Annotated in this window: 50 protein-coding genes and 1 pseudogene; 11 read left to right on the top strand and 40 right to left on the bottom strand. The window is 68.4% G+C overall.

Annotation, left to right across the window (positions count from 1 at the left end; all coding sequences use genetic code 11):
• From FFS10_RS17035 to FFS10_RS16990, 10 genes are all read right to left on the bottom strand, one after another.
• Window positions 1-1799, bottom strand: a 1799-nt coding sequence (locus FFS10_RS17035; RefSeq protein WP_137895669.1) for a retention module-containing protein, incomplete at its 3' end; no start/stop codon positions are given.
• A 217-nt stretch (window positions 1800-2016) separates the two neighbouring features.
• The gene (locus FFS10_RS23570) at window positions 2017-2397 is read right to left on the bottom strand and encodes a hypothetical protein (protein WP_249931331.1); all 381 of its coding nucleotides are present in this window, start codon (window positions 2395-2397) and stop codon (window positions 2017-2019) included.
• A gap of 20 nt (window positions 2398-2417) precedes the next feature.
• On the bottom strand, window positions 2418-3092 hold the full coding sequence (locus FFS10_RS17025) for a LuxR C-terminal-related transcriptional regulator (protein WP_137895668.1): 675 nt from the start codon (window positions 3090-3092) through the stop codon (window positions 2418-2420).
• The gene (locus FFS10_RS17020; protein ID WP_137895667.1) at window positions 3089-4504 is read right to left on the bottom strand and encodes an HlyD family type I secretion periplasmic adaptor subunit; all 1416 of its coding nucleotides are present in this window, start codon (window positions 4502-4504) and stop codon (window positions 3089-3091) included. The genes FFS10_RS17025 and FFS10_RS17020 overlap by 4 nt, the downstream gene beginning before the upstream one ends.
• Window positions 4504-6669 carry a type I secretion system permease/ATPase gene (locus FFS10_RS17015; RefSeq protein ID WP_137895666.1) on the bottom strand — a complete coding sequence of 722 codons (2166 nt, stop codon included), beginning with the start codon at window positions 6667-6669 and terminating at the stop codon, window positions 4504-4506. The genes FFS10_RS17020 and FFS10_RS17015 overlap by 1 nt, the downstream gene beginning before the upstream one ends.
• Window positions 6670-6746: 77 nt before the next feature.
• Window positions 6747-8543 carry a phosphoenolpyruvate--protein phosphotransferase gene (ptsP, locus tag FFS10_RS17010; RefSeq protein ID WP_137895665.1) on the bottom strand — a complete coding sequence of 599 codons (1797 nt, stop codon included), beginning with the start codon at window positions 8541-8543 and terminating at the stop codon, window positions 6747-6749.
• 13 nt (window positions 8544-8556) lie between these two features.
• Window positions 8557-8826 (bottom strand): HPr family phosphocarrier protein, encoded by a 270-nt coding sequence (locus FFS10_RS17005; RefSeq protein ID WP_137895664.1) that lies wholly within the window; start codon window positions 8824-8826, stop codon window positions 8557-8559.
• A complete protein-coding gene (locus FFS10_RS17000; RefSeq protein ID WP_137895663.1) occupies window positions 8795-9238 on the bottom strand; it encodes a PTS sugar transporter subunit IIA in 444 nt (147 codons plus the stop codon). Before FFS10_RS17000 ends, FFS10_RS17005 begins: the two co-directional genes overlap by 32 nt.
• Entirely contained in the window at window positions 9235-10479 is a 1245-nt protein-coding gene (locus FFS10_RS16995; protein ID WP_137895662.1) for an MFS transporter, read from the bottom strand. The genes FFS10_RS17000 and FFS10_RS16995 overlap by 4 nt, the downstream gene beginning before the upstream one ends.
• A complete protein-coding gene (locus FFS10_RS16990; RefSeq protein ID WP_137895661.1) occupies window positions 10476-10997 on the bottom strand; it encodes a hypothetical protein in 522 nt (173 codons plus the stop codon). The genes FFS10_RS16995 and FFS10_RS16990 overlap by 4 nt, the downstream gene beginning before the upstream one ends.
• Before the next feature lie 40 nt (window positions 10998-11037).
• Here FFS10_RS16990 and FFS10_RS16985 point away from each other — a divergent pair, with 40 nt between their 5' ends.
• The 3 genes from FFS10_RS16985 to FFS10_RS16975 all read left to right on the top strand — a co-directional run bounded on the left by FFS10_RS16985 (window position 11038) and on the right by FFS10_RS16975 (window position 13666).
• A complete protein-coding gene (locus FFS10_RS16985) occupies window positions 11038-12297 on the top strand; it encodes a CaiB/BaiF CoA transferase family protein (protein ID WP_137895660.1) in 1260 nt (419 codons plus the stop codon).
• Window positions 12297-13028, top strand: a complete 732-nt coding sequence (locus FFS10_RS16980; protein WP_137895659.1) for an alpha/beta fold hydrolase — start codon at window positions 12297-12299, stop codon at window positions 13026-13028. Before FFS10_RS16985 ends, FFS10_RS16980 begins: the two co-directional genes overlap by 1 nt.
• A 152-nt stretch (window positions 13029-13180) precedes the next feature.
• Window positions 13181-13666 (top strand): TlpA family protein disulfide reductase, encoded by a 486-nt coding sequence (locus FFS10_RS16975; protein WP_502702882.1) that lies wholly within the window; start codon window positions 13181-13183, stop codon window positions 13664-13666.
• Window positions 13667-13705: 39 nt separating this feature from the next.
• On the opposite strand, the gene FFS10_RS16970 is transcribed toward FFS10_RS16975, so the two are convergent.
• Entirely contained in the window at window positions 13706-14164 is a 459-nt protein-coding gene (locus FFS10_RS16970; RefSeq protein ID WP_137895657.1) for a c-type cytochrome, read from the bottom strand.
• A gap of 122 nt (window positions 14165-14286) precedes the next feature.
• On the opposite strand from FFS10_RS16970, the gene FFS10_RS16965 reads away from it, so the two are divergent.
• The 3 genes from FFS10_RS16965 (at window position 14287) to FFS10_RS16955 (ending at window position 17373) form a co-directional block, all read left to right on the top strand.
• Window positions 14287-14949 (top strand): cytochrome b/b6 domain-containing protein, encoded by a 663-nt coding sequence (locus FFS10_RS16965; RefSeq protein ID WP_137895656.1) that lies wholly within the window; start codon window positions 14287-14289, stop codon window positions 14947-14949.
• A 54-nt stretch (window positions 14950-15003) separates the two neighbouring features.
• Window positions 15004-15495 carry a GNAT family N-acetyltransferase gene (locus FFS10_RS16960; RefSeq protein ID WP_137895655.1) on the top strand — a complete coding sequence of 164 codons (492 nt, stop codon included), beginning with the start codon at window positions 15004-15006 and terminating at the stop codon, window positions 15493-15495.
• Window positions 15496-15633: 138 nt separating this feature from the next.
• On the top strand, window positions 15634-17373 hold the full coding sequence (locus FFS10_RS16955) for an IS1634 family transposase (RefSeq protein WP_137895654.1): 1740 nt from the start codon (window positions 15634-15636) through the stop codon (window positions 17371-17373).
• Window positions 17374-17503: 130 nt separating this feature from the next.
• Here FFS10_RS16955 and FFS10_RS16950 read toward each other — a convergent pair whose 3' ends face one another.
• The 21 genes from FFS10_RS16950 to FFS10_RS16850 all read right to left on the bottom strand — a co-directional run bounded on the left by FFS10_RS16950 (window position 17504) and on the right by FFS10_RS16850 (window position 32068).
• The gene (locus FFS10_RS16950; RefSeq protein ID WP_137895653.1) at window positions 17504-18010 is read right to left on the bottom strand and encodes a peroxiredoxin; all 507 of its coding nucleotides are present in this window, start codon (window positions 18008-18010) and stop codon (window positions 17504-17506) included.
• 124 nt (window positions 18011-18134) lie between these two features.
• Entirely contained in the window at window positions 18135-18404 is a 270-nt protein-coding gene (gene rpsQ, locus FFS10_RS16945; protein ID WP_137895652.1) for a 30S ribosomal protein S17, read from the bottom strand.
• Between the two features lie 9 nt (window positions 18405-18413).
• Window positions 18414-18608: a 50S ribosomal protein L29 gene (gene rpmC, locus FFS10_RS16940; RefSeq protein WP_137895651.1), complete on the bottom strand. Its 195-nt coding sequence runs from the start codon at window positions 18606-18608 to the stop codon at window positions 18414-18416.
• A 16-nt stretch (window positions 18609-18624) separates the two neighbouring features.
• The gene (rplP, locus tag FFS10_RS16935; RefSeq protein WP_137895650.1) at window positions 18625-19041 is read right to left on the bottom strand and encodes a 50S ribosomal protein L16; all 417 of its coding nucleotides are present in this window, start codon (window positions 19039-19041) and stop codon (window positions 18625-18627) included.
• A 2-nt stretch (window positions 19042-19043) separates the two neighbouring features.
• On the bottom strand, window positions 19044-19934 hold the full coding sequence (gene rpsC, locus FFS10_RS16930; protein WP_137895649.1) for a 30S ribosomal protein S3: 891 nt from the start codon (window positions 19932-19934) through the stop codon (window positions 19044-19046).
• A gap of 16 nt (window positions 19935-19950) precedes the next feature.
• A complete protein-coding gene (rplV, locus tag FFS10_RS16925; RefSeq protein WP_013899634.1) occupies window positions 19951-20280 on the bottom strand; it encodes a 50S ribosomal protein L22 in 330 nt (109 codons plus the stop codon).
• Between the two features lie 9 nt (window positions 20281-20289).
• The gene (rpsS, locus tag FFS10_RS16920) at window positions 20290-20568 is read right to left on the bottom strand and encodes a 30S ribosomal protein S19 (protein WP_137895648.1); all 279 of its coding nucleotides are present in this window, start codon (window positions 20566-20568) and stop codon (window positions 20290-20292) included.
• Window positions 20569-20579: 11 nt separating this feature from the next.
• A complete protein-coding gene (rplB, locus tag FFS10_RS16915) occupies window positions 20580-21404 on the bottom strand; it encodes a 50S ribosomal protein L2 (RefSeq protein ID WP_137895647.1) in 825 nt (274 codons plus the stop codon).
• A 3-nt stretch (window positions 21405-21407) separates the two neighbouring features.
• Window positions 21408-21722 (bottom strand): 50S ribosomal protein L23, encoded by a 315-nt coding sequence (gene rplW / locus FFS10_RS16910; RefSeq protein WP_137895646.1) that lies wholly within the window; start codon window positions 21720-21722, stop codon window positions 21408-21410.
• Complete coding sequence (rplD, locus tag FFS10_RS16905; RefSeq protein WP_137895645.1) at window positions 21719-22339, bottom strand: 50S ribosomal protein L4; 621 nt, start codon at window positions 22337-22339, stop codon at window positions 21719-21721. Before rplD ends, rplW begins: the two co-directional genes overlap by 4 nt.
• A complete protein-coding gene (gene rplC / locus FFS10_RS16900) occupies window positions 22339-23010 on the bottom strand; it encodes a 50S ribosomal protein L3 (protein ID WP_137895644.1) in 672 nt (223 codons plus the stop codon). The genes rplD and rplC overlap by 1 nt, the downstream gene beginning before the upstream one ends.
• A gap of 182 nt (window positions 23011-23192) precedes the next feature.
• Entirely contained in the window at window positions 23193-23507 is a 315-nt protein-coding gene (gene rpsJ, locus FFS10_RS16895) for a 30S ribosomal protein S10 (RefSeq protein ID WP_137895643.1), read from the bottom strand.
• 23 nt (window positions 23508-23530) lie between these two features.
• Complete coding sequence (gene tuf, locus FFS10_RS16890; RefSeq protein ID WP_137895642.1) at window positions 23531-24721, bottom strand: elongation factor Tu; 1191 nt, start codon at window positions 24719-24721, stop codon at window positions 23531-23533.
• A 171-nt stretch (window positions 24722-24892) separates the two neighbouring features.
• Window positions 24893-26995 carry an elongation factor G gene (gene fusA, locus FFS10_RS16885; protein WP_137895641.1) on the bottom strand — a complete coding sequence of 701 codons (2103 nt, stop codon included), beginning with the start codon at window positions 26993-26995 and terminating at the stop codon, window positions 24893-24895.
• An 81-nt stretch (window positions 26996-27076) separates the two neighbouring features.
• Window positions 27077-27547 carry a 30S ribosomal protein S7 gene (gene rpsG / locus FFS10_RS16880; protein WP_137895640.1) on the bottom strand — a complete coding sequence of 157 codons (471 nt, stop codon included), beginning with the start codon at window positions 27545-27547 and terminating at the stop codon, window positions 27077-27079.
• 156 nt (window positions 27548-27703) lie between these two features.
• Window positions 27704-28081 (bottom strand): 30S ribosomal protein S12, encoded by a 378-nt coding sequence (gene rpsL / locus FFS10_RS16875; protein ID WP_017759704.1) that lies wholly within the window; start codon window positions 28079-28081, stop codon window positions 27704-27706.
• A gap of 177 nt (window positions 28082-28258) precedes the next feature.
• A complete protein-coding gene (locus FFS10_RS16870) occupies window positions 28259-29416 on the bottom strand; it encodes a D-alanyl-D-alanine carboxypeptidase family protein (RefSeq protein WP_137895639.1) in 1158 nt (385 codons plus the stop codon).
• 62 nt (window positions 29417-29478) lie between these two features.
• Window positions 29479-30117: an alpha/beta hydrolase gene (locus FFS10_RS16865; RefSeq protein ID WP_137895638.1), complete on the bottom strand. Its 639-nt coding sequence runs from the start codon at window positions 30115-30117 to the stop codon at window positions 29479-29481.
• Window positions 30118-30160: 43 nt separating this feature from the next.
• Entirely contained in the window at window positions 30161-30499 is a 339-nt protein-coding gene (locus FFS10_RS16860) for a (2Fe-2S) ferredoxin domain-containing protein (RefSeq protein ID WP_137895637.1), read from the bottom strand.
• 9 nt (window positions 30500-30508) lie between these two features.
• Entirely contained in the window at window positions 30509-31630 is a 1122-nt protein-coding gene (locus FFS10_RS16855) for a VanZ family protein (RefSeq protein ID WP_137895636.1), read from the bottom strand.
• Window positions 31631-31639: 9 nt separating this feature from the next.
• Entirely contained in the window at window positions 31640-32068 is a 429-nt protein-coding gene (locus FFS10_RS16850; protein ID WP_137895635.1) for a CopD family protein, read from the bottom strand.
• Window positions 32069-32350: 282 nt separating this feature from the next.
• Here FFS10_RS16850 and hemB point away from each other — a divergent pair, with 282 nt between their 5' ends.
• Both hemB and FFS10_RS16840 read left to right on the top strand, forming a co-directional pair.
• Window positions 32351-33358 carry a porphobilinogen synthase gene (hemB, locus tag FFS10_RS16845; protein WP_137895634.1) on the top strand — a complete coding sequence of 336 codons (1008 nt, stop codon included), beginning with the start codon at window positions 32351-32353 and terminating at the stop codon, window positions 33356-33358.
• A 27-nt stretch (window positions 33359-33385) separates the two neighbouring features.
• Window positions 33386-34522, top strand: coding sequence for a magnesium transporter CorA family protein (locus FFS10_RS16840; protein ID WP_137895633.1), 1137 nt, complete (start codon window positions 33386-33388; stop codon window positions 34520-34522).
• Between the two features lie 65 nt (window positions 34523-34587).
• On the opposite strand, the gene FFS10_RS16835 is transcribed toward FFS10_RS16840, so the two are convergent.
• Window positions 34588-34911 (bottom strand): DUF4148 domain-containing protein, encoded by a 324-nt coding sequence (locus FFS10_RS16835; RefSeq protein WP_137895632.1) that lies wholly within the window; start codon window positions 34909-34911, stop codon window positions 34588-34590.
• 202 nt (window positions 34912-35113) lie between these two features.
• Here FFS10_RS16835 and FFS10_RS16830 point away from each other — a divergent pair, with 202 nt between their 5' ends.
• Complete coding sequence (locus tag FFS10_RS16830) at window positions 35114-36001, top strand: LysR family transcriptional regulator (protein ID WP_137895631.1); 888 nt, start codon at window positions 35114-35116, stop codon at window positions 35999-36001.
• Between the two features lie 7 nt (window positions 36002-36008).
• Here FFS10_RS16830 and FFS10_RS16825 read toward each other — a convergent pair whose 3' ends face one another.
• Window positions 36009-36698 (bottom strand): dienelactone hydrolase family protein, encoded by a 690-nt coding sequence (locus FFS10_RS16825; RefSeq protein ID WP_137895630.1) that lies wholly within the window; start codon window positions 36696-36698, stop codon window positions 36009-36011.
• A gap of 39 nt (window positions 36699-36737) precedes the next feature.
• Complete coding sequence (locus FFS10_RS16820; RefSeq protein ID WP_137895629.1) at window positions 36738-37337, bottom strand: 2-hydroxychromene-2-carboxylate isomerase; 600 nt, start codon at window positions 37335-37337, stop codon at window positions 36738-36740.
• A 77-nt stretch (window positions 37338-37414) separates the two neighbouring features.
• Here FFS10_RS16820 and FFS10_RS16815 point away from each other — a divergent pair, with 77 nt between their 5' ends.
• Together FFS10_RS16815 and FFS10_RS16810 are read left to right on the top strand one after the other, a co-directional pair.
• Window positions 37415-38161: an SDR family oxidoreductase gene (locus FFS10_RS16815; RefSeq protein WP_137895628.1), complete on the top strand. Its 747-nt coding sequence runs from the start codon at window positions 37415-37417 to the stop codon at window positions 38159-38161.
• A gap of 24 nt (window positions 38162-38185) precedes the next feature.
• Entirely contained in the window at window positions 38186-38821 is a 636-nt protein-coding gene (locus FFS10_RS16810; protein WP_137895627.1) for a MarC family protein, read from the top strand.
• Between the two features lie 42 nt (window positions 38822-38863).
• On the opposite strand, the gene FFS10_RS16805 is transcribed toward FFS10_RS16810, so the two are convergent.
• From FFS10_RS16805 to FFS10_RS23565, 5 genes and pseudogenes are all read right to left on the bottom strand, one after another.
• Window positions 38864-39496, bottom strand: a complete 633-nt coding sequence (locus tag FFS10_RS16805) for an ABC-type transport auxiliary lipoprotein family protein (RefSeq protein ID WP_249931330.1) — start codon at window positions 39494-39496, stop codon at window positions 38864-38866.
• 11 nt (window positions 39497-39507) lie between these two features.
• Complete coding sequence (locus FFS10_RS16800) at window positions 39508-40422, bottom strand: MlaD family protein (RefSeq protein WP_137895625.1); 915 nt, start codon at window positions 40420-40422, stop codon at window positions 39508-39510.
• 12 nt (window positions 40423-40434) lie between these two features.
• Window positions 40435-41223 (bottom strand): ABC transporter ATP-binding protein, encoded by a 789-nt coding sequence (locus tag FFS10_RS16795; protein ID WP_137895624.1) that lies wholly within the window; start codon window positions 41221-41223, stop codon window positions 40435-40437.
• A 1-nt stretch (window position 41224) separates the two neighbouring features.
• The gene (locus FFS10_RS16790; RefSeq protein ID WP_137895623.1) at window positions 41225-42349 is read right to left on the bottom strand and encodes an MlaE family ABC transporter permease; all 1125 of its coding nucleotides are present in this window, start codon (window positions 42347-42349) and stop codon (window positions 41225-41227) included.
• A gap of 90 nt (window positions 42350-42439) precedes the next feature.
• Window positions 42440-42566, bottom strand: a pseudogene (locus FFS10_RS23565) (ABC transporter ATP-binding protein); the annotation flags it as partial.

Raw genomic sequence — 42566 nt, 5'->3', positions numbered from 1 at the left:
ACCGGCACCGCCGCCGCCAGGAAGGCCGCCGCGAAGCTCGCGCTGGCCGTGTCCGTGTCCGTCGGCACACCGTCCGTCTCCGCGTCCTGCGTGGTCAGCGTGATGCCGCCGTCAGCCACCGCGCCCGCCGTCACGCTGGGCACGTCGTCGATGATTTCGATGGTGATCGCCGCGGGCGCAGAAGTCGCTGTGCCGTCGAAAGTCGTCAGGGTGAAGACATCGGTCTCCGTGCCATCCACATCCGTGGTCGTGCTCGTCAGCTCGTAGATGTAGCTGGCAACGCCGCCGCTGTAGGCCGTCACGGTCAGCGTGCCGTTCGCGCCGGCGAAGCTGTGACCCACCAGGCTGCCGATCGCTACCGTATCGCCGTTGATCGTCACGCTCTGGATGTCGTCCAGACCATCCGCATCCGACACCGTGAAGGTCCCGGACGCAAATTCGCTGTTCGCGCCCGCGTCGGACCCGATGATGGCCAGGCCGGACTCGAACACCAGGTCGTTGGCACCCCCAGGCTCACCACTGTTGGTCGTGATGATCGGCACGTCATTCGTGCCGGTGATGGTGATGGTGATGTCGGCGAGGTTGCTGAGGTTGGCGCCGTCAGTCACCCGGTACACATCGGGAAAGACCATGTTGATGGCTTCCCCATCGTCCAGCGCCTGCGCGGCGGCCTGCGTGGCCTCGTTCATCGTGAAGGTGTAGCCACCGGTCGCGCTGTTGAGGACCAGCGTGCCGTAGGCATTGGTCACGGTAACGGAGGGACCCACCACGGACAGCGTCTGGCCGTCCACGTCCGAGTCGTTGGGCAGTACGTTGCCCGAAACGGAGATCTGGTCTTCGGTCAGGCTGTTGGCATCGTCCACCGCCACAGGAGCGTGGTCGTCGTCGACGATGGTCACGGTCGCCGTGTCGTTGGTCAGCGTAGCCCCTATGGGATTGCTCAGGACGATGGTGAAGGTTTCATCACCTTCGACGAGAATGTCGCCGACGATGTTCTCGGTCACGAAAAAGCCGGTGTAGCCCGCAGGGATGGTGACCGTACCGGTAGTCGCGCCGTCGAAATAATCGGCCGGATGGCTCGCGGTGCCGGGCACGATGGTGTAGGTGACCGTCACGTCGGTCGTGGCGACCTGGTTCAGCGAGATCAGGAAGGTGACAGAATGTGCGTTTCCGTCGGACCCCTCCGGCACCCCCACCCCGGAAACGCCGCCCTGAATGATCTCGCCGGAGATCAGCCCCGGACCGCCCTGGCCCTGGCCCACCTGCGCGCCTATCGTGATGCCGACGCTGACCGTGGGTTCCTGGGTCTCCTCGGGAACGGCCTGAATATCCGGCTCGATCTCGGGCGCCGCGAAGCTGTAGTTGTAGGCCAGCGGCTCCAGCGGCTCGGTGATGCGCAGCAGGCGCACGAAGCTGTTGCCGCCGTCGGCGGCGCCGCCGGCACCGCCGCCCAGGCCGGCCGCCGCGGCCTCGAGTTCCTGGCTCAGGTCGCCGCCGCGCTCCAGGGCCTGGATCACGGCGTCGATGGCGGCAGGGGCGGCCACGGCGCTGTCCTGCGCGCTGGGGCGCTGGTCGGAGTCGGTCACCTGCTCGTCGAGCCGCACGCTCTGCGCCGGCGCGACACTGAGCAGGCGGCCGTCCTCCATCATGAGCTCGACCTGAACATCGCCCACGGTGCGCACGGTTTCGCCCTTCTGCAGGACGTCCCCCACTTTCAATGCACGGCTATTGCCCTGGGCGTCAACAGCAAAGACGGTGCCATTCCCCTTGATGGCAACGACGGTAGCAAACTGGGCCATGATGTTCTCCGGCTGATGGTTCGAGTTGTGGTCCGCACGCTCGAGGCGGCTTGCGAACCAAGTAGCTCAAGACTACTGCCGCCACCTGGGCTTGCCTATTGCACTTTGGTACAGGTTTGGGCCGGCGCAGACGGCTGGCGCCCCCCAAAACCGCTTCGGAAGGGCTGACGGGGGCGCAAAACCCCATCCCTGGGCAGAAAAAGCGCCGGCGGCGCCTTCAGATCAGCCCGTCGTCGCGCTCGTCGCCTTCGTCGGCCAGCAGCTTGAGGCGATGGGCCAGCTGGGCGCGGGTCTGGCGCCGCTGCAGCAGCTTGGCCTGCGCGGCCACCGGCAGGTCGGTGAACTGGATCACGCCGCGGTCGATCAGCACGTCGATCAGGTCCTCGGTGACGCGCCCCATGCCGGCGTCGGTCAGGCTCAGGGGGTTGGTCTCGCTGGCGACCCCGCGCAGGAAATGGTCCACGGCCGGATCGCCCGCCGGCGCCGCCTCCCAGCCGCCGGCCCGCGCCTCGTCCTCGCTCAGGGCTTGCCGGGTCAGGGCCACGATGCGGCCCTCGGCATCACGGCGGCATAGCAGGGGCGCGGCAGGGGATGACATCGTGAGGCTCTCCTTCTCGTTCATGCGGCTCGGTCGGTGGCCCCCGCGGTGGCGGCCAGGCGCAGGGCCAGCTGCAGGCGGTCGCGCACCCCCAGCTTGTCGAACACGGCGCCCAGATGCGCCTTGACGGTGCGCTCGGAGATGTGCAGCAGGGCCGCCACCTCCTTGTTGGAGCGGCCCGCCACGACGGCCCTGGCCACCTCGGCCTCGCGCGCCGACAGGCCCTCGAGGGCCGGCGCGGCCTCGGACGCGGCGACCTCCTCGTCCGGCGGATCCGCCCGGCGGGCCAGCGCCACGCGCGTGGCGCCGAGCAGGCGCTGGATCAGGCTGGGGCCGACCCACAGGCCGCCGTGGGCCACCACCAGCGCCACTTCCTGCAGCAGCTCGGGCACCGCATAGGCATGGGCATAGCCGCTCGCCCCCTCCTCCATGGCGCGCAGGCCCTCGCGGTCGTTCGGTTCGCTGGACAGCAGCACCACGCGCTCGGCGGGCCAGGCCTGCAGGATCTGGCGCAGGTGCGCATGCCAGCGCACATCGGCCGTGCTGAGCCAGACCAGGCGGCCGTCCCGCGCCGTGCTGCCCAGGCGGTCCATCAGGCCCGCCTCGGCTAGCGTCTGGCCACCGGGGAAGGCCTCGCGCCAGCGCGCCGGTACGCCGGCGCGCGAGGCCAGGAGGAAGTAGTGCCAGGTGTTCATCGCTCGGTCAGCGCGTTCGCCTTGGCCCGCAGCACGGGCTTGAGCAGGTAGGACAGCACGGTCTTCTTGCCAGTCAGGATGTCCACCTGGGCTACCATGCCCGGGATGATGGGCAGGCCGTCGCCCAGCTTGGGCTTGTGGGTGCGCACGCGCACCAAGTAGAAGGCATTGCCCTTCTCGTCGACCACGGTGTCGGCGCCGATGTTGATGAGCTCGGCATTCAGGCCGCCGTAGACGGCGTAGTCGTAGGCCGTGAACTTGACCACGGCCTGCTGGCCCGGCCGCAGGAAGGCGATGTCCTTGGGATTGACCTGGGCCTCGAGGATCAGGGTGTCGTCCAGCGGCACGATCTCGACCACCTCCTTGCCGGGCTGGACCACGCCACCCACGGTGTTGACCAGCAGGCGCTTGACGGTGCCGCGCACCGGCGACTTGATGTCGGCATGCTTGACCTTGTCCTCCAGCGCGCGCCCGCCCTGCGACAGCGAGGACAGCTTGCTCATGGTCTCGGACAGCTCGGCGCTCATCTCGTTGCGGTTGCTGAGCTGGACCTCGTCGATGCGGCGCTGCGCCTCCAGGATGGCGGCCTGCACGCGCAGGCTCTGGGCGCCGAGCTGGTCGCGGTCGCCGCGCAGGCGGGCCACGTCGCGCTCCAGGCGCAGCACCTCGACCTCGGACACGGCGCCGGTGGCGACCATGGGGCGCGTGGCGTTGAGCTCCCTGAGCGTGAGCTCCAGGCTGCGCTCGGCCTGCTCGCGCCGCGCACGCACCTCGTTGAGCTCCTGTTGGCGCTGGACCAGCTGGTTCTGCGAGATCGAGATCTGCGCCTGTATGCCTTCGCGCCGCGACATGTAGAGGCGCTGCTCCTGGGCCACCACGTCGGGCGCCTCCTTGAGCAGTTCGGGCGAGGGGTTGAACGGCTCGCCGCGCGTCAGCGCCTGCAGGCGCAGCGCCTTGGCCTGCAGGGACAGCTGGGCGGCCCGGCTTTCCAGCATGTTGGACATGAAGCGCGTGGGGTCGACGCGCAGCAGCAGCTGGCCGGCGTCCACCACCTGGCCCTCGCGCACGTCCAGCGACTCCACCACCCCGCCGTCCACGCTCTGGATCACCTGCACCTGGCTGGTCGGCACCACCTTGCCCAGGCCGCGCGTGACTTCGTCCACCTCGGCGAAGGCGGCCCACAGCAGCAGCAGCCCGATCACCACGGCCACGATGCGCAGCAGGCCGCGCGCGCGCAGCGGCTCCTGCTGCAGCACCGCCCAGTCGGCCTCGCTGCGCCAATCGAGCCGCTGCTCCACCTCCACCGGCGTCAGGCGCAGCACCAGGCTGCCGAACGCCCTCTGGGTGGCCTCGGTCAGGCGTTTGACCCAGCGCCCCAGCCGCTCAAACCATGCTTCGTTCAGCGCTGCCATCAGCTGGCCTTTCCGATGCGGCCCTGCTTCAGGGCAGTGACGACCTGCTCCTTCGGACCGTCGGCGACGATGCGCCCGTTGTCCATCACGATCAGGCGGTCGGCCAGGTCGAGCAGGGAGGTGCGGTGGCTGATGATCAGCACGGTCTTGCCCTGCGCGAACGCGGTCAGGCGGCGCTTGACGTCCTCCTCGCTGGAATGGTCCATCGAGGCCGTGGGTTCGTCGAGCAACAGTATGGGGGGATCGTTGATCACGGCGCGGGCGATCGCCACGCCCTGGCGCTGGCCGCCCGAAAGCGACTCGCCGCGCTCGCCGACCAGCATGTCGAAGCCCTGGGGATGGGCGTTCACCATGCCGATCAGGCCGGCCAGCTCGGCGGCCCGCACCACGGCGCGGTCGTCGGCCAGCGGCGCGCCCATGGTGATGTTGTCGCGCAGCGTGCCGTAGAACAGCATGACGTCCTGCTGCACGTAGCCGATCTGGCGCCGCAACTCGGCCGGGTCGAGCTGGCGCTGGTCGATGCCGTCGACCAGCACGGCACCCGAGCTCGGCCGGTACAGGCCGAGGATGAGCTTTTCCAGCGTGGTCTTGCCCGAGCCTATGCGCCCCAGGATGGCCACGCGCTCGCCGGGCTTGATGCTCAGGCTCACGTTGCGCAACGCGGGCTGGTGCTGGCCCGGGTAGGTGAAGCTCACGTCGCGGAATTCGATCGCGCCGCGCAGGTGGCCGCGGCTGATGAAGTTCGCGCCCTCGGGCCGCTCGACCTCGCTTTGCATCATGGTGTCGAGCGAGCTCAGCGCCGTGGCGGCCGTGTGGTACTGCACCAGCAGGCCCGCCACCGCACCCACCGGCGCCATGGCGCGCGAGGCCAGCATGGTGCAGGCGATCAGGCCGCCCATGGACAGCTCGCGCTCGGCGATCATGTAGACGCCCAGGATCACGATCACCATGTTGATGGTCTGCTGCACGAAGGCCGAGCCGTTGCTGGCGCTGGCCGACAGCAGGCGCAGCTGGGTCCCCACGCGCGCCAGCAGCACCGCGCTCTGCTCCCACTTGCGCTGGACCGGCGACTCGGCGCCCAGGGCCTTGATGGTCTCGAAGCCCACCAGGCCCTCGATCAGCGTGGCGTTGCGCTGGGCGCCGGCGCGGTAGGTGGTCTCGGCCAGCTCGTGCATGCGCCCCTGCACGGCCAGGGCGTAGAGCAGCATGACGATGCCGCCGAGCAGCAGCGGGATCAGCATGGGCCAGGCGATCCAGCCGATCACGATCATGAAGATCAGGCCGAACGGCAGGTCGATGAAGGCCGTCACGGTGGCCGAGCCTATGAAGTCGCGCACCGACTCGAAGGCGCGCAGGTTGGAAGCGAAGGAGCCCGCCGAGGCCGGCCGCTGCTCCATGCGCATGCCCAGCACGCGCTCCATGATGAAGGCCGAGAGCTTGACGTCCGAGCGGCTGCTGGCCAGGTCGATGAAGCGGCCGCGCAGCGTGCGCAGCACCAGGTCGCTCACCAGCATCAGCAGCAGGCCCAGCGACAGCACCCAGAGCGTGTCCACGGCCTGGTTGGGCACCACGCGGTCGTAGACGTTCATCACGAACAGCGGCATGCCCAGGGCGAACAGGTTGGCCAGCAGGGCCGCCAGCAGCACGTCGCGGTACAGCGGGTAGCTTTCGGCGATCACGCTCCAGAACCAGTGGCCGTGGCGTCCGCCGCTCACCTGGGGCGTGCGGGCGTCGAAGCGCAGCCTGGGCCGCAGGTAGATGGCCACGCCGGTGTAGTCGGCCGCCAGGTCGGCCAGGTCCACCGTGACCGGTGCGTCGCCGAGCTCGGGATAGACCACCCGGGCGGTGCGGCGGTCCTCGTTGAAACCCAGCAGCACGCAGGCCCGCTCTTCATGCAGCAGCAGGACGGCCGGCAGCAGCGCGGCGTTCAGGCGCTGCAGTTCCTTGCGCACCAGCTGGCTGCTGAGCTGCGCCCGCCGGGCGGCGCGGGCAAACAGGCCCGGGGTCAGGCGCTGGTGCTCGGCCGGCAGGCCGGCCATGACGGCGTCGCGCGTCAGGGCCTCGCCGTGGGCGCGCGCCACGATCAACAGGCAGGACAGTAACTCGTCGGGCTCCGCCACCACCATCGATGCGTGGTCCGGAACCCGGCTTTGCTCTTCGGACATTGGCCCCCCTGCAGTCCTCGATATGGCTACATACAGGGCAGAGTGTAACCAGTTATGTACGAATGACCGCGCTCAGTTCATGGCAACGAGTGGCCTCGAGCGGACGGCGGCCGCGCCTCGGCAGCCGCGTCCAGCAGCGCCGCCGGGTCCTCGGCGTCCAGCACGCGCTCGGACCAGGCGCGCAACTTGACGGTGTCGGCGCGCAGCACCTCCTGCTTGACAGCCAGTATCTGTGCCGGGTGCATGGAGAAGCTGCGCAGGCCCATGCCCAGCAGCAATCGGGTGAAGCCGATGTCGCCGGCCATCTCGCCGCACACGCTCACATGCTTGCCGCGCGCATTGCATTCGGAAATGGTGTCGGCCACCAGGCGCAGCACGGCCGGATGCAGGGGGTCGTAGAGGTGGGCCACCGACTCGTCGGCGCGGTCGATCGCCAGCGTGTACTGGATCAGGTCGTTGGTGCCTATCGAAAGAAAGTCGAAGTACTTGAGAAACAGCTTGAGCGTGAGCGCGGCGGCCGGGATCTCGATCATGGCGCCGAGCTTGAGCGGTCCGTAGGCCATGCCGCGCTGGTCGAGCTCGGCCCGCGCCTGATCCAGCAGGGCCAGGGTCTGGCGGATCTCGCTGCCGTGCGCCAGCATGGGGATCAGCAGGTGCACCTGGCCGTGCCCGGCCGCGCGCAGTATGGCGCGCAGCTGGGTCAGGAACATGGCCGGGTCGGCCAGGCTCCAGCGGATGGCGCGCAGGCCCAGGGCCGGGTTGAGGTGGGCGTCGTCGTGCCGGGTCTCGTCCAGCGGCTTGTCGGCGCCCACGTCCACCGTGCGTATGGTGACCGGCAGGCCCTCCATGCCCTCGACGGCGCGCCGGTAGGCCAGGTACTGCTCGTCCTCGTCGGGCAGCCGGCCCTGCCGGCCCATGAACAGGAATTCACTGCGGAACAGGCCCACGCCGACCGCGCCAGCCTTGAGCGCCCCGCCCGCGTCCTCGGGCATCTCGATGTTGGCCAGCAACTCGATGCGCTGCCCGTCCAGGGTCACGGCCGGGGTGTGGCGCAGGCGCGACAGGCGCTCGCGCTCGAGCTCGCCCTGGCGCTGCTTGAAGCCGTACTCGGCCAGGATGATGGGCGAAGGCGCGACGATCACCACGCCGGCGTCGCCGTCGATGATGAGCCAGTCGTCCTGGCGGATCAGCTGGCTGGCCCCGCGCGCGCCGACCACGGCCGGGATGTCCAGGCTGCGCGCGACGATGGCCGTGTGCGAGGTGCGCCCGCCCACGTCGGTCACGAAGCCGGCGAACACGCTCTGCTTGAACTGCAGCATGTCGGCCGGCGAGAGGTCGTGCGCCACCAGCACCAGCGGCACGTCCATGGTGTCCTCCAGCAGCAGGTCCTGCTGGCGCCGCGGGCGCGGCAGCGCGGCCACCACCGGGGAGGCCGCACCCTTCATGTGGCGCAGCACGCGCTCGACCACCTGCTCCAGGTCGGCCTTGCGCTCGCGCAGGTACTCGTCCTCCATCTCGTCGAACTGGCGCGCGATCATCTCGAGCTGGGTGGTCAGCGCCCATTCGGCGTTGTAGAGCCTCTCCTTGATCCAGTGCTTGACGCCGCCGGTCAGGGTCTCGTCCTGCATCAGCATCAGGTGCACGTCGAGCAGCGCGGTCAGCTCGGGCGGCGCGTCCTTGGGCATGTCGTGCTGCAGCCGCTGCAGCTCGTCGACCACGGCGTTGCGGCCCCGGCGCACGCGCTCGATCTCGGCCTCCACCTGGTCGGGCTCGATGAAATAGTGCGCCACGTCCACGCGGCTGGACGCCACCAGCACGGCGCGCCCGATGGCGATGCCGCGGGCGACGGGAAGACCGTGGACGGAAAAAGTCATAGCTCTGTCTCTCTCACTCGCCTTCGCCAAACTTGTCGGCCATCAGCGCCAGCAGCGCATCCATGGCCTCCTGCTCACGCTCGCCGTCGGTTTCCAGCGTGACCACGCTGCCCAGGCCGGCCGCCAGCATCATCACGCCCATGATGCTCTTGGCGTTCACGCGCCGCTCGCCCCTGGAAATCCAGATCTCGCAGGGGAAGCCGCCAGCCAGCTTGGTCAGCTTGGCCGAGGCACGGGCATGCAGGCCCAGTTTATTGCTGATGGTCGTATCGTTCTTGATCATGGTTTTTTCTGGGCTGGTTCTGCGGCGCCGTGACAGCCGCCTGCATGATGCCCTGGGTGCCGCCCGCGAGGGCGCGGGCCACCAGCGCCTCCAGCGCCTCGTGCCGGTAGCTCACGCTGCGCAACAGCATCGGCAGGTTGACCCCGGTCACCAGCCGGGTATGCAGGCCGTCGACCAGCTTCTGCGCCACGTTGCAGGGCGTGGCGCCGAACACGTCGGTCAGCACCAGCGCCTGAGGCGCGTCGAGCTGGCTCAGCGCAATGCGTGCCGCCGCCAGGGTCTCCTCGGGCGGGGCGTTGGGCTGCACGTCCAGCGCCAGCACCTCGCGGCCGCAGTCCGGAAACACGTGCAGCGCACACAGGCGCAGCGCATGGGCCAGCGGCGCATGGGCGATGATGAGGATGCCGTTCATAGAGTCCGATTATCGGGTTTCACCGCCACGAAGTGGCCATAGGCGGCCAGACAGCCCAGTGCGAACAGCCCCAGCGCCGCCTGGAAGGCCGCGGCCTCGGCCAGCCCCGCGGCGCGGAACAGGTCGATCGCGACACCGATGCCCCACTGCATCACGAACACGCCGGCGAAGATCACCAGGTTGTAGGCCGACAGGGCCCGCCCGGCCAGCGCCGGCGGAAAGGCCATGGCCACGGCGGGCTGGGCCAGCGACATGAAGCTGCTGCTCACGCAGTACATGGCCAGCAGGGCGGCGGCCCCCGTTTCTGCCGCCGGACCGGCCAGGGCCAGCGCAGCCAGCAGCACGAAGCTCAGCGGCATGCCGCGCGCGATCAGGCGCTCGGCCGTCAGCCCGCGGCGCGCCAGCCCCGGCATCACCATACCCCAGCCCCAGAACGTGACCAGCATGGCCAGGTTGAGCCAGAACAGGCCGGTGGCCGCGGCCAGCGGCGTGAAGCCTGCCACCTTGACCATCCAGGGCCCGGCCCAGAGGGTCTGGATCGCGACCATGCCGCCGTAGTTGACGAAACCGATCGGCACCATGCGCCTGAAGCAGGGGTGGCGCCAGACCGCGCCGTAGCCGGCCGGCTCGGCCGATGGCGCCGCCCCAGCACCGGCCGGCAAGACGGCCCAGCGCGGCACCTTCCAGGCGATCAGGGCCATGGCCAGCAGCATCAGCGCCGCCAGGCCCCAGAACAGCGGCCGCCAGCCCAGGCGCGGCAGCAGCCACTGCACCGGCAGCGTCGAGGCCAGCATGCCGAAGGAACCGGTCATCAGCATCCAGGAGTTGGCCCGCAGCTGGGCGCTGGCATCGAGCCAGCGGCGGTAGCCGGTCAGCGGCGCCATCAGGCAGGCGCTCACGCCCACGCCGCACAGCACGCGCGCGGCCAGCAGGGCCGGGAAGCTGCCGGCGGCCGAGAAGGCCAGGCAGCCGAGCACGGCCACGGCCAGGAAGGCCAGGATCACGCGCTTCGGGCCATGCCGGTCCAGCCATTGGCCCAGCGGCAGCTGGGTCAGGGCAAAGCCGAGGAAGTAGCCGCCGGCCAGCAGGCCGAGCTCGCGCGCGTTGAGCGCGAACTCCTGCGTCAGCACCGGCGACAGGGTGGCCGTGACCGCGCGCACCAAGGCCGAGAAGAAATAGGCGAAGGCGAAAGCCAGGAACACCACGATGGCGGTGCGGCGCGGCAGCAGCGCCAAGCTCATGGCAGGCGCAGGCCCGAGAAGAAGGTGTCGGCCAGCTCGGAAGACAGCGTGTCGGCGTAGACCACGGCATGCACCAGCTGCACGCCCGAGCCGCTGGCCTGGGCCAGCCAGACCGCCTGGGCCTGGACGGCGCGGCCGTCCGGCCGCTGCCCGCGCGCCGTCACGCGCAGCGACTCGCGCAGCGGCAGGCTGCCGGGCGGCTGGAACGGCGCCTCGGCGACGGCGCCTGCGTGCATGTTGGCCAGCGTGGCCTGCTTCCAGCCGGCCAGGGCTGCGCCGGCGACCTTGGCATCGTCGAGCCGGGCCAGCATCACGGCGAAGGTGGCGCCGCCGGTCTCGCAGCCGGCCATCTGCAGCGTCACGGGCGCCTGGCCCATGACCACCTCGCGCGTGCCGCGGTCGGGCTTGCAGGGCAGCAGGGCCAGCGGCGTGGCGGGGTCGAAGCGGACCTCGCGCCAATCGAAAGTGGGACTGCAGGCCGCCAGCCACAGCGGCAAGGCCAGTAGAAGCAAACGCATGGACCGATTATCGGCCGGGATTTTTCGCGACAATGCGCCGATGAACGCATTGCAAGGCATACGCATCCTCGACCTGTCCCGCGTGCTGGCCGGCCCCTGGTGCACCCAGACCCTGGCCGACCTCGGCGCCGACGTGATCAAGATCGAGCGCCCCGGCTGCGGCGACGACACGCGCGGCTGGGGCCCGCCCTTCCTGAAGGACGACGCGGGCCAGGACACGGCCGAGGCGGCCTACTACCTGGGCGCCAACCGCAACAAGCGCTCGGTGACCTGCGACATCGCCCAGCCGGCCGGCCAGGCGCTGGTACGCGAACTGGTCCGCCACTGCGACGTGTTCATAGAGAACTTCAAGGTCGGCGACATGGCGCGCTACGGCCTGGACTACGACAGCCTCAGGGCCATACAGCCGCGCCTTGTCTACTGCAGCGTGACCGGCTTCGGCCAGACCGGCCCCTACCGCGAGCGCGCCGGCTACGATTACGCGATCCAGGGCATGGGCGGGCTGATGAGCATCACCGGCGAGCGCGACGACCTCGTGGGCGAGAGCGGCCACAAAGTGGCCGGGGGCCCGCAGAAGGTGGGCGTGGCCGTGGCCGACCTGTTCACCGGCATGTACGCCAGCGTGGCCATCCTGGCGGCGCTGCGCCATGCCGAGCGCACGGGCGAAGGCCAGCACGTCGACATGGCCCTGCTCGACACCCAGGTTGCGATGCTGGCCAACCTGGGCGCCAACTACCTGGTCAGCGGCAAGACGCCGGGCCGGGTCGGCAACGCGCACCAGAACATCGTGCCCTACCAGGTGTTCGAGGTTGCGCCGGCCGCGGACGGCAGCAAGGACCACCTGATCCTGGCCGTGGGCAACGACGGGCAGTTTGCCAAGTTCTGCGAAGTGGCCGGGCAGCCCGAGCTCGCGGTGGACCCGCGCTACTCGAAGAATGCCGACCGGGTGCGCAACCGCGCCGAGCTGGTGCCCCTGCTCGAAGCGATCATGAAGACCCGCGCCAAGGCCGACTGGCTGGCCGCGCTGGAGGCGGCCAAGGTGCCCTGCGGCGCGATCAACAACCTGGCCGAGGTGTTCGCCGACCCCCAGGTGTGCGAGCGCGGCATGGTCACGCACTGGGCGCACCCGCTGCGCCAGGAGTTGGCCCTGGTGTCCAGCCCGATCAAGCTCAGCGCCACGCCGGTGCGCACCGACCTGCCGCCGCCCCTCTTGGGCCAGCACACCGACGAGGTGCTGCGCGAGCTGCTGGGCTGGCCCGAGGACCGGGTGGCGGCGCTGCGCCAGCAGGGGGTTCTGTGATGACCAACTTCCTGCTCGTGCACGGTGCCTGGCATGGCGCCTGGTGCTGGCGCCGCGTCAGCGAGGCCCTGGTGCGCGCCGGCCACCGCGCCCATGCCGTGACCCTGACCGGCGTAGGCGAGCGCTCACATCTCCTGAATCCATCCATAGACCTGGAAACCCATATCGCCGATGTGATCGCCGCGCTCGAGGCCGAGGAACTGGACGACGCCGTGCTGGCCGTGCACTCCTATGCGGGCATGCTCGGCACGGCCGTGGCCGACCGCCTGCCGGGCCGGCTGCGCCACCTGGTCTATGTGGACGCCGTCGTGCCCAAGCCCGGCGAGAGCTGGGGCAGCACCCATGCCAGTGCCACGCGCCAGGCGCGCCTGGCGGCCGCGGCGGCCTCGCCCGACCGCAGCTTCCCGGCCCCGGACCCGGCCGTGTTCGGCCTGTCCGAGGCCGACCATGCCTGGGTAAAGCGCCGCCAGACCCCGCATCCCGGCGCCACCTACGAGGCGCCGCTGTCCTTCGACCCCCAGCGGGTGGCGCGCACGCCGCGGACCTTCGTCAATTGCATACACCCCGCGCTGGCGACCATAGACGCGATCCGCCCGCGCGTGACCGACCCGAAGTTCTGGGATGGCGCCTGGCTGCCGGGCTCGCGCGTCGTGACGCTGGAGACCGGCCACGACCCCATGATCAGCGCGCCCGAGGCCCTGACTGGGGTGCTGCTGGACTGCGCCGCCTGAGGGCCCGGCAGGCGCGGGGCGAACTTTTTGCGCGCGGACGACTCCCTCCTTGCTGGCCCATGATCCGCCGGGGCGGATCACTGGGAAATTCCTTCGCCATTAGACTGGTGCAGATCGACGGTTCTGCGCGTGAACAAATGAAACGAATCTGGATGGGTGCCGCTGCGGCGGCCGTGGTGCTGGCCCTGGCCGCCGGTATGTTCCTGGGCTCGGGCTCGCAGGCCGCGCCCGAGTCCACCTTCGTGCTGCTCGACGGCTCCAAGAAAAGCACGGCCGACCTCAAGGGCAAGGTCACCCTGGTGAACTTCTGGGCCACCAGCTGCGTGACCTGCGTCGCCGAGATGCCCAAGGTGATCGCCACCTACGAGAAGTACAAGTCGCGCGGCTACGACACCCTGGCCGTGGCCATGAGCTACGACCCGCCGACCTACGTGGTGAACTTCGCCCAGACGCGCCAGCTGCCCTTCCCGGTGGCGATCGACAACACCGGCGCGGTGGCCAAGGCCTGGGGCGAAGTGCAGCTGACCCCAACGACCTACATCGTCAACAAGCGCGGCGAGATCGTCAAACGCTACGTGGGCGAGCCCGATTTCGCCGAACTGCACCAGCTGATCGAGGCCCTGCTGGCGCAGACCTGAGCATGGCACCCGCGCCGCAGCGCCCGCGCCATGAAAGCCTCACTGGCTGGTGAAGGCGTCGTGACAAGCCTTGCAAGCGTCGCGTGCCGGGCCGTAGGCGGCCTTCAGCTGGTCCAGGTTGCCGGTCTTGGCGGCCGCGGCGAGCTTGACGACCTCGCCCTGCATCTTGTCCCCCAGTTCCTTGAAGCGGGCCTGCTCGGTCCAGATCGCCGGCTTGGCGTCGGTGGGCGCCCCCTTGTCCGTGCCCGGCCCGAAGGCGATCCAGGGCAGCTTGGACAGCATGACCACGAGCTCGGCGTTGTCTGCCGCCAGCTTGGCGTCGTAGGGCATGCGCCCGCTGGCCATCGCGCCTATGGTGCCGTAGAACGCGCGGCCCTGTACCGTCATCACGCTCTGGCGGTACTTGATCGCCGCCTCGGGCGTGCGAAACTGGGCCTGGGCCGGCGTCACGAGGACGGTGGCCAGGGTGGCCAGCGCGATCAAGGCAGTGTTCTTCATCTTCAAGCGATTCCTTCGCAAGTTGGGAAACACGTGGCAACTGCCGGTGGACCCATTCTGGCGCAAAAGTTCCCCGGCCCGCCCAGGCGCATGAGGCCCGGGACCGACGAGAGACATCCAGCATGAACACCCTTCGCATCTGGGACCTGCCCACCCGGCTGTTCCACTGGGCCCTGGTCGCCTGCTTCTTCGGCCTCTTCATCACCGGCAAGCGTGGCGGCGACGCCATGGAATGGCATTTCCGGTTCGGCTACACCATGGCCAGCCTGCTGCTGTTCCGCCTGGCCTGGGGCCTGGTCGGCGGCCGCTGGTCGCGCTTTGCCGCCTTCCTCTATCCGCCGCGCGCCCTGCTCGCCCAGTTGCGCGGCAATCCTGCCCCCGAGCACTCGGCGGGGCACAGCCCGTTGGGCGCGGCTTCGGTGCTCGCGATGCTGCTGTTTCTGCTGGCCCAGGTGGGCACGGGGCTGTTCAGCGAGGACAAGGGCGAGGCCTTCGGCCCGCTCAGCGCCCTGGTCTCCGGCGCCACGGTGCGCCTGGCCACCGGCTACCACAAGAACATAGGGCAACTCGTGCTGCTGGCCCTGGTGCTGCTGCACCTCGCGGCGATCGCCTACTACCAGCTCCGCCTGCACCGCAACCTGGTCAAGCCCATGATCACCGGCGACAAGCGGCTGGCCGAGCCTGTGCCTGCCTCGCGTGACGATGCCTGGTCGCGCCTGGCGGCCGCCGCCCTGCTGCTGGCCAGTGCGGCCCTGGTGGGCTGGGTCGTCCAGCTCGGCGGTTGAGCCTTCCGGCCCTGAAAGACGATAAACTTTGGAAGCCATCATCGCCACCCGCCCTTGGACAAGCCCCAGATCGAGCTGATCAGCGCCTCCAGCCCCGAGCAGCTGCAGGCCACCCGAGAGATTTTCGAGGAGTACGCGCGCTCGCTCGACGTCGACCTGTGCTTCCAGCAGTTCGACGAGGAACTGGCCGGCCTGCCCGGTGAATACGCCGCGCCACGTGGCGCCCTGCTGCTGGCCCTGGTGGATGGCACCGTCGCGGGCTGCTGCGCCCTGCGGCCACTGGACACCGTGGACTACCCGAACGCGAGCGAGATGAAGCGCCTGTACGTACGCAAGGCCTTTCGCGGCTTCGGCCTGGGCCGCCAGCTGGCCGAGGCCACGCTGGACGCCGCGCGCCGGGCCGGCTATGGCTGCGTGCTGCTGGACACGCTGGACGAGATGGAGGCGGCCCGCGCGCTCTACGAGGAGCTGGGCTTCGCCGAGATTCCGCCCTACTACCACAACCCGGTGGCGGGCGCCCACTACCTCAAGGTCGAGATCGACTAGGCCGAACTTTGATCAACTGATTCGGCCGTAATCCAGCAACGACGCGGGTTACGGCCATTTTCTTGTCCGGGTTTGTACCCATGTAAATTCGCAATTTCGTTCTTGAATTTCCTATGAACATCGCCTATCAATGAGGCCATGTACATTGAGTCGATTCCCAACCGCGACTCGCCTCCGGCCATCCTGCTGCGCGAGTCCTGGCGCGAGGACGGCAAGGTCCGCAAGCGCACCCTGGCCAACCTGTCTTGCCTGTCGCCCGAGGTCGTCGAGGGGCTGAAGGTGCTGCTGCGCGGCGGCGTGGCCGTACCCAGCGCCGAGGAGGTCTTCGCCATCGAGCGGTCGCTGCCGCACGGCCATGTGGCCGCCGTGTTGGGTAGCGCCCGAGGCTGCGGGGCGACGAACTGGTTCGCCTCGGCGCCCAAAGACTTGCAGCCAGTGCTGCTGGCCATGCTGGTGGCGCGCGTGCTCGAGCCGGCATCCAAGCTGGCCACGCACCGCATGCTGCACGACGACACGGCCACCTCCTCGCTGGGCCGGATGCTGGGCGTGGGGCAGTGCTCGGCCGATGAGCTGTACCGGGCGCTGGACTGGCTGCATGAGGCGCAGCCGGCCATCGAGCGGCGCCTGGCGCGCCAGCACCTGGTGGGCTCCACGCTGGTGCTGTACGACCTGACCTCGACCTGGCTGACCGGGCGCTGCTGCGAGCTGGCCGCGCGGGGCCATTCGCGCGACGGCAAGCGCGATGATCCTCAGATTGTCTTCGGCCTGATCTGCACGGCCGAAGGCTGCCCGATCGCGGTGGAGGTGTTCCCCGGCAACACGGCCGACCCGGCCACGGTGGCCGCGCAGGTGGCCAAGCTCAAGGAGCGCTTTGGCATCGAGCGTGTCGCCTGGGTGGGCGACCGCGGCATGCTGACTTCGGCGCGCATCGAGCAGGTGCTCAGGCCCCAGGGCATGGACTGGGTCAGCTCCCTGCGCGCCCCGCAGATCGCGCAACTGGCCGCCGAGCATGGCCCCTTCCAGCCCTCTTTGTTCGACGAGCGCAACCTGATCGAGCTGACCAGCGGGCATTTCCCCGGCGAGCGCCTGGTGGTGTGCCGCAACCCGGCGCTGGCCGAGGAGCGCTCTCGCAAGCGCGGCGAGTTGCTGGCCGCCACCGAGGCCGATCTGGCGAAGATCGCCGCAGCGACCCAGCGAGCGCGCAACCCGCTGCGCGGCCAGCAGGCGATTGCGCTGCGCGTGGGGCGCGTGATCGAGCGCTTCCACATGGCCAAGCACTTCGATCTCACGATCACCCACACGGCGCTGACCTGGCGCCGCAAGGAGGAGGCTATTTGCCAGGAGGCGGCGCTCGACGGCCTGTACGTGATCCGCACCAGCCTGGCTGCCGCGCAGCTCGATGCAGCGGCAGCGGTCGCCGCCTACAAGAGCCTGGCCCAGGTGGAGCGGGCGTTTCGCTCGATGAAGACGGTGGACCTGCAGGTGCGCCCGGTCTTCCACTACAGCGAGCAGCGCGTGCGCGCGCATGTGTTCCTGTGCATGCTGGCCTACTACGTGGAGTGGCACATGCGCGCTCGCTTGAAGCCGATGCTGTTCGATGACGAGTACCTCGACGAGGCGAGCGCGAGTCGCGCCTCGCCGGTGCTCAAGGCGCAGCGCTCCGAGCATGCCCGCGCCAAGGACGCGAGCAAGCGCGCCGATGACGGCTTGCCGCTGCACAGCTTCAGGACGCTGCTCAAGGACCTGGGCACGCTGGCCTACAACATCACGCACACCAGCCCGAACCCGAACGCCAAGATCGTCATCACGACCCGGCCCACGCCGCTTCAGGCCAAGGCCTTCCAGTTGCTCGGCCTGAACCCGGCCTGTACCCAGTAGGCCACCCTCTTCGCGCGCGAAAATCCAGCGCGATCAACTACTTACGTCGGGTCAATCGTCAAAGTTCGGACTAGGGCCGCCAAAGAAAAAGGGCGGCCCATCGCCGCCCTTGGAGACCGGTGAACGCTCTTCAGCCCTTGGCTTGGCCCAGCAGCGTCGCCGCGTCGCTGACCTCGAACTTGCCCGGGCCTTCGACGTTGAGCGCGACCACCTTGCCGTCCTTGACCAGCATGGAGTAGCGGTTGCTGCGCAGGCCCAGGCCCTTGCCCGTCAGGTCCAGCGTCAGGCCCACGGCCTTGGCGAAGGCGGCGTCGCCGTCGGCCAGCATGCGCACCTTGCTGCCGGTCTTCTGGTCGCGCGCCCAGGCGCCCATCACGAAGGCGTCGTTGACGCTCAGGCACCAGATTTCATGAACGCCGGCGGCCTTGAAGGCATCGTGCTGCTCCACATAGCCCGGCACATGCTTGGCCGAACAGGTGGGCGTGAAGGCGCCGGGCAGCGCGAACAGCGCGATGGTCTTGCCGGCCGTGGCCTTGCTTACGTCGACCGGGTTCGGGCCGATGCTGCAGCCTTCGCCCTCGACTTCGGAATACTCCATCAGCGTGACGGCGGGCAGGGTGTCTCCGACTTTGATCATGAATCTCTCCTGGACAGGTGGTGAAAAAAGAAAAAGGCCGGCGCGTTCGATCGCCGCCCCAAAAGAAAAACGACCCACATTGTGGGCCGTTTTTCAGGGCTCTGCAGTCGGGGGCCGGGAGGGCTTAGACCGCGGCCGCCTTTTCCACCAGACGGGTCGCAACCCAGTTCTTGGTCTTGGAAATCGGACGGCTCTCCGTGATCTCGATCATGTCGCCCAGGTGGTACTCGCCCTTTTCGTCGTGGGCGTGGTACTTGCTCGACTTGGCGACGATCTTGCCGTAGAGCTCGTGCTTGACACGGCGCTCGACCAGCACGGTCACGGTCTTGGCGCGCTTGTCGCTGACCACCTTGCCAATCAAGGTGCGCTTGAGGGATGTTTTAGCTTCCGTCATGGTCACTCCTTACTTGGCGGCTTGCTTTTCAGCAAGAACGGTCTTGGCACGCGCGATGCTGCGGCGCGTCGCGCGCAGCTGGCTCGTGTTGTTGAGTTGTTGCGTGGCCTTTTGCATGCGCAGGCCGAAGTGGGCCTTTTGCAGGTCCTTGACTTCGGCTTCCAGGCCGGCAACGTCTTTCTGGCGCAGTTCAGCAGCTTTCATTTCTTCCATCTCCTGATCACTGGCCGATCATGCGGGCCACGAAGGTCGTGCGCAGCGGCAGCTTGGCGGCCGCCAGCTTGAACGCTTCGCGGGCCAGCTCCTCGGGCACGCCGACGATCTCGTACAACACCTTGCCGGGCTGGATTTCGGCCACGTAGTACTCGGGGTTACCCTTGCCGTTACCCATACGCACTTCGGCGGGCTTGGTGGAGATCGGCTTGTCGGGGAACACGCGAATCCAGATGCGGCCGCCACGCTTGACGTGACGGGAAATCGCACGGCGGGCCGACTCGATCTGGCGCGCGGTGAGGCGGCCGCGGTCGGTCGACTTCAGGCCGAAGTCACCGAACGCCACCGTGTTGCCACGGGTCGCGATGCCGGTGTTGCGGCCTTTCTGTTCCTTGCGGTATTTTCTGCGGGCAGGTTGCAGCATGTTTACTCTCCTTTGGCGCCGTCAGCTGCTGCAGCTGGCGCGGCGACTTGGCGAACGCGCTTAACGGCGGGTTTGGCATCCGCACCACCGGCGGCGGCGGGCTTGTCGCTGCCATCGGCGGGCGCGGCGTTCGTGCCCATGGCGCGGCGGGGACCGCCACGGCCGGGACCACGGTCACCCGGGCGGCCATCGCGGCGCGGACCGCGCGGACGGCGTTCCTCGCCTTCGGGGCGCGGCGTGCTGTCCAGCGAAGGCACGTCGGTACGACCCAGCGTGTCGCCCTTGTAGACCCAGACCTTGACGCCGATGACGCCGTAGGTGGTCTTGGCTTCGGAGAAGCCGTAGTCGATGTCGGCGCGCAGGGTGTGCAGCGGCACGCGGCCTTCGCGGTACCACTCGGTACGGGCGATCTCGATGCCGTTCAGACGACCGGCGGACATGATCTTGATGCCCTGGGCGCCCAGGCGCATGGCGTTCTGCATGGCGCGCTTCATCGCGCGGCGGAACATGATGCGCTTCTCGAGCTGCTGGGTGATGCTGTCGGCGATCAGCTGGGCATCGGTCTCGGGCTTGCGCACCTCCTCGATGTTGACGGCCACCGGCACGCCCAGGCGCTTCGCGAGTTCCTTCTTCAGGTTCTCGATGTCCTCGCCCTTCTTGCCGATCACCACGCCCGGACGGGCCGAGTAGATGGTGATGCGGGCGTTCTTGGCGGGACGCTCGATCAGCACGCGCGACACGGCGGCGTTCTTCAGCTTGGCCTTCAGGTACTCGCGCACCTTGATGTCTTCGGCCAGCATGCCGGCGAAGTCACGGTTGTTCGCGTACCAGCGGCTGGCCCAGTTGCGGCTGACCGACAGGCGGAAGCCGGTAGGATGGATTTTCTGTCCCATGTTCTTCCCTGGCCTTTCAGTTGCCGACCGTCACGTACACATGGCACGTGGGCTTGCTGATGCGGTTGCCGCGGCCTTTGGCGCGCGCGGTGAAACGCTTGAGCGTGGCACCCTGCTCGACGTAGATGGTCTTGACCTTCAGTTCGTCGATGTCGGCGCCGTCGTTGTGTTCGGCGTTGGCAATGGCGGACTCGAGAACCTTCTTGACGATCACGGCAGCTTTCTTCTGCGTGAAGTTCAGGATGTTCAGCGCCTGATCCACTTTCTTGCCACGGATCAGGTCGGCGACCAGACGGCCTTTGTCGACCGACAGACGGACGCCCCTAAGGACTGCACGTGTTTCCATGGTCTTTCCTTATTTCTTCTGGACTTTCTTGTCCGCCGGATGACCCTTGAAGGTGCGCGTCAGGGCGAATTCGCCCAGCTTGTGGCCCACCATCTGGTCGGTGATGTAGACCGGCACGTGCTGCTTGCCGTTGTGCACGGCGATGGTCAGACCGATGAACTCGGGCAGGACCATGGAGCGGCGCGACCAGGTCTTGATCGGTTTCTTGTCCTTGACGGCGACGGCCTTGTCGACCTTGGCCACCAGGTGATGGTCAACAAACGGACCCTTTTTGAGAGAGCGAGTCATTTGCCTACCTCTTACTTCTTGCGACGCGACACGATCATGACCTGCGTGCGCTTGTTGTTACGGGTCCGATAGCCCTTGGTCAGGTTGCCCCACGGATCAACCGCGTGACGGCCTTCACCAGTGCGACCCTCGCCGCCACCGTGCGGGTGGTCGACCGGGTTCATGGCCACGCCGCGCACGGTCGGGCGAATGCCCATCCAGCGCTTGACGCCGGCCTTGCCGAGCTGGCGCAGGCTGTGTTCTTCGTTGGCCACTTCACCGATGGTGGCACGGCACTCGATGTGGATCTTGCGCACTTCGCCGGAACGCATGCGGACCTGGGCGTAGGTGCCTTCGCGCGCCAGCAGCGTGGCCGAGGTACCGGCCGAGCGGGCGATCTGGGCACCGGCACCGGGCTTGAGCTCGATGCAGTGGATGGTCGAGCCCACCGGGATGTTGCGGATCGGCAGCGTGTTGCCGGCGCGGATCGGGGCCTCAGCGCCGCTCAGCAGAGAGGCACCGACTTCCAGGCCGCGCGGGGCGATGATGTAGCGACGCTCGCCGTCGGCGTAGCACACCAGGGCGATGTGCGCCGTGCGGTTCGGGTCGTACTCGATGCGCTCGACCTTGGCCGGGATGCCGTCCTTGTTGCGACGGAAGTCGACCACGCGGTAGTGGTGCTTGTGACCACCGCCCTTGTGACGGGTGGTGATGTGGCCGTTGTTGTTGCGGCCCGACTTCTGGTGCTGGGGCTCCAGCAGCGGCGCGTAGGCCTCACCCTTGTACAGGTGGTCACGCGTGACCTTGACCACGGCGCGCTGGCCGGGCGAGGTCGGTTTCATTTTGATGACAGCCATGATTTAAGCAGCCTCCCCGGAGAGGTTCAGCTCCTGACCCGGCTTCAGCGTCACATAGGCCTTGCGCACGTTGTCGCGGCGGCCCATGGACTTGCCAAAACGCTTGGTCTTGCCTTTGGTGTTGACCACGGAGACGCCCTTGACCTCGACCTTGAACATCAATTCCACAGCGGCCTTGATCTCGGGTTTGGTGGCGTCCTGCAGCACTTTGAACGTCACAGCGTTGGACTTGTCGGCAACCATGGTGGCCTTCTCGGACACGATGGGGGCGACCAGCACTTGCATCAGACGGCCTTCGTCAAACTTCACGGCGCTCATGCGAACATCTCCTTGAGTTTGTCGATCGCGCCCTTGGTGACGAGCACTTTCTTGTAGTGAACCAGCGACACCGGATCGGCGTAGCGCGGCTCGACCACGAGCACGTTCACCAGATTGCGGGAAGCCAGGTACAGGTTTTCGTCGACTTCTTCGGCGATCACCAGCACGGAGTCCAGGTTCATGGCCTTGAACTTGGCGGCCAGGACCTTGGTCTTGGGCGACTCGACCTTCAGCGAATCGACCACGGCCAGGCGGCCTTCGCGGGCCAGCTGCGAGAAGATCGAAGCCATACCGGCGCGGTACATCTTCTTGTTGATCTTCTGGGTGAAGTTCTCTTCCGGGCTGTTCGGGAAGATGCGACCGCCTCCACGCCACAGCGGCGAGGAGGTCATACCGGCACGCGCGCGACCCGTACCCTTTTGCTTGAAAGGCTTCTTGGTCGAGTGCTTGACCTGTTCGCGGTCCTTCTGCGCACGGGTGCCCTGGCGGGCGTTGGCCTGGTAGGCCACCACGATCTGGTGCACCAGATCTTCGTTGAATTCACGACCGAACACGGTCTCAGGCGCGTCGTACTTGGACGCCGCCTGACCCTGGTCGTTCAGGAGTTCGAGCTGCATCAGTTCGCCCCTTTCGATTTGACCTTGACAGCCGGACGCACGGTCACGAAGCCGCCCTTGGAACCCGGAATGGCGCCCTTGATCAGCAGCAGCTGACGGGCTTCGTCGATGCGAATCACATCGAGGTTCTGGGTGGTGACGGTGACGTCGCCGAGGTGGCCCGACATCTTCTTGCCAGGGAACACGCGACCCGGATCCTGCGCCATGGAGATCGAACCCGGCACGTTGTGCGAACGGCTGTTGCCGTGCGACGCGCGCTGCGAGCTGAAGTTGTGGCGTTTGATGGTGCCGGTGAAGCCCTTGCCGATGGAGGTGCCCTGCACGTCCACTTTCTGGCCCACGGCGAACACGGCGGTGACGGGCACGGCGGCGCCAGCCTGGTACTGGGCGGCGGTGTCGGCGGTCACGCGGAATTCCTGGATGATCTCACCGGCTTCCACGCCTGCTTTCGCAAGGTGACCGGCTTCCGGCTTGGTCACGCGCGAAGCTTTGCGCGCGCCGAACGTCACCTGCAGGGCAACGTAGCCGTCGTTCTCTTGGATTTTGACCTGGGTCACGCGGTTGTTGGACACATCCACCACCGTGACGGGCACTGCGTCCCCGTCATCGGTGAACAGACGCATCATGCCCACCTTGCGGCCCAGCAACCCGAGGGAGTTGCTCAGACTCATGTTGTTTCTCCAAAACTTTCACCGCGCCGACTTCAATTGGCCAGCGCGTTGGAATGCGAAAGAAGGTTAAATAAAACCCACCCCTAATTGGGGCGAGCCCGAAAGTATAGCGCGAACCGCCTTTTCAGGCAAGTCCGCGCCATGACTCTAGTTTTTCAGGCCGCCGGGGCGGCCCGGGCCGCTTACTGCAGCTTGATCTCGACGTCCACGCCGGCCGGCAGATCGAGCTTCATCAGCGCGTCCACGGTCTTGTCGGTCGGGTCGACGATGTCCATCAGGCGCTGGTGCGTGCGGATCTCGAACTGGTCGCGGCTCGACTTGTTGACGTGCGGCGAACGCAGGATGTCGAAGCGCTTCATGCGCGTCGGCAGGGGCACGGGGCCCTTGACGATGGCGCCGGTGCGCTTGGCGGTGTCCACGATCTCGGCGGCCGACTGGTCGATCAGCTTGTAGTCAAACGCCTTGAGGCGGATGCGGATTTTTTGCTTGGTGCTCATGGCAGATCTCCGTTCCTCGGTTCTTATTCGATGATCTTGGCCACGACGCCGGCGCCGACGGTACGGCCGCCTTCACGGATGGCGAAGCGCAGGCCTTCCTCCATGGCGATCGGGGCGATCAGCTTGACGGTGATCGACACGTTGTCGCCAGGCATCACCATTTCCTTGCCCTCGGGCAGCTCGATGGCGCCGGTCACGTCCGTGGTGCGGAAGTAGAACTGCGGGCGGTAGTTGTTGAAGAACGGGGTGTGGCGGCCGCCCTCGTCCTTGCTCAGCACGTACACCTCACCGGTGAAGTGGGTGTGCGGCTTGATGGAGCCGGGCTTGCACAGCACCTGGCCGCGCTCGACTTCCTCGCGCTTGGTGCCGCGCAACAGGATGCCGACGTTGTCGCCAGCCTGGCCCTGGTCCAGCAGCTTGCGGAACATTTCCACGCCGGTGCAGGTGGTCTTGAGCGTGGGCTTGATGCCGACGATCTCGATTTCCTCGCCAACCTTGACGATGCCGCGCTCGATACGGCCGGTCACCACGGTGCCGCGACCAGAGATGGAGAACACGTCTTCCACGGGCATCAGGAAGGCGCCGTCCACCGCGCGCTCGGGCGTGGGGATGTAGGTGTCCAGCGCGTCGGCCAGGGCCATGATGGCGCCTTCGCCGAGCTCGCCCTTGTCGCCTTCCAGCGCCAGCTTGGCCGAGCCCTTGATGATGGGGGTGTCGTCGCCGGGGAAGTCGTACTTGGACAGCAGCTCACGCACTTCCATCTCGACCAGCTCGAGCAGCTCGGCGTCGTCGACCATGTCGCACTTGTTCAGGAACACGATGATGTAGGGCACGCCGACCTGACGGGCCAGCAGGATGTGCTCGCGGGTCTGGGGCATGGGGCCGTCGGCGGCCGAGCACACCAGGATGGCGCCGTCCATCTGGGCGGCACCGGTGATCATGTTCTTGACGTAGTCGGCGTGGCCCGGGCAGTCCACGTGGGCGTAGTGGCGGTTGGCCGTCTCGTACTCGACGTGAGCGGTGTTGATGGTGATGCCGCGCGCCTTCTCTTCCGGAGCCGCATCGATCTGGTCGTAGGCCTTGGCTTCGCCGCCGAACTTGGCTGCCAGCACCGTGGCGATGGCCGCGGTCAGGGTCGTCTTGCCGTGGTCCACGTGGCCGATGGTGCCGACGTTGACGTGCGGCTTGGTCCGTTCAAATTTCTCTTTTGCCATTTCAATTTCTCCAAAGAGCGAGTCCCGTGTGGTGGTTTAACGTCTGCATCCGGTTGCTGGTTCGCCCCGCACGGGAACAGGGCGGCACCGGATCGCAGACAGATCTGCAATTCCTAGTCAGAGCTGCCAGAGCAAATTCGCTGCGCGAATCTTGGTCTGGCACACTGGCAATTACTTGGCGCGGGCGGCCATGATGGCCTCGGACACGTTGCGCGGAGCCTCGCTGTAGTGCTTGAACTCCATGGTGTAGGTGGCGCGACCCTGCGACATGGAGCGCAACGTGGTCGAGTAACCGAACATCTCGGACAGCGGCACTTCGGCCTTGATGGCCTTGCCACCGCCGACCATGTCTTCCATGCCCTGCACCATGCCGCGACGCGACGAGAGGTCGCCCATCACGTTGCCGGCGTAGTCTTCGGGCGTCTCGACTTCCACAGCCATCATGGGCTCGAGGATGACGGGGCCGGCCTTCTTGCAGCCTTCCTTGAAACCGAAGATGGCCGCCATCTTGAACGCCAGTTCGTTCGAGTCCACATCGTGGTAGGAACCGAAGTGCAGCGTGACCTTCACGTCCACCACCGGGTAACCAGCCAGCACGCCTTGCGTCACCGCCTCGTCGATGCCTTTTTGCACCGCCGGGATGAACTCGCGCGGCACCACGCCGCCCTTGATCGCGTCGACGAACTCGATGCCCTTGCCGGCCTCGTTCGGCTCGATCTTGAGCACCACGTGACCGTACTGCCCCTTGCCACCCGACTGACGCACGAACTTGCCTTCGGCCTCTTCGACGGTCTTGCGGATGGTCTCGCGGTAGGCCACCTGCGGCTTGCCGACGTTGGCTTCCACGCCGAACTCGCGCTTCATGCGGTCGACGATGATTTCCAGGTGCAGCTCGCCCATGCCGGCGATGATGGTCTGACCGGATTCCTCGTCGGTGCGCACGCGGAACGACGGATCCTCCTGCGCCAGGCGGTTCAGGGCAATGCCCATCTTTTCCTGGTCGGCCTTGGTCTTGGGCTCAACGGCCTGCGCGATCACGGGCTCGGGGAACACCATGCGCTCGAGCGTCACGATGGCCGCGGGATCGCACAGGGTCTCGCCGGTGGTCACGTCTTTCAGACCCACGCAGGCGGCGATGTCGCCGGCGCGGATTTCGTCCACTTCCTGACGGTTGTTGGCGTGCATCTGCACGATACGGCCGATCCGCTCTTTTTTGCCACGCACCGGGTTGTAGACGCTGTCGCCCTTGCTCAGCACGCCGGAGTAGACGCGCACGAAGGTCAGCTGGCCGACAAAGGGGTCGGTCATGAGCTTGAACGCCAGCGCAGAGAACTTTTCGCTGTCGTCGGCCTTGCGGCTGACTTCCTTCTCATCGTCGTCGTGGCCCTTCACCGGAGGGATGTCCACCGGCGAAGGCATGAGCTCGATCACGGCGTCGAGCATGCGCTGCACGCCCTTGTTCTTGAAGGCGGTGCCGCACAGCATGGGCTGGATCTCGCCAGCGATGGTGCGCGTGCGCAGGCCGCTGGTGATCTCTTCCTCGGTGAGGTCGCCCTCTTCGAGGTACTTGTTCATCAGCTCTTCGGAGGCTTCGGCCGCGGCTTCGACCATCTTCTCGCGCCACTCCTTTGCCTGTTCGACCAGCTCGGCCGGAATGTCTTCGAAGCTGAACTTCATGCCCTGGGAGGCTTCGTCCCAGATGATGGCCTTCATCTTGCGCAGGTCCACCACGCCACGGAAGTTCTCCTCGGCGCCGATCGGGATCACGATGGGCACGGGGTTGGCCTTCAGGCGCAGCCTCATCTGGTCGTAGACCTTGAAGAAGTTGGCGCCGGTGCGGTCCATCTTGTTGACGAAGGCCAGGCGCGGCACCCGGTACTTGTTGGCTTGGCGCCAGACGGTTTCCGACTGCGGCTGCACGCCGCCCACGGCGCAGTACACCATGCAGGCGCCGTCGAGCACGCGCATGGAGCGCTCCACCTCGATGGTGAAGTCCACGTGGCCCGGGGTGTCGATGATGTTGATGCGGTGCTCGGGGAAGGACATGTCCATGCCCTTCCAGAAGCAGGTGGTGGCGGCGGACGTGATCGTGATGCCACGCTCCTGCTCCTGCTCCATCCAGTCCATGGTGGCGGCGCCGTCGTGCACTTCACCGATCTTGTGGTTCACGCCGGTGTAGAACAGGATGCGCTCGGTGGTCGTGGTCTTGCCGGCGTCGATGTGCGCGGAAATACCAATGTTGCGATAGCGCTCGATGGGAGTCTTGCGAGCCATGATTTCTCTCCGTTAATGGCCACAAGCCCGCCACTGCACGCGCAGCGGTACGGGCTTGCAGGCCTGATGGCAGGGCTGTGTTTAGAAGCGGAAGTGGCTGAACGCCTTGTTGGCTTCGGCCATGCGGTGCACTTCGTCGCGCCGCTTCATGGCGCCACCGCGGCCTTCGTTGGCTTCCATCAGCTCGTTGGCCAGGCGCAGGGCCATCGACTTCTCGCCGCGCTTGCGCGCCGCTTCCTTGATCCAGCGCATGGACAAGGCCAGGCGACGCACCGGACGCACTTCCACCGGCACCTGGTAGTTGGCGCCACCCACACGGCGGGACTTCACTTCCACCATGGGCTTGACGTTGTTGATGGCGGTGATGAAGAGCTCCAGCGGGTCCTTGCCGGTCTTCTTCTCCATGGTTTCGAAGGCACCGTAAATGATGCGCTCGGCAACCGCCTTCTTGCCGCCTTCCATGATCACGTTCATGAACTTGGAGAGCTCGACATTGCCGAACTTGGGATCCGGCAGAATTTCACGCTTAGGGACTTCGCGACGACGTGGCATGTTTCACCTCTTTGCTTCAGTTGATGACTGGACGTCCTTGATATCCAGACACCCCGCAGACCCATTATCGAATCTGCACTTACTCGACCCCTCTTCAGGGTCACTACGTTGAACCGGCTCGTCAACAAACCGGCGCAACACCTTTGCGAAAGCTGTTTAGGCCTTCTTGGGACGCTTGGCGCCGTACTTGGAACGCGACTGCTTGCGGTCTTTCACGCCTTGCAGGTCCAGCGAGCCACGCACGATGTGGTAGCGCACACCCGGCAGGTCCTTGACACGGCCACCGCGCACCAGCACCACCGAGTGCTCCTGCAGGTTGTGGCCTTCACCGCCGATGTAGGAAATGACTTCGAAGCCGTTGGTCAGACGGACCTTGGCGACCTTGCGAAGCGCCGAGTTCGGCTTCTTCGGCGTCGTGGTGTACACGCGGGTGCACACGCCGCGACGCTGCGGCGAGTTTTGCATCGCGGGGCTCTTGGACTTGGTCTTCTCGACCTCGCGCCCCTGACGCACCAGTTGATTGATGGTTGGCATTGAAAAACGTCCCTAAACGTTCGGATACTGATTACCGCCCATGAAAGCCCCATGGAAGCGGCACGCACATCTCTCCCGCCCCAATTGCGGAAAAGCCTGCGAGTATAACCCGCCGGCCTCATCCGTGCAATCGGCAGGCTTGGCCTGATTAAGTAAGCAAGCGCAAACTTTTCGAAATCACTTGATCCACAGGCGCAGAGCATCCCAGGCCCGGCCCAGCACGCCGGCCTCTTCGACACCCTCGAGCGCCACCAGGGGCACGTCGAGCAGGGCCTGATCGCCGCGCAGCACCTTCAGCGTGCCCACGGCCTGGCCCTGCTTGAAGGGCGCGACCAGCGGGTCCGGGCGCGCGACCTGGGTCTTGAGCTGGGCCGCGCTGCCGGCCGGCACCGCCACCACGATGGCCTCGGGCCGGCCGAGCTTGAGCGTGCTGGCCTTGCCCTTCCAGACCGCCGGCGCCACGACCGCCTGGTTGGCGTCGAACAGCTTGACCGCCTCGAAGGCCGTGTAGCCCCAGTTCAAGAGCTTCTGCGACTCGTTGGCGCGGGCGTTCTCGCTGGAGGCGCCAAGCACCACGGACAGCAGGCGGCGCTGGCCCACATTGGGGAAGTCGCGCTTGGCGGTGGCGACCAGGCAGTAGCCGGCGGCGTCGGTATGACCGGTCTTCAGGCCGTCCACCGTGGGGTCGCGGAACAGCAGCAGGTTGCGGTTGCTGTCGTTGGCGGCCGGCGTGCCCTCGTAGCGGTACTTCTTGATCCCGTAATAGTGCATGTACTCGGGGAAGTCGCGCATCAGCCGGGTGGCGAGGATGCTGAGGTCGCGCGCCGTCGTGGTGTGGCCGGCCACCGTCAGGCCCTCGGGGTTCTTGTAGCTGGTGGACTTCATGCCCAGCGCCTTGACCTGCTCGTTCATGAGCTGCACGAAGCGCTCGGCCGTGCCGCCCACGCCTTCGGCCAGCGCCATGGTGGCGTCGTTGCCCGACTGCACGACCATGCCCTTGATCAGGTCGTCCACCGGCACCTTCATCTTGGGGTCGATGAACATGCGCGAGCCCGGCATCTTCCAGGCGCGCTCGCTGACCGGCAGGGTCTGCCGGAGGTCGATCTTCTTGGCCCGCAACGCGTCGAACACCAGGTACTGGGTCATCAGCTTGGTCAGCGAGGCTGGCTCGACCGGCATGTCGATGTCCTTGGCCGCCAGGATCTGGTTGGCCGTGACGTCGAGCAGCAAGTAGGCACGCGCCGCGACCTCGGGCGGCTGGGGGGTCTGGGCGGCGGCGGCCAGGCACAGGGGCGCGAAAACCAGCGCGCGCAGGGCCTTCAGGAAACGTTTCATGATTTGGAATTCAGAAAGGGAAAATCGCGGGAGCCTGTTGAGACCAGCCCGCGGCGCAAAGTTCAGGCCCGCAGGTGGCGGGCCACCAGACCCTTCAGGAGTGGCAATTGTCCGTGAAAGAAATGCTCGCCCCCGGGCACCACGGTCACCGGAAGTAACTGCGGCCTGGCCCAGTCCATGACCGCGGCCAGCGGCACGGTCTCGTCCGTCTCGCCATGCACCACCAGGGCGCGCTCGTGCGCCTCGGGCGGCAGCGGCGCGACCTGAAAGCGCGAGGCGGCGGTGCCGACCAGCACGATCTTCGCAGGCGCGCGCGTAGGCCAGAGCGCGGCCACCGCGTGGCTGGTGACGAAGGCGCCAAAGGAAAAGCCGGCCAGCGCCAGCGGCTGCTGCGCGGGCGCGACCTGCTCGACCACGGCCAGCAGGTCGGCCAGCTCGCCGCGGCCCTCGTCGTAGGTACCGGCGCTCGCGCCCACGCCGCGGAAGTTGAAGCGCACGGCGCGCCAGCCGCCCTGCACGAAGGCGCGCGCCAGCGTCTGCACCACCTTGTTGTTCATGGTGCCGCCGAACAGCGGATGGGGGTGGGCGATCACGGCCACGCCGCGCGGGGGCTGGCCGGCGGCGAGCTCGGGCTCGTCCTGCAGGGCCTCGATGGCGCCGGCCGGGCCGGACAGGGTCAGGGCTTGGGTTCTGGGGTTCACGGTCGAACGGGCGTCAGGAGGCCATGCGGAGCGCGGCGCCGCCTCAGCGGCCCAGGTGCGGCGGCGTCAGCAGGCGCTCGACCAGCTTGCCGTTCTTCAGGTGGGACTCGACGATCTCGTCGATGTCGCTCTCGTCGACATAGCTGTACCAGACCGCCTCCGGATAGACCACGGCCACCGGACCGGCCGCGCAGCGGTCCAGGCAGCCTGCCTTGTTCACCCGCACCTGGCCCGGCCCGGCCAGGCCCTCGGCCTTGACCCGGGCCTTGCAGCGGTCGAACGCGGCCTGGGCGTTGTGGTCCGCGCAGCAGTTCTCGCCGTTGTCGCGCTGGTTCAGGCAGAAGAAGATGTGGCGCTGGTAATAGGAAGCATTTTCACTCATGACGCCATTCTAAGTTTGGGCCCTGCGCGCGGGCTCCTCGGGGGCTTCGCCGCGCGACAGGCGCAGCAGCACATAGGCCAGCGCTGCAAAGGGCCAGAGCCAGCCCAGCCACTGCGCCAGGCCATGGAAGCGGATGAAGCGGCCCTGCTCCCAGGTCTGCAGCGTCTGGGCGAAATAGGCGCTGGTGGGCGCATGGTTGAGCAGGCTCAGGTGCAGCACCAGGGCCAGCAGCGCCAGGGCCGTGCAGCCGCGCCGCGGCACCGGCAGCAGCAGCAGGGACCCGATCGCCGCCGCGACCAGGCCCACGCGCACCGGCACGCTGAGCCAGGCCCAGGCATGGGCGGGTCCGTAGCTCAGCGCCGCCGACAGGGCCGAGGCGCCCAGGCCCAGCACGACGAAGACCACGGCGAACAGCAGCCGGCGGCCGGCGGCGCGGATCACGCTGTAGCCCAGCAGGCAGGGGATCAGGGCGCCCAGCATCACGCACAGCAGCTCGGCGCCGGGCAGCAGCGGCTCCAGCTCCAGCTCGCGCAGCGGCAGCCACTCGAGAAAGGGCGTGTCCGCGAGCCACTCGGCCAGCGCCTCCTCGGCGCGCTCCAGCACCTGGCCCAGGCCCAGGGGCACGGGCGCGGGAAACAGCAGGGCCGCGGGCCACAGCGCCAGCAGCACCAGGGCGCCGCGCGCGTCGGCGTCGAACCAGCGCGCGCGAAAGCGGCTCCAGCGGTCGAGCGCGCCCAGCCGCTCCAGCGTCCAGGCGACGGCCGCGCCGGCCCCGGCACCCAACAGGTTCAGCCCCAGGTCCAGGTTGGAGGACACGCGCACGGGCAGGTAGGCCTGCAGCGATTCCAGCAGCAGCGACAGCCCTCCCCCGGCCAGCGTGGCCAGGGCCACGGCAGGCCAGCGCGGCCGGGTGCGCAGCAGGCCCAGCGCCAGCAGGAAACCGAGCGGCCCATAGCCGACCACGTTGGCCGCCAGGTCGAAACCGGTCCAGTAGCGCGGCAACGGCGCCCACAGGAAGCTCCAGGGCGCCAGGCCCTGGTCGCGCCAGTCGGCAAAGGGGTAGAGACTGGCGTAGACGATCAGCGCCGCGTAGATCAGCGCCAGCGGCCAGGCCGAGCTCTTGTGCGCCAAACGCCGGCCTCAGAAGGGCTTGAGCACCACCAGCAGCACCGCCGCCAGCAGCAGCAGCACCGGCAGCTCGTTGAACCAGCGGAACCAGACATGGCTGCGCCGGTTCTGGCGCTGCTCGAACCGGTGCAGCAGGCGCGCGCAGGCGTGGTGGTAGCCCAGGATCAGCACGACGACGGCCAGCTTGGCGTGCATCCAGCCGTTGCCCGGCCCCCGGCCTATGCCCCAGCCCAGCCAGAGCCACAGGCCCAGGGCCAGGGCCGGCACGGCCAGCAGGGTGGTGAAGCGCAGCAGCTTGCGCGCCATCAGCAGCAGGCGCTCGCGCTCGGCGATCGACTCGGGCGCGACCATGGCCAGGTTGACGAAGATGCGCGGCAGGTAGAACAGGCCGGCAAACCAGCTGGCCACGAAGACGATATGAAGCGATTTCACCCAGAGCATGGGCGCAGTGTAGTGGCTGGGCCCAGGGCGGCCCCCCCCAAAAAAAAGCCCCCGGCCACATGGCCGAGGGCGGGAAGCCTTTTTGCTGTCACACATCAAGGCGCCCGCTCAGGGAGGAAAAGCGGGAGGCAGCAAGCTGCCCGTGATTAATTTAGCAAATTAATGCCTTAGTTTCAAGTTCGCCTTCACACAAAAGAAGCAATTTGTCACAAATACGCCTCAAGACGGTGCCCGGGCCCGGGGTCGGTGGCGCCCCGAAGCGAATGAGGCACAATTTTCGGCATGACGCCATTGCACGCCCCCTACCCCCTGGGCCGCCCGCGCCGCCTGCGGCGCGACGCCTTCACCCGCGACCTGGTGCGCGAACACGCGCTGGCCGCGCAGGACCTGATCTACCCCGTGTTCGTGCTCGAGGGCGAGCAGCGCCGCGAGGCCGTGGCCTCCATGCCCGGCGTCGAGCGCCTGAGCCTGGACCTGCTGCTGCCGGTGGCCGAGGACTGTGTGCGCCTGAGCATCCCGGCGATGGCGCTGTTCCCGGTGATAGACCCGGCGCGCAAGGACGCCCAGGGCAGCGAGGCCGCCAACCCCGAGGGCCTGGTGCCCCAGGTGGTGCGTGCGCTGAAGCAGCGTTTCCCGGAACTCGGCGTGATGACCGACGTGGCGCTGGACCCCTACACCAGCCACGGCCAGGACGGCCTGCTCGACGCCAGCGGCTACATCCTCAACGACGAGACGGTGGCGGCGCTGGTGCAGCAGGCCCTGACCCAGGCCGAGGCCGGCGTGGACATCGTGGCCCCCAGCGACATGATGGACGGCCGCATAGGCGCGATCCGGCGCGAGCTCGAGGCGCGCGGCGCGATCCACACCCGCATCATGGCCTACAGCGCCAAGTACGCCAGCGCCTTCTACGGCCCGTTCCGCGACGCCGTGGGCTCGGCCGCCAACCTGGGCAAGAGCGACAAGAAGGCCTACCAGATGGACCCCGGCAACAGCGACGAGGCGCTGCGCGAGGTGGCCATGGACATCGCCGAGGGCGCCGACATGGTGATGGTCAAGCCCGGCATGCCCTATCTGGACATCGTGCGCCGCGTCAAGGACGAATTCCGCGTTCCCACCTTCGCCTACCAGGTGTCGGGCGAGTACGCCATGCTCAAGGCCGCCGCGCAGAACGGCTGGCTGGACCACGACGCGGTGATGATGGAGAGCCTGCTGGCCTTCAAGCGCGCCGGCGCCGACGGCGTGCTGACCTACTTCGCCCGCGACGCGGCCCGCCTGCTGCGCGCGCGCTGAAGCCAGCGCCGCGCGACACCCCGCCCCATGCGCATCTTCAGCATCCACGGCGCCCGGGTGGTCGAGACCGACGCCCTGCCGCAGCACCTGCCCGAGCAGGGCTTCGTCTGGATCGCCTGCGCCCGCGCCGAGTTCGAGCAGGGCCTGCCGGCCCTGCAGGCCGAGCTGCAGGCGCTGGCCGGCACGGCGCTGCTGGACCTGCATGTCTCCGACCTGCTGAACCCGCAGCTGCCCTCGCGTTTCGACGACACCTCGCAGTACGACATCATGGTGTTCCGGCGTCTGGCCTCGGGCCAGGGCGGCAGCGAGCCGCGCCTGCCGCTGAGCCAGGTGCCGCGCCGCAGCGGCCCGCCGGTGCTCAGGCGCATAGACACCAGCCCGGTCGGCTTCGCGGTATTCGACCGGCTGCTGCTGACCGTGCACCCGGCCGACTGCGCGGTGCGCGAGGCCTATGCGGCACGCCTGCTCAGCGCCGCCGATGTGCGCGGCGGCGCCGCGGCGTCCGAGCTGCGCCCCGACGCGCGCTCCACGGGCGCACGCGGCATCCCGGGCAATCCGGCCGACCTGATGCTGCGCCTGATCAACCAGATGGTCGACGGCTACCTGGAGCTGCGGCGCGAGCTCACGCGCCAGCTCGACCACTGGCAGTCCGAGCTGCTGCATCCGGCCACGCATTTCCACAACTGGGGGTCGCTGCTCGACGCGCGCCTGTCGCTGCACCAGCTCGACGAGATCTGCGAGGACCAGCGCTCGGCCGTGCAGAACTGGATCGACGCCCTGGCCGGCTGGCCCGAGGCCGACACGCCGGCCGGCCAGCGCGAGCGCGAGCTGCTGCGGGTGCGCAGCCGCGACGTGCTGGAGCACATCGAGCGCGTGGTGCACCATGTGCGCCGGCTGGAGCACAGCGCCGAGACCGCGGTGCAGATGCATTTCTCGCTGCAGAGCAACCGGACCAACGACATCATGCGCGTGCTGACGGCGCTGACCGCGATCTTCCTGCCGCTGAACCTGATCGCCGGCATCTTCGGCATGAACTTCGAGTTCATCCCGCTGCTGCACCGGCAATCAGGCTTCTGGTGGGCCATGGGCGCCATGGGCGGGATCGCCCTGGCGCTGGGCCTGCTGTTCTGGCGCAAGCGCTACCTGGCACGCAGCGGCCGCTGAGGCCGCTGAGGCCATCGGCCCCCGCGCTTCGGCCCGGCGCCGGTCTGCGCGCCATGGAAGAAGCTTCAGGCGTGCTCGCCGACCTGGGGCAGGGCGCCCGTCTTCAGGGCCTGGAAATACTCGGCGCGCACTTCGGCGCGGGTCTTGTTGCCGGGGCCGGACGGCACCTCGATTTCGGCGACATCGCCGGCCTCGGGCAGCTGGCCCGCGGCGCGCGCGGCCAGATATTCGGCCTGGACCTGGGCGCGCGTGCGCTCGCTGGTGGACGGCGCCACGCCGACTTGCAGTTCCACGTCGCCGACAGGACGCTGGGCTTCGGCGGCGAAGGCGCTGCCGGCCAGGGTGGACAGGGCGATCAGGGATGCGGCGACGAACTTGGCGGATTGCATGGTGTTTCCTTTCTAGGGTCATGAACGACTGGTTCTGAACCGGGAGCCGGCGCGGGCATGATCACGCGGTGGCGACGCATGCGCCGGCCATTCGATTCATTCAGGGTTGCAAAGCCTGCACTCCCTGTGAATGACAGATGCGTGACAAGTTGCGGCTTTCAACGGGGCGGAACCGAACCGCCCTGTTTCGATTCAGGAAACAATGGACTCGCTCGATCTCATCAAGACCTTTCGCGAAGTCGCCCTGCGCGGCAGCTTCTCCGCCGCCGCGCGCGGCCTCGACGTCTCCAAGGCCAACGTCAGCAAATACGTGGCCGAACTCGAGGCGCGCTTCGGCGTTCGCCTGTTCAACCGCAGCACGCGCACCGTGACCCTGACCGACGCCGGTCGCCTGCTGCTCGAGCGCAGCGGGCCGTTGGTGGAGATGGTCGAGCTCACGCGCGACGAACTGCAGCAGCGCGCGCGCCAGCCCTCGGGGCGGCTGCGCGTCAGCGCACCGCATGGCCTGACGCAGACAGCGCTGCCGCAGCTGATGGCCGAGTTCATGCAGCGCCACCCGGCCGTGAGCCTGAGCCTGCACCTGAGCAACCGGTTGATCGACCTGGTCGAAGAAGGCGTGGATCTGGCCCTGCGCGTGGGCCGCATTGCCGACCCCAACGTGATCGCGCGCAAGCTGCAGCGGGTCGACTTCGTCGTGGCGGCCGCGCCGCGCTACTGGGAGGAACGCGGCCTGCCGGCCCATCCCGACGACCTGGCCGAGCACGACGCCCTGACCTATTCGCTGCTCGGCCCCAGCCCCGAATGGCGCTTCGAGGTCGACGGCGAGCCCCATGTGGTGCCGCTCAAGAGCCGCATGGACGCAACCGACGCTGCGCCCCTGGTCAGCGCAGCGCTGTACGGCCTTGGCGTGGTTTGCCTGCCTCGCCTGCTGGTCCAGCCACACCTGGACAGCGGAGCGCTACAGGCGGTGCTGTACGGCCACTCGCAGCGCGACGTCTGGCTGCACGCCGTCTACGCCCAGCGCCGCCACAACAGCGCCGCGCTCAAGGCCTTGCTGGCCTTTCTGGAGGAGCGCTGGCGCCTGGCCTGAAGAACGCTCAACCCAGGTGCTGGGCGAAGAAGGCCAGGGTGCGCTCGCGCGCCAGCTGGGCCGCGGCGGCGTCGTAGGAGCCGCGCTGGTCGCAGTTGAAGCCATGGTTCGCGTGGTAGACCTGCACCTGCACGCCGGGCTGGGCCTGCTTGAAGGCTTCCACGCTGTCGAGCGGGATCCAGTGGTCCTGGTCGCCGAAATGCGCGAGCACCGGCACCTTGGGCTGGCGCGCCGCCTCCTGCTCGCCGGTCATGCCGCCGCCGTAGTAGGGCACGGCCGCGGAAAGGCCGCTGAGCGTGCAGGCCGCGCGCCAGGTCAGCAGGCCGCCCCAGCAGTAGCCGACGATGCCGACCTTGCCGCCGCCGGCCTTGGCCGCATGGTCGATGGCAGCCTGGATGTCCTGCATCACGCCGGGCGCGGGCAGGGCCTCGACGGCGGTCTTGTAGCCGAAGCCCTCGCCCATGTCGGCCTCGCTGTAGCCGAGCTCGACGCCGGGCTTGACACGCTGGAAGGTGGCCGGCGCCACCGCGAGGTAGCCCTCGGCCGCGTAGCCGTCGGCCACAGCGCGGATATGCGAGTTGACGCCGAAGATCTCCTGCAGCACCACGACGGCGCCCTTGGGCGTGCCCGCGGGCTGAGCCACGTAGGCGGGGATGCGGCTGCCGTCGGCGGCGCTGAGATCGATGAATTGGCCCATGCGGATGCTCCTTTTGAGAAAGGCTTGGTGAAAACGGGTTCAGGAACGGAGTTTGCGCTCGACGAAGTCGAGCCGGTCCTGGCCCCAGAAAATTTCGCCGTCGATCACATAGCTGGGCGCGCCGAACACGCCTGCGGTGATGGCCTCCTGGGTGTCGCGCTCGTAGCGCTCCTGCACCGCCTGGCTGTGCGACTGCTCGAGCCGCGCCGGGTCCAGGCCCTGCTCGGCCAGCAGCTCGGCCAGCACCTTGTCGTCGGCGATGTGGCGCTCCTGCGCCCAGACCGCGGCCAGGATGGCGCCCGTGATCTTCATCGCGGCGGCGCTGCCGTCGCGCTCGTCGACCGCGATGATCAGCCGCGCCGCATCGTCGCCCGACACCGGGAAATAGCGCGGCTGGGGGTTCAGCGGCGCGTGCAGGTGCTCCGAGAAGCGCTTGAGCTCGAGCAGGCGGTAGGCCTGGCGCTGCGGCGCGCGCTTGGGCAGCGGCAGGCCGCCCGAGACCGGGAACACCTGGCCCAGGTCCACCGGCCGCACGCGCACGCCGGCGCCCGTGGCGCGCAGCAGGGCCGCGAAGCGCTCGTGGCCCAGGTAGGTCCAGGGGCTCTGCGGTGCGAAGTAATAGTCCACTGTGCGACTCAAGCTCTTCTCCTCGTTGGTGTAAGGTGCGCAAAGCCGCTGTTTTAACCGCACGGCGCAGATTCTGCAGGAGACAGGTCTTGGACAAGGTATTGCTGGTCACCGGCGGCAGCCGGGGCATAGGCGCGGCCACGGTACGGCTGGGCGCGCAAAGGGGCTGGGCCGTGGCGGTGAATTACGCGGCGCAGGCCGGGGCCGCCGAGGCCTTGGTCGGCGAGATCCGCGCCGCCGGCGGGCGCGCGCTGGCGGTGCAGGCCGACGTGGCCGACGAGGCCCAGGTGCTGGCCATGTTCGCGCGCATCGACGCCGAGCTCGGCCGCCTCACGGGCCTGGTCAACAACGCCGGCGTGGTCGACGTCACGGCGCGGCTGGACGAGATGGGCGTGGCCCGCTGGAAGCGCATGTTCGACATCAACGTGATCGGCTCGCTGCTGTGCGCGCGCGAGGCCGTGCGGCGCATGAGCCGGCGCCACGGTGGCCAGGGCGGCGCCATCGTCAACCTCTCGAGCGCGGCCGCGAGACTGGGCGCGCCGGGCCAGTACCTGGACTACGCGGCGGCCAAGGGCGCGATCGACGCCTTCACGATAGGCTTGGCCAAGGAGGTCGCCGCCGAGGGCATACGCGTGAACGCGGTGCGCCCGGGCCTGATAGCGACCGAGATCCACGCCTCGGGCGGCCTGCCCGACCGCGTGCGCGAGCTCGCGCACCAGGTGCCCATGCAGCGCGGCGGCCAGGCCGAGGAGGTGGCCCAGGCCATCGTCTGGCTGCTGTCGGAAGAAGCCAGCTACACCACCATGTCGCTGCTCGACGTGTCCGGGGGCCGCTAGGGCGCGCCGCGTCACAATCGCCGCATGGACTTCAAACCGCTGATCACGCTGCTGGCCATCGTCAACCCGCTGGCCTGCGTACCCTTCTTCATCCACTACACGCAGGGCTTCAGCCGCGCCCAGCGGCGACGCACGGTGCTGGTGTCCTCGTTCAGCGCCTTCGCCGTGATCGCCGCCAGCGCCCTGCTGGGCCTGCAGATCCTCGAGTTCTTCAGCATCTCGCTGGCCAGCTTCCAGGTCGGCGGCGGCATGCTGCTGCTGACGGCCGCCCTGTCCATGCTCAATGCCCAGCCCGCCGAGGCCAAGGCCAATGCCGAGGAGGTGCACAGCGCCGAGGAAAAGGCCGCCGTCGGGGCCAGCATCGCCGTCGTGCCGCTGACCATCCCGCTGCTGACCGGGCCGGCCACCATGTCCACCGTGGTGATCTACGCCGACAAGGCCAAGACCCTGCTGCAGTTGGGCCTGCTGGTCGGCTACGGCGCGGTGATCGGCGTGGCCACGGCCCTGTGCTTCTCGCTGGCCGGGCCGATCGCGCGCGTGCTGGGCCAGACCGGCATCAACGTCATGACCCGCCTGATGGGCCTGATCCTCGCCGCGCTCGCGGTCGAGGTGATGAGCGACGGCCTGCACAAGCTGTTCCCGGTGCTGGGCGCGGGCTGATGGCCCCTGTAGCCGGCCCGGCGCCGGTCTGAGCGCCCGGCGTCAGCGCAGCGGCTCCAGCCAGCGCAGCAACTCTTCCACCGCCGCGTCCGTCGCCTCGGTGAGGGCGCGCACGCCGCCCGGCGCGTCGGCGCTGGCCGCGGGGCGCTGCACCACCACGCTGCGCTGGGCCAGCAGCTGCTCGCGCCCCGCCTGGGTCTCGAGCAGCGAGGCGCGCAGGCGCACCAGGCCCTGGCTGCGCTCGGGCGCCTCGAACAGCTGGCTGAACTCCTCGAGCTCGACGCGCAGCAGCAGCGCGGCGCCACCCTCGCCCGCGTTGAGCACCGGGCGCTGGCGGCTCAGCGCCTCGCGCAGGCGCTGGCGCAGCAGCTGGGCGGGCGGCATGGTCCAGCGCGCCTGGGCATAGGGACGCAGCTGCTGGGCGTCGGCATAAGCCAGCCGGTACAGCAGCGCGCCGCTGTCCAGCGCCGCGGGCGCCTCGACCTCGGTCAGCACCAGGGGCGGCTTCGCGGCCTGGGCAGCGGCCGGGGCGCTCAGCGGGCCAGGTCCGAAATCGTAGAGCGCCGGCCGCTGCGGCTTGGCCGGCAGGGCGCAGCCGCCCAGGGCGGCGGCCAGCAGCAGGGCCAGGGCCGGGCCGCGGGCGCGAAGACGGAAGGCGGGGATGGCGGTGGTCATGGGCGGGCTCTTCATCGGGCGGATGCGGGGGCGGCAAAGCCGGGCTCGCCGGGACCGGGCGGCGGGGCGCCGGTGCCGAACAGCAGGCTTTGCGGATTCTCGTCCAGGCTGCTCGCGGTGCGCCGCACCTGGCGCAGGGTGCGCGCGGCGTCCTCGCCCACGCGGTTCACGCGCGGCAGCGTGGTGGCGTTGAGCGTGGACGCGCTTTGCGTTAGCGCCGCGCTGCCGGCGCCGAGCTGCTCGACCAGGCCACCCTTCTCGCCCAGCTTGCGCGCCGCCTGGCCCACCTCGGCCACGGACTGGCGCGCCTCCTGCACCAGCGGGGGCAGCTGGCCGCGCACCAGGCTGTCGACGCTGCTGGCCAGCTGGCGCACGCTCTGCGCGGCCTGGTCGGCGCTGACCACGGCCGACAGAACGGCCTGCTGGTTCTCGGGGCGCAGCAGCTCGTTGAGCCGGCGCGTGGTGTCCTCCAGCCGCTGCAGGATCTGCGTGCCCTGCTCGCTCAGGCGCCCGACCATGCCCGGACGCATGGGGATGCGCGGCAGCCCGCCTTCGAAGGGTGGCGGCGGCTGGGTCGACTCGCCGCTGTCGTCGAGCTGCACGAAGGCCAGCCCGGTCACACCCTGGAAACCCAGCGCGGCATAGGTGGTGGTGGTGACCGGCGTGCCCTGGTCGACCGCGATGCGCACCAGCACATGGCCCTTGAGCTTGGGGTCGAAGCCGATGTGGACCACCCGGCCCACCGCCACGCCCTTGAAGCGCACGGTGGCCTGGGGCTGCAGGCCGGAGACGGCCTCGCGCGAGCTGAGCTCGTAGAGCTGGCGGTTGGTGCCGTCGCGTCCGAGCCAGACCGCCAGCGCGATCAGCAGCGCGGTCACGCCCAGCACGAACAGGCCGGCGATCAGGGCATGGGCCTTGTTTTCCATGGCTTGTCCTTTCTACGGTGGCGCGGCGTCGAGCAGGGCCATGGCGCGCCGCCCGCGGTCTCCGAGGAAAAATTCGTGAATGAAGGGATGCGGGAAGGCCGCGACCTCGCGCGCGCTCCCGCTGACGATGACCCTCTGCTCGGCCAGCACCGCGATGCGCGTGCTGAGCTCGAACAAGGTGTCCAGGTCGTGCGTGACCATCACCACCGTGAAGCCGAGTTCCCTATGCAGGGCGCTCAGCAGGTGGCAGAAGCTGTCGGCGCTGTCGGGGTCCAGGCCGGCCGTCGGCTCGTCGAGCAGCAACAGCGGCGGGTCCATGATCAGGGCGCGGGCCAGCGCCACGCGCTTGACCATGCCGCCCGAGAGCTGGGCCGGCATCTTGTGCGCATGGCTCGCGTCCAGGCCCACCATCTGCAGCTTGAGCATGGCGGCGTCGCGGATCAGCGCCGCGGGCAGGCATTGCAGCTCACGCAGCGGAAAGGCGATGTTCTCCAGCACCGTGAAGGCCGAGAACAGCGCCCCGTGCTGGAACAGCATGCCGACCCGGCTCGCCGCCCCGCGCCGGCCCAGGCGCGCCGCGGGCTGGCCCAGCACGGTGACCGTGCCGCGCAGCGGCGTCGCCAGGCCCAGCATCTGGCGCAGCAGCACGGTCTTGCCCGAGCCCGAGCCGCCGACCAGGGACAGCAGCTCGCCGCGCGCCACGCTCAGCCGCAGGTCGCGGTGCACCACCAGGTCGCCGCCCGGCGCATGGAAGGCGCTCCACAGGCCCTGGATCTCGACCACCGGCGCGTCGGCCTTCATGCTAGATCCCGACATTCTTGAACACCACCGCGAACAGCGCGTCGACCAGGATCACCATGGTGATCGAGGTCACGACCGAGGCCGTGGTGCCGCGCCCCAGGCTCTCGGTGTTGGGCTTGACGCGCAGGCCATAGTGGCAGCCGATCAGCGCGATCAGCACGCCGAACACCACGGCCTTGGACATGGCCAGGGTCAGGTTCACCGCCTTCACCGCCTTGGGCAGCATGGTGAAGAAATAGGCCGGCGTGACGTCGAGCGCAAGGTCGGCCGCGAGCATGCCCCCTGCCAGGGCCGCCAGCGTGGTCCAGACCGTGATCAGCGGCATGGCCAGGGCCAGCGCCAGCACGCGCGGCAGCACCAGGCGGAAGCCGCGCGCAATGCCCATCACGCGCATCGCGTCGAGCTCCTCGGTCACGCGCATCACGCCGATCTGCGCCGTGATCGCCGAGCCCGAGCGGCCGGCGATCAGCACCGCGGCCAGCACCGGCCCGAGCTCGCGGATCAGCGACAGACCCAGGATGTTGACGATGAAGGCGCTGGCGCCGAACTGGCGCAGTTGCTGCGCGGTCAGGTAGGCCAGCACCACGCCGATCAGAAAGCCCACCATGGCCGTGATGGGCAGGGCCGTGGCGCCGATGCGGTAGAGATGGCCCGAGACATCGCGCCAGGGCCCCTGGCGCGGCGCGCGCACCAGGCGCAGCGCGTCCAGCAGCAGCTGGCCGATCAGGATGGTGATGTCGCGCAGGTGGTCGAGCATGCCGGCCAGCAGCGCGCCCAGGCGGGCCAGGCGCTCGACCAGGCCGGGCCGGATGGCGCGCGGCGGGGTGCAGGCGAAGCGCGCCACGCGCTCGAGCAGGGCACGCTGCTCGGCCGAGGCCTCCAGGCGCTGCGGCCAGCGCCGGCCCCAGTGGTTCCACAGCAGCTGGGCGCCCAGGTGGTCCAGGCTCTGCAGCGCACTCAAGTCCCAGCCCGCCGGCGCGGCCGGGCCCAGTGCGCGCAGGTTGGCGGCCACGGCCTTCCAGACGCCCGGCAGCGTCAGCTGCCCGGCGGTCCAGCTGCCGAGCAGGCCGACCGCGGGTCCTTCGGGCCTGTCCTGGCGGGCGATGCGCGGGGTGAGTTCCTCCATGGGGCGATGTGTCCAGACGTGTCGGCATGGTAACGCCTGGCGCGCGCCGCGCCTGCAAAGCCCCCAGTCCGCGCCACGGCGGCGCGGGCGCTATGCGGCGGCGCTTGCCTGCGCCGCCTGTGCCCCGCCCAGGAACAGCCGCTCGATGTGCGGGTCGGCCAGCAGCTCGGCCGCGGGCTTTTGCAGCACCAGGCGACCGGACTCCAGCGCGATCGCC

The organism is Ramlibacter sp. 2FC, from assembly GCF_005503345.1.
Taxonomy (GTDB): domain Bacteria; phylum Pseudomonadota; class Gammaproteobacteria; order Burkholderiales; family Burkholderiaceae_C; genus SCMQ01.
The sequence above is the reverse complement of the archived record's forward strand: the minus strand, read 5'-3'. Positions and strand labels throughout refer to the sequence as shown.

Excerpts from the sequence above, each read along its gene's own strand:
- FFS10_RS23570 (WP_249931331.1), bottom strand. The coding sequence starts at position 2,397 with ATGTCATCCCCTGCCGCGCCCCTGCTATGCCGCCGTGATGCCGAGGGC.
- FFS10_RS17025 (WP_137895668.1), bottom strand. The coding sequence starts at position 3,092 with ATGAACACCTGGCACTACTTCCTCCTGGCCTCGCGCGCCGGCGTACCG.
- FFS10_RS17020 (WP_137895667.1), bottom strand. The coding sequence starts at position 4,504 with ATGGCAGCGCTGAACGAAGCATGGTTTGAGCGGCTGGGGCGCTGGGTC.
- FFS10_RS17015 (WP_137895666.1), bottom strand. The coding sequence starts at position 6,669 with ATGTCCGAAGAGCAAAGCCGGGTTCCGGACCACGCATCGATGGTGGTG.
- ptsP (WP_137895665.1), bottom strand. The coding sequence starts at position 8,543 with ATGACTTTTTCCGTCCACGGTCTTCCCGTCGCCCGCGGCATCGCCATC.
- FFS10_RS17005 (WP_137895664.1), bottom strand. The coding sequence starts at position 8,826 with ATGATCAAGAACGATACGACCATCAGCAATAAACTGGGCCTGCATGCC.
- FFS10_RS17000 (WP_137895663.1), bottom strand. The coding sequence starts at position 9,238 with ATGAACGGCATCCTCATCATCGCCCATGCGCCGCTGGCCCATGCGCTG.
- FFS10_RS16995 (WP_137895662.1), bottom strand. The coding sequence starts at position 10,479 with ATGAGCTTGGCGCTGCTGCCGCGCCGCACCGCCATCGTGGTGTTCCTG.
- FFS10_RS16990 (WP_137895661.1), bottom strand. The coding sequence starts at position 10,997 with ATGCGTTTGCTTCTACTGGCCTTGCCGCTGTGGCTGGCGGCCTGCAGT.
- FFS10_RS16985 (WP_137895660.1), top strand. The coding sequence starts at position 11,038 with ATGAACGCATTGCAAGGCATACGCATCCTCGACCTGTCCCGCGTGCTG.
- FFS10_RS16980 (WP_137895659.1), top strand. The coding sequence starts at position 12,297 with ATGACCAACTTCCTGCTCGTGCACGGTGCCTGGCATGGCGCCTGGTGC.
- FFS10_RS16975 (WP_502702882.1), top strand. The coding sequence starts at position 13,181 with ATGGGTGCCGCTGCGGCGGCCGTGGTGCTGGCCCTGGCCGCCGGTATG.
- FFS10_RS16970 (WP_137895657.1), bottom strand. The coding sequence starts at position 14,164 with ATGAAGAACACTGCCTTGATCGCGCTGGCCACCCTGGCCACCGTCCTC.
- FFS10_RS16965 (WP_137895656.1), top strand. The coding sequence starts at position 14,287 with ATGAACACCCTTCGCATCTGGGACCTGCCCACCCGGCTGTTCCACTGG.
- FFS10_RS16955 (WP_137895654.1), top strand. The coding sequence starts at position 15,634 with ATGTACATTGAGTCGATTCCCAACCGCGACTCGCCTCCGGCCATCCTG.
- FFS10_RS16950 (WP_137895653.1), bottom strand. The coding sequence starts at position 18,010 with ATGATCAAAGTCGGAGACACCCTGCCCGCCGTCACGCTGATGGAGTAT.
- rpsQ (WP_137895652.1), bottom strand. The coding sequence starts at position 18,404 with ATGACGGAAGCTAAAACATCCCTCAAGCGCACCTTGATTGGCAAGGTG.
- rpmC (WP_137895651.1), bottom strand. The coding sequence starts at position 18,608 with ATGAAAGCTGCTGAACTGCGCCAGAAAGACGTTGCCGGCCTGGAAGCC.
- rplP (WP_137895650.1), bottom strand. The coding sequence starts at position 19,041 with ATGCTGCAACCTGCCCGCAGAAAATACCGCAAGGAACAGAAAGGCCGC.
- rpsC (WP_137895649.1), bottom strand. The coding sequence starts at position 19,934 with ATGGGACAGAAAATCCATCCTACCGGCTTCCGCCTGTCGGTCAGCCGC.
- rplV (WP_013899634.1), bottom strand. The coding sequence starts at position 20,280 with ATGGAAACACGTGCAGTCCTTAGGGGCGTCCGTCTGTCGGTCGACAAA.
- rpsS (WP_137895648.1), bottom strand. The coding sequence starts at position 20,568 with ATGACTCGCTCTCTCAAAAAGGGTCCGTTTGTTGACCATCACCTGGTG.
- rplB (WP_137895647.1), bottom strand. The coding sequence starts at position 21,404 with ATGGCTGTCATCAAAATGAAACCGACCTCGCCCGGCCAGCGCGCCGTG.
- rplW (WP_137895646.1), bottom strand. The coding sequence starts at position 21,722 with ATGAGCGCCGTGAAGTTTGACGAAGGCCGTCTGATGCAAGTGCTGGTC.
- rplD (WP_137895645.1), bottom strand. The coding sequence starts at position 22,339 with ATGCAGCTCGAACTCCTGAACGACCAGGGTCAGGCGGCGTCCAAGTAC.
- rplC (WP_137895644.1), bottom strand. The coding sequence starts at position 23,010 with ATGAGTCTGAGCAACTCCCTCGGGTTGCTGGGCCGCAAGGTGGGCATG.
- rpsJ (WP_137895643.1), bottom strand. The coding sequence starts at position 23,507 with ATGAGCACCAAGCAAAAAATCCGCATCCGCCTCAAGGCGTTTGACTAC.
- tuf (WP_137895642.1), bottom strand. The coding sequence starts at position 24,721 with ATGGCAAAAGAGAAATTTGAACGGACCAAGCCGCACGTCAACGTCGGC.
- fusA (WP_137895641.1), bottom strand. The coding sequence starts at position 26,995 with ATGGCTCGCAAGACTCCCATCGAGCGCTATCGCAACATTGGTATTTCC.
- rpsG (WP_137895640.1), bottom strand. The coding sequence starts at position 27,547 with ATGCCACGTCGTCGCGAAGTCCCTAAGCGTGAAATTCTGCCGGATCCC.
- rpsL (WP_017759704.1), bottom strand. The coding sequence starts at position 28,081 with ATGCCAACCATCAATCAACTGGTGCGTCAGGGGCGCGAGGTCGAGAAG.
- FFS10_RS16870 (WP_137895639.1), bottom strand. The coding sequence starts at position 29,416 with ATGAAACGTTTCCTGAAGGCCCTGCGCGCGCTGGTTTTCGCGCCCCTG.
- FFS10_RS16860 (WP_137895637.1), bottom strand. The coding sequence starts at position 30,499 with ATGAGTGAAAATGCTTCCTATTACCAGCGCCACATCTTCTTCTGCCTG.
- FFS10_RS16850 (WP_137895635.1), bottom strand. The coding sequence starts at position 32,068 with ATGCTCTGGGTGAAATCGCTTCATATCGTCTTCGTGGCCAGCTGGTTT.
- hemB (WP_137895634.1), top strand. The coding sequence starts at position 32,351 with ATGACGCCATTGCACGCCCCCTACCCCCTGGGCCGCCCGCGCCGCCTG.
- FFS10_RS16840 (WP_137895633.1), top strand. The coding sequence starts at position 33,386 with ATGCGCATCTTCAGCATCCACGGCGCCCGGGTGGTCGAGACCGACGCC.
- FFS10_RS16835 (WP_137895632.1), bottom strand. The coding sequence starts at position 34,911 with ATGCAATCCGCCAAGTTCGTCGCCGCATCCCTGATCGCCCTGTCCACC.
- FFS10_RS16830 (WP_137895631.1), top strand. The coding sequence starts at position 35,114 with ATGGACTCGCTCGATCTCATCAAGACCTTTCGCGAAGTCGCCCTGCGC.
- FFS10_RS16825 (WP_137895630.1), bottom strand. The coding sequence starts at position 36,698 with ATGGGCCAATTCATCGATCTCAGCGCCGCCGACGGCAGCCGCATCCCC.
- FFS10_RS16810 (WP_137895627.1), top strand. The coding sequence starts at position 38,186 with ATGGACTTCAAACCGCTGATCACGCTGCTGGCCATCGTCAACCCGCTG.
- FFS10_RS16805 (WP_249931330.1), bottom strand. The coding sequence starts at position 39,496 with ATGACCACCGCCATCCCCGCCTTCCGTCTTCGCGCCCGCGGCCCGGCC.
- FFS10_RS16800 (WP_137895625.1), bottom strand. The coding sequence starts at position 40,422 with ATGGAAAACAAGGCCCATGCCCTGATCGCCGGCCTGTTCGTGCTGGGC.
- FFS10_RS16795 (WP_137895624.1), bottom strand. The coding sequence starts at position 41,223 with ATGAAGGCCGACGCGCCGGTGGTCGAGATCCAGGGCCTGTGGAGCGCC.
- FFS10_RS16790 (WP_137895623.1), bottom strand. The coding sequence starts at position 42,349 with ATGGAGGAACTCACCCCGCGCATCGCCCGCCAGGACAGGCCCGAAGGA.